Here is a 54,444-nt window from a genome sequence, read left to right as displayed (position 1 = left end):
AGAAGGTGTGGAACACGCTCGCGCACCTCGGCGACCGCGGCATGCTCGTCACCCGCACGGATCCCGACGTGCCGAAGCACCGTGGGCTCACGTATTTCGCGCTCGACATGCACGCTCCGGGAGTCGACGTGCGCCCGCTGCGTCAGATCACCGGCGAAGCGGAGTTCAACGAGGTCTACCTCACCGACGTTCGCATCCCCGACTCGGACCGCATCGGCGACGTCGGCGACGGCTGGCGCGTGTCGATGACGACGCTGATGAACGAGCGCGTCACGATCGGCGGTGGCGGTGGCGGTGCGCCGAGCGGCGGACCCAAGCGCGGCTCGGGCGCGATCGCGGAGGCCGTCGACCTCTGGCACCGGCGCGAGCAGCACGACGCGGCCACGCTCGACGAGTTGATGAAGCTCTGGATCGACGAAGAGGTGCTGCGACTCACGAACATGCGCGCGTCCGCGGCCGCGAAGTCGGGCAACCCCGGACCGGAAGGCTCGATCTCCAAGCTCGCGCTCGCGCTCAACCAGCAGCGCATCTACGCGCTGTGCATGAATCTGCTCGGCGCCGACGCGCTCGCCGGCTTCGACTACACGTTCCGCCGCCCCGAGGAGATCAGCCTCACCGCCGCGCTCGGCGAGGCTCGCCACATGTTCCTGCGGTCGCGCGCGAACTCGATCGAGGGCGGCACGTCGGAGATCATGCGCAACATCCTCGGCGAGCGTGTGCTCGGCCTCCCCGGCGAGCCCCGCGTCGACAAAGAACTGCCCTGGAGCAAGGTCCCGCGCTCGTAGCGGCGCCTCGTCATCGGGCGACCGTTCGGAGGAGACAGACATGGCCATCCGCGACAAGCTGATCAAGAACGCCACGCCGCTGTTGCAGCCCGACGAGGTCGTGCAGGCCGCGTTTCCCGCGCAGACGACGAGTCAGTACTTCGCGCTGATCTCGTACTGGATCATCGTCTTCAAGAACGCGTACCGGGTCGTGGTCGTCACCGATCGGCGCATCCTCGTCTGCAGCTCCGGGCGCGTCACCATGACGCCCGTGAAGGAAGTGCTGCGCGAGCTCCCGCGCGCGACGCGGATCGGTCCGGCGAGCGGGCTCTGGTACAAGACCGAGGTGCTCGGCGAGCGCCTCTACATCAGCAAGCGATTCCACAAGGACATCGCCGCCGCCGACGCCGTTGTCCCGACCGCCTGAGCGTCGAGCCGCGCACGTCAGCCCGACAGACCCGCAAGCGCGTACCAGGCGAACGCGGAGGCGAGGGTCACGCGCTGCGCGGTGCCGCTCCATTCACCGTTCGGATTCCGCTGGAACCGGCCGCCGCCGATCATCGTCGCGAGCGTGGTCGCGCCGAGCACCGCGCTCCAACGCCGGTAGCGCGCCGACGCGTTCCGTGCCCGCGCCGCCGCGATCAACGGGATGAACGCCCAACCGGCGAACGCGACCGCGCTGATCGCGACGTGGAGGTCATCGGTGAGCTGCACGTCGTCACCGAGCCAGCGCGCCGGGCACGACGGGTCGCTGCAACGCGCGATCCCCGCACCGGCGACCGCGAGCCCGACGACCGTGAGCATCTGCGGCACCGGCGTCGGCGCGGCCGCACTCCCCCGCAACGCGCGTGCGAACGCGATCGTGCCGCCGGCCAAGGCAAAGAACCCCGGCACCATCACCGACGCCGCGCGCGAGCCGTGCGCGGCGAGCGCACTGATCGGCTCGTCGTGCGGCCGGTAACCGGGCTCACGACGCGCACCGACGAACGCGGCGGTCGCGAACGCGCCCGGTCCCGCGATCGACCCGAGGAACCGTCGCGCGCGCATCAGAACGGCGCGCTCAGCCGCCGGACACGTCCTGCACGCGCTGCTTGCCCGCACCGATCCACGGCATCATCGCCCGCAGCTCCGCGCCGACCTTCTCGATCGGGTGCTTCGCCGCGTCGTCGCGCATGCGGTTGAAGTTGGGCCGGCCGTTCTCGTTCTCGGCGATCCACTCCTTCGCGAACGCGCCCGAGCGGATCTCGCCGAGGATCTTCTCCATCTCGGCCTTCGTCGTCTTGTTCACGACGCGCGGCCCGCGCGACATCTCTCCGTACTCCGCCGTGTCGGAGATCGAGTAGTTCATCGCCGCGATGCCGCCTTCGTAGATGAGGTCGACGATGAGCTTCACCTCGTGCAGCGTCTCGAAGTACGCCGACTCCGGCTGATATCCGGCCTCGACCAACGTGTCGTAACCGTTGCGGATGAGCTCGACGAGCCCGCCGCACAGCACCACCTGCTCGCCGAAGAGGTCGGTCTCGGTCTCTTCCTCGAACGTCGTGTCGAGCACGCCCGCGCGCGTCCCGCCGATGCCCTTCGCGTACGCGAGCGCGACGTCCTTCGCCTTACCGGTCGCGTCCTGCGCGACCGCGACGAGACACGGAACCCCGCCACCTTCGTCGTAGGTGCGGCGCACGAGGTGACCCGGACCCTTCGGCGCGATCATCCACACGTCGACACCGTCGGGCGGTGCGATCTGCCCGAAGTGGATGTTGAAGCCGTGCGCGAAGGCGAGCGAGTTGCCGGGCGCGAGGTTCGGCGCGATCTCGGCGTCGAACACCTTCTTCTGCTCGGTGTCGGGCAGCAGCACCATCACGATGTCGGCCTCGCGCACCGCGTCACCGGTCGGGAGCACGCGCAGCCCCGCGGCTTCGGCCTTCGCCTTCGACTTCGATCCCTCGCGCAGCCCGACGATCACGTCGACACCCGAGTCCTTCAGGTTCAGCGCGTGCGCGTGACCCTGCGAGCCGTAGCCGAGGATCGCCACCTTGCGGTCGGCGATCAGCGCGGTGTCGGCGTCGTTGTCGTAATAGACCTTCGCGGGCATCGGGTTCTCTTTCGTTCCTGTATTCGAGCGACGGAGGAGATTACGTGGGGCAATGCGGCCGGCGCCCCTCGAGTGACGAGCGACTCAACCCTGCGCGGTGCGTACCGCGCGCAGCTTCACGGGTTGGCGGGCGAGACGCGGCAGCGCGATGCGACCCGTCCGCTGCGACTCGACGATGCCGAGAGGGCGGACGAGATCCGAGAAGGCGTCGAGCCGGTCGGGGCTGCCCGCGATCATGATCGTCATCGCCTCGAAGCCGACGTCGACGATGCGCGCCTCGAAGATCGCGGCGAGCTCGGTCACCGCGGAGCGGTTCTCGGACGACGCGCGCACGGTCACGAGCATGAGCTCGCGCTCCACACCTTGCTCCGATGCGATCTCCGTGATCTTGAGCACGGGAATCAGCTTGTTGAGCTGCTTCACGATCTGCTCGACCGGCGACGACTCCGCGTCGACGACGATCGTCATGCGGCTGAAGCGCTCGTCCTCCGTCGGGCTGACCGCGAGCGACACGATGTTGAACCCGCGCCGCGAGAACAAGCCGGCGACGCGCGACAGCACGCCCGCCTTGTTCTCGACGTGCACCGTCAGGATGTGGTGCTGGTTGATGCTCATGCGGCTTCGACCTCCCGCGCTCGACCCGGACCGTGCGACGACCGTGTCGGGCTGACCGCGCCGTCGGTCTGCGCCTGGCTGCTCATCGCCCACCCGCCGTGTCGGTCGCGGGGCCGAGGATGATCTCGTCGTTCGCGGTGCCGGCGGCGACCATCGGATAGACCTTCTCGCGGTAGTCGGTGCGGAAGTCGATGACGACCGGACGGTCGTCGATCTCGTTCGCCTTCTCGATCGTCGGCACGACGTCCTCGGGTGTCTCCGCGCGCAGACCGACGCAACCCATCGCCTCGGCCCACTTCACGTAGTCGGGCAGGTCGGGCGACAGGTACACCTCGCTGTAGCGCTCGCCGTAGAACAGCTCCTGCCACTGCCGCACCATGCCGAGATACGCGTTGTTCAGGATCGCGATCTTCACCGGGATGCGCTCCGCGGTCGCGGTCACGAGCTCCTGCGCGGTCATCTGGAAGCAACCGTCGCCGTCGATCGCCCACACCATGCGGTCGGGCTGACCGACCTTCGCGCCGATCGACGCGGGCACCGCGTAACCCATCGTGCCGAGGCCACCCGAGTTGATCCACGTGTACGGGTGGTCGAAGTGCCAGAGCTGGCTCGCCCACATCTGGTGCTGACCGACGCCCGACACGACGATCGTGTCGTCGGGCGTGTTGTCGCGCAGCGCCTCGATGCAGAACTGGGGCTTCAGCGGCCCGTCCTCTTCCTGCTCGTACGTGAGCGGGTGCTGCTCGCGCCACGAGTTCAGCTGCGCGTGCCACTCGCTCTGGTCGGCCTTGTCGTGCTTGCCCTGCTCGGCGCGCACGGCCTTCACGAGCTCTTCGATCACGACGCGGCAATCGCCGACGATCGGGACGTCGGGCCGGCGCACCTTGCCCTGCTCCGCAGGGTCGATGTCGACGTGGATGACCTTCGCGTCGGGGGCGAACGCGCTCACCTTGCCGGTGACGCGGTCGTCGAAACGCGATCCCAGCGCGATCAGCAGGTCGGCCTTCTGCATCGAGGTGACCGCGGTGTAGTTGCCGTGCATGCCGGGCATGCCGAGGCAGAGCGGATGACTGTCGGGGAACGCGCCCCGCGCCATCAACGTGGTGACGACGTGGACGTCGGCGAGCTCGGCGAGCGCGCGCAGCGCCTCCGCGGCGCGCGCCTTGAGGATGCCGCCGCCCGCGTAGATCACGGGCCGCTTCGCCTCGTTGATGAGTCGCGCCGCCTCCTTGATCTGCTTCGGATGACCCTTCACCGTCGGCTTGTAGCCGGGGAGGTCGACCTTCTCGGGCCAGTACCAGTCCATCGTCTGGTTGGCGACGTCCTTCGGCACGTCGACGAGCACCGGCCCCGGACGGCCCGTCGTCGCGACGTGGAAGGCCTCGCGCACGATCTGCGGGATGTCCCGCGCGTCGGTGATGAGCCAGTTGTGCTTCGTCACCGGCATCGTGATGCCGACGGTGTCGGCTTCCTGGAACGCGTCGGTGCCGATCACCGAGTACGCGACCTGCCCGGTGATCGCGACCATCGGGATCGAGTCCATGTACGCGTCGCAGAGCGGCGTGACGATGTTCGTGGCCGCGGGACCGCTCGTCACCATCGCGACACCCGGTCGACCAGTGGCGTGCGCGTAGCCCGACGCCATGTGGCCGGCGCCCTGCTCGTGGCGCACGAGGATGTGGCGGATCGACGAGTCGATGAGCGGGTCGTACACCGGGAGGATCGCACCACCGGGAAGGCCGAACATCACCTCGACCTGCTCCATCTCGAGGCTCTTGATCAAGGCCTGGGCGCCGGTCAGCTTCATCGGGGTGGCTCCTGTCTGGCTGGTCTCGCTGGTATCGCTGGGTGCGAGGTCGGTTCGGCGGGCAAGAGAAAACCCCCCGCACTGGCGAGGGGTCGGAAGCAGCGCACGGGCGCGTGGAGCGGCCGCGTGCGCTACGTGATGACTACGAGGAGGGTGTCGGCGGGGAGCGTCACGAACGACATGAGACTCATAGTCTCGCCCATCGGCCGCGCCGATGCAAACAACAGGGATTCGGGAACATCCCCGGTGAGAGCCGGCGAGCCCGGAAGGGCAGAGTGGTGGTCGTGACACGCAACCAGCGCGGCGGACTCCGCGAGCGGCTGCGGAGCCGACCCAGCCTGCGCGCGCCGCGCGCGCTCCCCCGTGCCGACAACGCCCTGCTCGCGATGGAGCAGCGTCGCCATCGCCGCCGGTGGGCCGTGATCGCGATCGCGGTCGTCGCGATCGCCGACATCGTCGGCGCGGTCGTGCCGCGCACGCGCCATCACCTCGCAATCCTCGAACGCAACTTCCCGCTCGGCCTCAGCGAGAGTGGACGCGCGCTGCTGCTCGTCGCCGGACTCGCGCTGCTGCTCCTCGCACGAGGGCTCGCGCGCGGCTACCGGCGCGCGTGGATCGGCGCACTGTTCCTCACGATCGCGTCCGCAGTGCTGCACCTCGCCGGCAACCTCGACCCCATCGCCGCGGGCCTCGCGCTCGTTCCGCCCGTCTATCTCTGGACGATCCGCGACGCCTTCGTCGCCCGCGCGCGCCCGCTCAGATTCCGATCGCTGATCGCGCTGCCGTGGTTCCTCGGCGGTCTGCTGCTCTACGGGCTCGTCGGTTGGTCGGAGCTCGCCGAGCAGCTTCCGCGTCGCAGCATCGCGTCGCGTATCGACGTGGTGCTGCGCAGCGCGTTCTTCCTCACGACCGCGCCGAGCGGCGACACCGCACTCGCGCGCGCGTTCATCCGTTCGTTGCAGGCGCTCGGCGCGGCGTCGCTGCTCGTCGTGCTCACGCTGCTGCTGCAGCCCGTCGTCGCGCGGCTCATCCATCACCCCGACCTGCGCGCCCGAGCGCGGTTCCTCGACCGCTGGGGCCGCACCGGCATGGCGGCGCTCGCGGGGCTGCCGGAGAACGAGACGCTCGAGCTCGTCGACGGACGCGTGCTGCTCGGCTACCGCGAGATCTCGGGCGTCACGATCGGTGTCGGCGACCCGGTCGGCGAACCCGGCACCGAGCTGGAGGCGCTCGGCGAGCTGGTCACGAAGTGCGAGCACTACGGCTGGACGCCCGTGCTCCTCGCGGCGTCGCGCTCCACCGCGGAGCGCGCCGACCGGTACGGCTTCGAGTCGGTGTCGATCGGTGAGGAGGCGATCGTCGACCTCGAGGGCTTCGCGACCGACGGCAAGGAGAAGGCGAAGCTCCGGCAGAACACACGCCGCGCCGAGCGCGACGGCGTCGTCGTCGTGCCCTATCGAGTGGAGAACCGATCGCCCGCGGTCGACGCGCAGCTCCGCGCGATCAGCGATCACTGGCTGGAGATGAAGCACGGCCCGGAACTGGGCTTCACGCTCGGCCGGCTCGACCTCGATCGCTTCGACTTCTTCGAGACGTGGATCGCGCTCGTCGGCGGACGGGTCGTCGCGTTCACGACCTGGCTCCCCTACCTCGACGGCAAGGCAATGATCCTCGACCTGCTCCGGCGTGATCCCGAGAGCCCCGTCGGCACGATGGAGCTGCTGATCCTGCGCTCGCTCGAGGCGTTCCGCGACCGCGGGCTCAAGGAAGCGAGCCTCAACGCGATCCCGCTCGCGCACGTCGATCGCCCCGACGACGACCGCGACGACTCGCGCCTCCGAGACGCGCTGCGCTGGCTGTACGACCACGGCGGTGCGGTGTACGAGGCGAAGAACCTGTTCCGGTTCAAGGCGAAGTTCGGGCCCCGTTGGGAGCCGATCTACCTCGTGTACCCGGAGTCGGCGAACCTCGCGCGCATCGCGACGACCGTCGGCATCGCGTACCTTCCGAACGGGCTGGTCGCCGCGGCGCGTGGGTTGGTGCGCCGCCGCCGCCCGCAAGTGAACACCGACGCGAAGGAGTAGTCGATGGCGCGACGCATGGTCTCCGTCATGACCGGAGTCGCGCTCGCGCTCGGCTCGCTCGCGTTCACCGTCGCCGCGCCTTCGCGCGCGTCGGCCGAGACCCAGCACGTCGTCGTCACGCGCCACGGTGCCGACGCGACGATTCGCTTCCAGACACACGATCTCGGCGAGGAGTTGCTCGACCTCACCGCGGCCGCGCCCGGCGTGTCGTGGCAGAACGCGTCGTCGACATCCGCGGTGCTGCGCGTCTCGGTCGACGGCCGGTACGTCACCGACGACGTCGTGATGGATTCGTCTCTGGTGACGCGTTCGTTCGACCTCGGTCCGCTCTTCGTCGGTCGTCACAAGCTCACGCTGCACTTCGACACCGATGCATCGTCCGCAGGCGCGACGCAGGTCGCGGTCGCGCGCACGCACTTCCACACCGTCGCGTACGGCACACCCGGCTGGACCGTGCTCTCCCACTCACCGATCCTCTATGGGCGCAACGTCAAGAACGTCGCCGGCGAACCGTCGGGTCGGTACCAGAACGCGTCCACGGACACGCCGCTCGTCGCGTGGCACGAGCAGACGCCCGCGGCCACTCCGGGCCACACCGTGCTGCTGTACTCGATCGTCTGGAGCAACGAGGACGGCGGCACGTCGACGCCGGCGTTGATGGCACGTTGGGGGCGTACGACCGACATCGAGTGGATCTATCAGGTCGAGGTCGATGCGAACGGCAACACGGTGCCCGGCACCGCGGTGTTCCAGTCGCCGAACCACGGCACCGAAGTGTTCGCGGGCACGTACGAGCTCGACCGCCCCGAGCTGCAGACGTGCACGCTGAACAACAACGTGTGCGACACGGTCGACGACCCGATGCGCTTCTCGCTCTCGACCGCGGAGTCGCTCGACTCGACGACGCACGCGCGTGAACAGGTGATGGACGCGAACCCGTGGACGTATCGCGTGATGGCCGACGAAGTTCGGCGCGAGGGCAAGGTCGTCGCGCACCCCGATCCCGCGCAGACCACGCTCATCGCGGACCCGACGAACTACCTGTACCTCGTCGTGCGCAAGCAGACGGTGAAGCCCGCGAACTCGGGCGTGTTCTGGGTCGGGGTTGCGATCGGCGTGCGGCTGAAGGGCGACTCGTCGCTCTATCGGTCCGACTTCGGGATGCATCCCGACTGGTCGGTCGAGCGGGACGATCCCGCCGCAACGACGGTTCTGTTGCCGCCGGGAACGCGCCCGTCCGACATCGCGGAGATCGACGCGATCCGCGTCGCGTTCGGACCCGACACCGGCGCTCGGGTTCGGGTGAAGGCCGTGAACCGCGCGTTCTTCCTCGGTCGGAACGACGAACCGCGCGCGTCGTTCTTCTCGCGGCGCACGCCCGCGATGCTCACGGTGGCGGCGCCGACCGCGGTGCTCTACCGCGCGGGCTGACGGCTCAGCGCTGGTGCACCGGGCACGAGTAGGTCGTCCGGCCGCCGACCGTTCGTCGTAGGAGCTCGGCGCCGTCGCGCGGGCAGCGACCTCCGCGCGCGCGTGACGCCTGGAGTTCGCCGGTGTGTGATCCACCCCTGCGGCCGAGTACCCGCACCGTGTGCCGGATCGTGCGCGCGAGCGCGGCGCGATCGTCTTCGGTGAGCGACTTCGCTTCGCGCGCGGGGTCGAAGCCCGCGCGCCACAGCACCTCGTCGACGAGCAGGTTGCCGAGGCCGGCGATGCGCGACTGATCCATCAGCACCGCCTTGAGCGGCGCGGTGCTCTTCGCGAGCGCGCGTTCGAGTGCTGTGCGATCGATGGTCGACGCGTCGGGTCCCCAACGCGACTCGTCGGGATCGAGCTCGACCGCGCCGAGCCGGCGCGGATCACGCATGGCGAGCGACCCACCGTCGTCGAACTCGACACCGAACCGCAGCCACGCCGGGTTCTCGGCGTTGCTCGCGTAGAGCAGCGGGTCACCGGCCGACTCGCCGTCGACGACGACGCGCCCGCTCATGCCCAGGTGCAGCCCGAGAACCGGACCTCCTTCACGGTCGCACTCGCTGCTCGGCGGCGTACCCGACTCGCGGGCGCTCGCCGCTCCTGACGCCTCGTTCGACTGCCGCGTTCTGGCACCCGTGTCGAGGAGCAGTTGCTTGCCGATGCGGCGCGCGGTGACGACCTGCCGGCCGACGAGCGCGTCGCCCGCCGCACCCGCAGTGAGCCCGCGCTTCAGGTACCACGCGTCGGGCGCGACGACGCGCGCGATCGTCCGCCGGAGCGCGTGCTCCTCCAAGAACGCCCGCGCCGCCTCCGCCTCCAACATCTCCGGCATGGCGCCGCGCGTCTCCTTGCTGTCGCACCCGCATCGTACGGTGACCCGCGCGCGGTCGACCCCTCCGCCGCGCTTCCCCCACCGCCGCGCTTCCCCCACCGCCGCCCGGCCGCACCTTGCGACCGTGAGTGCCCTGGAGGGATACCCGATGTCGCAAAGTGAGCCGCTCGGCAAGCTGTCGGCCGCGAGCACGCCGTCGCTCGGCGCGTTTCGCGGGAACGAAGCGGTCGCGGAAGGCGTCAGCCGCAAGCGTCTCGCCACCCTGTCGAAGGTCGGAACGGTCGAGCGCTTCCTCCCCGACACGTATCGGTTCACCGCGGTGCCTGCTTCCAACCCGCAGCGGTTGTACGCCGCGCTGGCCTGGGCCGGTCCACTCGCCGTTGCCGGGGGCAGATCCGCCGGCGAGACGTACGGAGCCGACGGCGTTCGCACGACGAAGCCCGAGATCATCGTGCCGCGCGGAACTCGGCTGCGATCCGACGCGGTGATCGTCCACGAGGCCCACAACCGCGCTGCCCTCATGGTGCGGAGGTTCCACGGATTCCCCGTGACGGGCGTCGAGCCGACGCTCGTCACGCTCGCCCATCTGCTCGACGGCGAGGCGCTGGAGATCGCGTGCGAAGACCTGCGACGGCGCGGTCTCACCTCGCCTCGCGCGCTTCACGCCTACCTCGACCGGTTCGCGAAACGCGGACACCGAGGGACCAAGGCGCTTCGTCGCTTGCTCGGCGAGCTCGACCCCGCCCACGCGTCACGATCGACGCTTGAGGTCAAGGCGCGCCGCCTCCTCGTGACGAACGGCCTGTGCGGCTTCGAGCGCGAGTTCCCGCTCGAGTGGAACGGTCGTGTGCACCGTTTCGACTTCGGGTTCCGGAGCGCGCGCGTCATCGTCGAGATCAACGGGCGGCGCTGGCACGACGACCCGAGCGACTACGAGCACGATCACGAGAAGTGGAGCGTGCCCGGGCGCCTCGGCTACCGGATCGTGTTCGCGACCTGGCGCAAGGTCGTGCACGATCCCGATGCGTTCATCGAGGAGGTGCGAACCGCGCTCGCGTGCGGGTGACGGCGCGGGTCAGAACCAGTTGGTGATGGCACCGCGTTCGGCGCCTTGCGCGAGCTTGGCGTACTTGGCGAGGAAGCCGCTCGTGTACAGAGGTTCCGGCAGCTTCCAGTCCTTGCGGCGCGCTTCGAGCTCGGCGGCGGGCACGTCGACGTCGATCGTGTGCGCGCCCGCGTCGATCACGATGCGGTCGCCGTCGCGTACGAACGCGATCGGTCCGCCGTCGACGGCTTCGGGCGCGACGTGTCCGACGCAAAAACCCTGCGTGCCGCCCGAGAATCGGCCGTCGGTCACGAGCGCGGCGTCGCCACCGCGACCGGCACCGGTCATCGCGCCCGTCACGGCCAGCATCTCGCGCATGCCGGGACCACCCTTCGGCCCTTCGTAACGAATGACCACGACGTCGCCGGGCTCGATCTTTCCGGCGACGATCTCCTCCATCGCCGCGGCCTCGCCGTCGAAGACGCGCGCGGTGCCTTCGAAGCGCATCGTGTCGATGCCTGCGACCTTCACGACCGAGCCCTTCGGCGCGAGCGAACCGGTGAGGATCGCGAGGCCGCCGATCGCGTGAATGGGATCCGAGAGCGGATGCACGACCGTGCCGTCGGCCGCGGGCGGATCCAACGCGGCGAGGTTCTCGGCGACGGTGCGGCCGGTGACGGTGAGGCAGTCACCGTGCAGCAGGTCGGCGTCGAGCAGCATCTTCATCACGACGGGCACACCGCCGATGTTGTCGAGGTCGACCATGTGGAAGCGGCCGTGCGGCTTCATGTCGGCGATGTGCGGCACGCGCGCGCCGATGCGGTTGAAGTCGTCGAGCTCGAGCTCGACGTGCGCCTCGTGCGCGATCGCGAGGAGGTGCAGCACCGCGTTCGTGGAGCCACCGAGTGCCATCGTCACCGCGATCGCGTTCTCGAACGCTTCCTTCGTCATGATCTGACGCGGCCGGAGGTCGAGCTCCAGCAGGCGCATCACCGCGCGCCCGCTCTCGAACGCGGCATCGTCTCGGCGACGGTCGACCGCGGGTGCGGACGCGCTGCCGGGCAGCGACATGCCGAGCGCCTCGCCGATCGACGCCATCGTGTTCGCGGTGAACATGCCCGCACACGAACCCTCGGTCGGGCACGCGCGCCGCTCGATCTCACCGAGCTCGTTCTCGGTGATCGTGCCCGCCGCGCACGCGCCGACCGCCTCGAACACGCTCACGATGTCGAGCGCGCGGTCGCGCCAGCGGCCCGGCAGGATCGACCCGCCATAGAGGAACACCGACGGCACGTTCAATCGCGCCGCGGCCATCAGCATGCCGGGCAGGCTCTTGTCGCAACCCGCGAGGGTGACGACCGCGTCGAACCGCTCGGAGTGCACGACGCACTCGACCGAGTCGGCGATGATCTCGCGACTCACGAGCGACCCGCGCATGCCTTCGTGGCCCATCGAGATGCCGTCGGAGATCGCGATCGTCACGAACTCGAGTGGGAAGCCGCCCGCGTCGAGCACGCCTTGCTTCGCGCGCTTCGCGAGCCGGTCGAGCGGCATGTTGCAGGGCGTCACCTCGTTCCACGACGACGCCACACCCACCTGCGCACGGTCGAAGTCGGAGTCGGTCATGCCGACCGCGCGGAGCATCGCCCGCGCCGGCGCGCGGCCCTGCCCCTCGGTGACCTCGCGGCTGCGGTGCTTGATGTCGGGAGTGTCGGCCATGGGCCGGAGCGTATGCGCGGGCACACCGGGACCCGCCGGGCGAAGGCCTGGGTAGCCTCGGCGACGATGGACGGCATCACCTTCGACCGGCTCTACAAGTACGGCGAGCTCATGGCCGCGCTCGACGCGCTCGCCGCGGCGCGCCCCGACCTCGTGACCCTCGAGAGCATCGGGAAGTCGCACGAGGGGCGCGACATCCGCCTCGTCACGATCACGAACTCGGCGACCGGGCCGCACGACGAGAAGCCCGCGATCTGGATCGACGCGAACATCCACTCGACCGAGGTCACCGGGTCCACCGCCGCGCTGCACTTGCTGCACCGACTCGTGACGCAGCACGGTGAGGACGAGCGCGTCACACGCGCCGTCGACACCCGCACGTTCTACGTCGTGCCGCGCGTGAATCCCGACGGTGTCGAGCTCGCGCTCGCGAAGCCGCCGACCTATCTGCGCTCGAGCGTGCGCCGGTGGCCGCGCGTCGACGATCCCGACGGGCTCGTCGAGGGCGACATCGACGGCGACGGTCGGATCCTGTCGATGCGCGTCGCCGATCCGAACGGCGCGTGGAAGATCGCGGCCGAGGACGCGCGCCTGATGGTGCCGCGCGCGCCGGACGAAGACGGTGCGGGTCCGTACTACCGGCTGCTCGCCGAAGGCACGATCCGCAACTACGACGGCGTGCTCGTGCCGAACGCGCGTGAGCCGCGCGCACTCGACCTCAACCGCAACTTCCCCGTGAACTGGCGGACCAACGGCGAGCAGCAGGGGTCGGGTCCGTTTCCGTCGTCAGAGCCCGAGGTCCACACGATCATGCAGGCCGTCGTCGACCGGCCGAACATCTGTGCCTACTTCGCGCACCACACGTTCAGCGCCGTGATCCTGCGGCCTTACGACGATCGGCCCGACGATCAGTTCCCCACCGAGGACCTGCGCGCGTACAACGACATCGGCAAGCACGCGACGGCGATCACGGGCTACAAGCAGATCTCGGTCTTCCACGAGTTCCGCTACGACCCGAAGGACGTCATCAGCGGCGCGGCCGACATGTGGGCGTACGAGCACGTCGGCGTGTTCGGGTGGACGACCGAGTTCTGGAGCCCGCTCCCGAAGGCCGGCATCACCGACTACCACTTCGTCGACTGGTTCGCCGACCATCCGATCGCCGACGACCTCGCGCTCCTGAAGTGGAACGACGAGGCGCTCGGCGGACGCGGCTTCGTGCCGTGGACCCCGTTCGAGCACCCGCAGCTCGGTCCGGTCGAGATCGGCGGCTGGGACTGGTTCAACGTGTGGGGCAACGCACCGGCCGAGCTGATGGAAACGGAGGTCGCGCCGCACAGCGACTTCCACATCTGGACCGCGCTGGTCACGCCGCGGCTTCGCATCCGCAGCGCCGACGTCGACCGGCTCGCCGACTCGACTTGGCGGATCCGGCTCGCGGTCGAGAACGACGGCTGGCTGCCGACGAACGTCACCGCCAAGGCGACGGAGAAGAAGCTGGTCGACGGCGTGACCGCGCGGATCACACCGGCCGCGGGGGTGCGGCTCGTGAGCGGCACCGAGCGGATCGACCTCGGCCAGCTCGCCGGACGCAACCGGGCGCGCTCGATGCTCGAGGACTTCGGATCCGCCAACGATCCGACGACCGATCGCGCCAAGGCCGAGTGGGTCGTCGACGCGCCCGACGGCACGCAGGTCGAGATCACCGCACGCCATCCGCGCGCCGGCGTCGTGCGGACGACGGTCACGCTCTCAGCTTCATAACGACGCGCTTCACTTCGCTCGCGCGCGTGCCCGATACAAAGGCATGCGCGCGTCCGGGGACTCGACGTTTGCGGACGCGCTCGCGATCGCGGCGGAGCCGGGTCCCGATCGGTCGGCGGCCTACGAGCACCTGCTCCGGCCGCTGCTCTTCCCCGTGCGCCGCTACCTCCAGGCGCAGGCGCGCGAGGCGGCCGACGACCTCGTCGACGAGGTGCTCCTCGCGGTGTTCGAGCACCTGCCCCGGTTCGAGGGCACCGAGTCGCAGTTCCGATCGTGGGTGTTCACGATCGCGCATCACCGGGTCGTCGACCATCACCGGCGCCGGCGCCTGACCGTCCCGCTCGACCAGGTCACCCACTGGCGCGCGCCCGATGATCCCGAGGCCGACGCGCTCGCGCGGGTCGGCGCGCACGCGCTGCGGGGCGCGCTCGCCGCGCTCGCGCCCGGTCAGCGAGAGGTGTTGCTCCTGCGGATCGTCGACGACCTCAGCATCGAGCAGACCGCGGCGAGACTCGGTCGCTCGCCGGGTGCGGTGAAGGCGCTGCAGCACCGTGCGATCGAGGCCGTCCGCCTCCGCATCCAGGCGTCCGGGCACCCTCCCGGCTCTTAGTGGTACTGCGTTGCCGGCATATCGCCGGGCAACGCAGTACCACGGGACCGACGGGAGCTACTGCTCCACCAGGTCGGTGCCGGCGCGCCAGGCGTCCTCGACCGCGTCGAGCCGGCCGGTCGCGCTGCGCCGCAACCGCGCCGCGACCGCCGCGACCAGTGCGTGCACCAACGACATCGCGCCGACCGCGCTGTCGAACGGACCGACGCCGCGCGCCGCGATGACGAACGTGATCTCGGCGCGGTCGGCGAGCGGCGACAGCCGACCGTCGGTGATCGCGATGAGCCGCGCGCCGGTGTCGGCCGCGCGTGACGTCGTCTCCAGCAACCAGCGCTCGTAGCGCCGGAGGTCGACGACCACGACGACGTCGTCCTGCTCGATGCGCACGAGATCGCGCGACACCCTCACCGGTGTGCCCGTGATCTCGTGCACGCCGTCGCGCAGGAGGTCGAGCTGACCCGCGAGCAGTCGTCCCGCACCGCCCGACACTTCGCTCGCGATCACGAAGATCCGGCGGCGGCGATCGGAGAGCAGCTCGACGGCGGTCCGGAAGTCGTCGGGCTCGACCTCACCGAGCGTCGTGCGCACGTTCTCGAGATCCGCAGTGAGCGTGCGGCCGATGACATCGCTGAGCGGACGCTCGCGGATGCGCTGCGTCGCGGGCCGGAGCTGATCGGCGATCTCCTCCTGCACGCTCGCCTGAAGCTCGACGAAGCCGTCGAAGCCGAGCTTCGCGGCGAACCGCAGCACGGTCGGGCCGCTCGAACCGGACGTCTCGGCGAGCTGCGCGACGGTGCCGAACGCGACGACCTTCGGGTCGGCCATGACGGCTTCGGCGACCCGGCGCTCCGACGGCGTGAACCGGTTCGCGGCCTCGGCGATCAGGTCGAGGACCGACCGGCGGCCCGTCGTCGGAGTCATCCGTCCCTCCCGAGCCGTCCGCCCGGTCGACCTCCCCCCGGCGAGGAGCACCGACGACACGCTCGGAACGTACGTTACAATACTTCGACCGCTCCGGAACAGGAGGTACGCCGTGGCCGGCGACCGTTTCGCCAGTGTCAACCCGGCGCGCCCCGCCGAGGTGATCGCCGAGCTCCCCGTTTCGAGCCGCGCCGAAGTCGACGCCGCGGTCGCGCGCGCGGCCGACGCGCAGCGCGCGTGGGCGGCGGTGCCGGTGCCCCGGCGCGCGGAGACGATCACCGCGATCGGCGACGTGCTCGCGGCGCGCAAGGCGCAGCTCGCGACGCTCGTCAGCCGCGAGGCGGGCAAGATCCTCGTCGAGGCCGGCGGCGACGTGCAGGAGGCCATCGACATGGCCGGCTACATCGCCGGTCAGGGCCGTAACGCGTGGGGCGAGACCGTTCCGTGCGAGATGCCGAACAAGATGGGCTTCACGACGCGCCATCCGGTCGGCGTCGTCGGCATGATCACGCCCTGGAACTTCCCGGTCGCGATCCCTTCGTGGAAGATCTTCCCCGCGTTGCTCGCGGGCAACGGTGTCGTCATCAAGCCGTCAGAGCACGCGCCGCAATGCTGCGTCGAATTCGTGCGCGCGTGCACCGACGCGGGCGTGCCCGAGGAGCTCGTTCAGGTCGTGCACGGCTTCGGCGAGGTCGGCGCCGCGATCGCATCGCATCCCGGCATCCGCGCCGTGAGCTTCACCGGCTCGGTGCCGACCGGCCGCAAGGTCGCGGCGGCGGCGATGGAGACCGGGCCTCGCCTCGTGTCGCTCGAGCTCGGCGGCAAGAACGCCATGGTCGTGCTGCCGGACGCCGACCTGGAGCTCGTGGTCGAAGGCGCGCTGTTCGGTGCGTTCGGGACGGCGGGCCAGCGCTGCACGTCGACGTCGAGGCTCGTGGTGCACCGCGACGTCGCCGACGAGCTCGTGGATGCGATCGCGGCGCGCGCCGCGAAGCTCGTCATCGGCGACCCGGTCGCCTCGGGAACCGACGTCGGTCCGGTCATCGACCACCGGTCCGCGGAGCGCATCGCAGGCATGGTCGAGACCGGGCTCGGCGAGGGCAACACGCTCGTGGCCGGCGGCAACATCGTGTCGGTCGAAGGCTGCGACGGCGGGTCGTTCTTCGAGCCGACGATCGTGCGCGGTGCGACGCGCGACTCGTACCTCACGCGCAACGAGGTGTTCGGTCCCGTGCTCACCGTCGTCGAGATCGACTCGTTCGAGGACGCGATCGCGACCGTGAACGACTGCGAGTACGGCTTGTCGGCCGCGGTCTACACGCGCGACGTGAACCTCGCGATGACCGCGGTGCACGCGATCGACACCGGCATCGTGTACGTGAACGCGCCGACGATCGGCGCCGAGATCCACCTTCCGTTCGGCGGCACGAAGCACACGGGCAACGGCTATCGCGAGGCGGGCCGGCGCGGGCTCGAGCAGTTCAGCGAGACGAAGTCGGTGTACATCGACTTCTCCGGTCGCCTGCAGAAGGCCCAGATCGACAACCGCGACTCGATCGAGGCGACCGACGTATGAGGCCGTTGCACCGGGCCGGTCATGCGGCCGAAGGCGCCGAGTGGAGCGAGCGTCGATGCTCGCCGCGAGCGGGCGAGTCCGCGACCCGAAGTGGAGCGGGCGAATGAGCGAGCGAATGAGCACCGTATGACGACGGGAGCGGGCGCGATCGCGGACGCGCTGCGCGACGCGGGGGTCGACGCGGTCTTCGGTCTCCCCGGTGTGCACAACCTCGCGCTCTGGCCCGCGTGTGCGCAGGCCGGCATCCACGTCGTGGGTTCGCGTCACGAGCAAGGATGCGCGTACGCGGCCGACGGCTACTCGCGCGCGACCGGACGGCCGGGTGTCGCGCTCACGACCACCGGTCCCGGCGCGGCCAACACGCTCGGCGCCGTCGGTGAGGCGTGGGCGTCGCACTCGTCCGTCGTGGTGATCGCGTCCGACATCGCCACGACGCTGCGGCGCCCCGGCGCCTACCGCGGCGTACTGCACGAGTGCACCGACCAGGCCGGGTTGTTCGCGCCCGTCACCAAGGCGCGGGTCGAGGTCGGGCGGGCCGACGAGCTCGGTCCTGCAGTCCGCGACGCACTCGCACGTGCGCTGCGGGCGCCGCGCGGTCCCGTGTATCTGGGCGTGCCGACCGACTTGCTGAGCGCACCGGTCGCCGACGCGTCGTTCGGTGAGCTCGCGCCGCACGCGGCGGTGCCCGAGCGCGCGGTCGCCGCCGACGCGGTCGAGACGGTGCGGCAGCTCATCGAGCGGTCGCAGCGACCGCTGATCTGGATCGGCGGCGGGACGCGCGAAGCGGGCTCCGAGATCGACGCGCTCGCGCGCACGCTCGGCGCGCCCGTGATCGCGTCGTTCCAGGCGCGGGGCGTGCTTCCGGCGACCCATCCGCGGCTCGTCGGCGCGCCGCCGCACGAGCCCGCGGTCACCGAGCTCATCGAAGCGGCCGACTTCGTGCTCGTCGTCGGCAGCGACCTCGACCACATGAACACGATGGGTTGGAAGCTGCCGCTCCCCCGCGCGCGTGCCGCGATCAATGTCGACGAGATCGACGCAACGAAGAACTACGACATGGACGTCGTGATCGAAGCCGACGCGGCCGCCGCGCTGCGCGTGCTCGCGCACGGAGTCACGGCACGCGAGCCGTGGATCGACGTTGCCACGGTCACCCGCGCCGCGCGCGACGCGTTGCGCGCCGACACGGAGATGGCGCCCGCGCTCGAGTTCGTCGACCACACGCGCGCCGCGCTCGCCGACGACTCCGTCGTGTTCGCCGACATGTGCATCCCCGGCTACTGGCTCTCGGGGCAGTACCCGGTCGAGCAGGCGCGCGGCCTCCACTATCCGATGGGGTGGGGAACGCTCGGTTTCGCCTTTCCTGCCGCGATCGGCGCCGCGGTCGCGGTCGGCCGGGAACGTTCGGTCGTCGCAGTCGTCGGTGACGGCGGCGTGCTCTTCGCGCTGGGCGAGCTCGCGACCGTCGCGCAGGAGCGGCTGCCGCTCACAACCGTGATCGTCGACGACGGTGGCTACGGCATGCTGCGTTGGGGTCACGAGGACGACCCGCACAACGGCTGCGACCTCACCGCGGTCGACTTCGTCGACGTCGCGCGCGGCTTCGGCATCGCGGCCGAGCGCGTCGACGGGCTCGGCGACGACTACGAGCGCGCGCTCGAGAAGGCCGCGGCGAGCGGCGAGCCGCGCGTCATCCACGTGTCCGCCCGCCTGGTTCCCCCGCACACCACCTCCCCGCGCTGGCCGCTCAACGCGCCGCGCCCGACGGCCTGAGGGAGCCACGATGGCATTCCGCGTGACCTACGCGACCCTGAGCGCCGACGACGACGCGCTCCACCGCGCGTACGACGACGGCATCGCGACCGCGCGCACGTGGCTCGGCGAGAGCCACGACTCGCTCGTGAACGGCGAGCACCGCGAGGGCCGCCCGGGTGAGGCGTACGAAGAGCGCTCGCCGATCGACGACGAGCTCGTGATCGGAACGTTCGCGCACGCCTCCGACGACGACGTGCGCGACGCGGTCACCGCCGCTCGCGAGGCGTTCCCGGCGTGGGCCGCGCGACCGTGGCAGGAGCGCGTCGCAATCCTCGAGCGCGCGGCCGACCAGATCTCGGAACACCGCAACGCGCTCGCCGCGCTGATGGCGATGGAGGTCGGCAAGAACCGCCTCGAGGCGCTCGGCGACGTCGAGGAGTCGGCCGACCTCATCCGCTACTACTGCCATCAGATGCAGGAGCACGACGGCTTCGCGATGCCGATGGGCCGGCTCTCCGAGCAGGAGGTGACGAGCGATGTGATGCGCCCGTACGGCGTGTGGGCCGTCATCTCGCCGTTCAACTTCCCGATGGCGCTCGCGGCCGGACCGCTCGGCGCCGCGCTCGTCGCCGGCAACACGGCGGTGTTGAAGCCGTCGGAACAGGGTGTGTTCACGGGGTTGATGACGGTCGCCGCGATGCACGAAGCGGGTGTGCCGACCGACGCGCTGCACGCGGTGAGCGGACCCGGCGAGACCGTCGGGGCCGCGCTCGTGAACGACCCCCGGGTCGCGGGCCTCACGTTCACCGGTTCGTACGAGACCGGCATGGGCGTCTACAAGTCGTTCGCGACGGCGTATCCGAAGCCGGTCATCTGCGAGATGGGCGGCAAGAACCCGGTGATCGTCGCCGCGCAGGCCGACATCGCGACGGCTGCCGAGGGAACGATGCGTTCCGCGTTCGGGCTCTCCGGGCAGAAGTGTTCGGCGGCGTCGCGCGCGTACGTCGACCGCAGCGTCTTCTCCGAGTTCGTCCAAGCGCTCGTCGAGCGCACGCGCGCGATCGCGGTCGGCAATCCGCTCGACCGCGGCGTGTACCTCGGTCCCGTGATCGACGACGACGCCGTCGCGCGCTTCGAACGCGCGGTCGACGAAGCGCGAAGTACCGGCCAGGTCTTCGTCGGCGGCCACCGACTCGTCGACGGCGACTTCGCGCGCGGCAAGTACGTCGAGCCCACCGTCGTCGAGGTGCCGCGCGACAGCGACCTGTGGCGCACCGAGCTCTTCGTGCCGCTGATCGCGGTCGCGCCCGTCGATTCGCTCGACGAGGCGTTCGCGCTCGCGAACGACACTTCGTTCGCCTTGACCGCGGGTTTCTTCAGCGAAGATCGGACCGATGTCGACCGTTTCCTGAACGAGGTCGACGCGGGTGTCGTCTACGTCAACCGCCGCGCCGGTGCGACCACCGGCGCGTGGCCCGGCGTCCAGCCGTTCGGCGGCTGGAAGGGGTCGGGCACCAACGGCAAGGCCGGCGGAGGGCCGTACTACCTGCAGCAATACCTCCGCGAGCAGTCCCGTACCGTCGTCGCAGAAACGAGCACGCCATGAGCGCGATCCAATTGAGCGAGGTGCCGTTCGACCTCGCGACCGCGAGCGTCCCGCACCTCGTCACCGATCTGCCGGGCCCGGAAGCGCGGCGCGTCATCGAGCGCGACCGCCAGATCGTCAGCCCGTCGATGGGGCGCGTCTACGCGCTCGTGCCGCGGCGGGCCGGAGGCATGGTCGTCGAGGACGTCGACAGCAACCGCTTCCTCGACTTCAACGCGGGCATCGCGGTCACCTCGACCGGACACTGCCATCCGCAGGTCGTCGACGCGATCGAACGGCAGTCACGCACGCTGCTGCACTACTGCTCGAGCGACTGGTACCACCCGGTCTACGTCGAGCTGTGCGAGCGGCTCGGCGCGAGCGCGCCGGTGCACGACCCGCGCGTGTTCCTCGCGAACTCGGGCACCGAGGCCGTCGAAGCCGCGATCAAGCTGTCGCGCTACGCGACCGGACGGCCGAACGTGATCGCGTTCCTCGGATCGTTCCACGGCCGGTCGCTCGGCAGCCTCTCGCTCACCGCGAGCAAGGCGAAGTACCGCTCAGGATTCGGTGCGGCGATGCCGGGCGTGTACCACGCGCCGTACGGCGAAGCCGGCTACATCGAGCGTGTGATCTTCTCGCACCTGAGCGAGCCGAGCGACGTCGCCGCGATCGTCGTCGAGCCGATCCAGGGTGAGGGCGGGTACATCGTGCCGCCCGCGGGCTGGCTCGCGGAGCTGCGCGCGATCTGCAGCGAGCACGGCATCGTGCTCGTCGCCGACGAAGTGCAGAGCGGCATCGGTCGCACCGGTCGCACGTGGGCGGTCGAGCACGAGGACATCGAGCCCGACGTCATCCTCGCGGGGAAGGGTCTCGCGAGCGGGCTCCCGCTCGCGGCCGTCATCGCGCGCGGCGAGCTCATGCGCACATGGAGCGCGGGCAAGCACGGCTCGACGTTCGGCGGCAACCCGGTTGCGTGCGCGGCCGCGCTCGCGACGCTCGACCTCGTCGAGGGATCGCTCGCCGAGAACGCGGCGCGCGTCGGTGAGCATCTACTCGGCGCGCTGACGCAGATGCAGGCGCGGTGCCCGCAGATTCGCGCCGTGCGCGGTCGCGGCTTGATGATCGGCATCGACTTCGAGTCGCACGATGTCGCCGAGGCCGTCGAGCAGGCCGCGTTCCGCAAGGGACTGCTCGTGCTGACGGCGGGCGAGGCCGCGCTGCGACTCGCGCCGCCGCTCGTCGTGAGCGAACCCCAGGCCGACCTCGCGCTCGAGCTCCTCGAGGCCGCGATCACGGAGGCGACACCCGCGCGCGCATGACGGATTCCCTCCCACGCGGCCAAGGGCGCGCGCGGAGCGAGCGAGACAGCGCGGTCTTCGTGCGCGGCGACGACCTGCCGGTCGCGGTCGACGCCGCGGGTTGCGAGATCGTCGACTCCAACGGCCGGCGTTATCTCGACGCGTGCGGCGGCGCGATCGTGGTCAACGTCGGACATCGCGACCCTGCGGTCCTCGACGCGCTGCGGACCGCGGCGACCGACGACGTCGCGCTCGACTACGTGCACGCGACGCAGTTCACGAGTGCGGCGCTCGAGGAGTACGCGCGCGAGCTCGCACCGCTCGTTCCCGTCGACGACGCGCGCGTCTATCCGGTCAGCGGCGGCAGCGAGGCGATCGAGAGCGCGCTGAAGCTCGCGCGCGCGTATCACCTCGCCAACGGGCGACCGGGCCGACACATCGTCATCGGGCGTCGGCGCTCGTACCACGGCAACAGCCGCGGCGCGCTCGACGTGTCGGGACGCGACCCGGCGCGCGCGCCGTACCTCCCGTGGCTCGGCAAGACCACGCACGTCGCGCCCGCCTATCCGTACCGCGACACCGCGACGGGCGCGCAGCTCGCCGAGCAGCTCGACGCGACCATCGACTCGATCGGCGCCGGGCACGTCGCCGCGTTCGTCGCCGAGCCGATCGCGGGCGCCGCACTCGGCGCGTGCGTCCCGCCCGCCGACTACTGGCCCGCGATCGTCGAGGTCTGCCGGTCGCACGGCGTGCTGCTGATCGCCGACGAGGTGATGACCGGATTCGGGCGGACCGGGCGCTGGTTCGCGTGCGACCACTGGGGCGTACGGCCCGACATCCTCGTCGCAGGCAAGGGCGCGTCGAGCGGCGCGTGGCCGCTCGGGCTCACGATCGCCAGCGGCGAGGTGCACGACGCGGTGCAATCGGGTGGCGGGTTCGTCCACGGCTTCACGTGGTCGCACCACCCGATCGGCGCGCGGGTCGCGCACGCGGTTCTGCGTCGCCTGCGCGACGGCGATCTGATCGAGCAGGGAGACGCGGCCGGGCGACGGCTGCACGAGATGCTCGCGTCGAAGATCGCGTCCCTCGACATCGTCGGCGACGTGCGTGGTCTCGGCCCGTTCGCGGGCATCGAGCTCGTCGCCGACCGCGACACGAAGACACCGTTCCGGCGCTCGGCACGCGTCGCCGAGCGCGTCGCGCGTGCCGCGAAGGATCGCGGGCTGCTCGTCTATCCGAGCACCGGCTGCGCCGACGGCACGGTGGGCGACGTCGTGCTCCTCGGGCCACCGTTCGTCGTCACAACCGATCAGATCGACCGGATCGTCACGACCCTCGCCGACGCGATCACCGAGGTCTCCCCCGCGTAGTGGTACTGCGCAATCGGGCGATGAGGCGGCAGCGCAGTACCACCGGACGCGCTCGCCGTCAGTGCGTCTGGCGGCGGAGGCTCGGCGTCGCCGACGCCGCGATGCGGCGGGCGATGTACGACGAGAAGTACCCGCCGTAGCGCTCCTGGATCTCCGGGCGCGTCCAGTCGGCGCCGGTGATCACGCCGCGGCAGCTCGCGGTGCCGCACGCGCACACGAACTCGTCGTAGTCGTCGGCGTCGCACATCGCGTAGTCGAAGCAGATCTCCTCGTCCGGCGCGATGTCGCGCATCGCCACCACCAGCACGTTGCCGACGATGCCGGCGTTGGGCTCGCACGAGTGGTTGGCGTAGTCCGCGGGCTCCAACTCTCCGGCGGTGACGAGGAACAGGTCATCGTCGATCTGGATCGAGTGGGTGCGCTCGTGCTCGTCGAGCAGCTCGAAGTCACGGCGATACGCGATGCGGCCGCCGAAGCCGGCGACGGTCGTGCCCGCCTCGATCGGCGCCGTCGCGAAGACGCCCTTGCCCTTGTGGCCCGCGTCGCGAAGCTCCGCACGGGATGTCAGGTAGGACGTGGAGACCATCGTCACCTCCTCGGAACGGACCGGGGAGGTTATCGGCCGCCGCGCGACGCCCGTGGTACTGCGTTATCGCGTCATGGCCCGCGAACGCAGTACCACTAACGACGGTCGAGGTCGGCGAGCACGGCCATCGCGGCGTTGCGGCCGTTGAGCGCGATGACGCTGCCGGCCGGGTGCGTCGCCGCGCCGCAGAGGTACACGCCGTCGGCGCCGGTACGCGGCGCGAAGCGCGCGGTCCACATCTGGTCGGGCGTGCACTCGCCCTGGAAGATGTGACCGCCGGTGAGGCCGACGCGCCGCTCGATGTCGGGCGGGCCGAGCACGTCGATCTCCTCGACGCAGTCGCCGATGTCGGGCGAGAAGCGACCGATGAGGTCGACGACCCGTTGGCCGATCTCGTCGCGACGCGAGTCCCAGTCGCCGGCGTCGAGCGTGTACGGCGCGTACTGCACGAACGCGCTCATCGTGTGCTTGCCGGTCGGCGCGACCGTCGGGTCGTACGCGCTCTGGAAGTACAGCTCCGCGAAGCCCGGGCTCGGCACGCCGCGCGTGCACGCCTCGAACGCGGCCTGGGCCTCGTCGAGCGGCAGCGCGATCGACACCGGCGCGCGGCACGGATAGTCCTCGCCCGGCGCCGCGGTCCAGGTCGGCAGACGCGACAGCCCGCAGTTCAGCTTGAGCACCGGGCTCTGCACGCGCCACGTGTCGACCTTCGCGCGCAGGTCCGCCGGCGTGGCCGAGCCGAGCAGCATCGTCGTGACCTTCGGATCCGCGTTCGACACGACGACGCGGGAGCGCACGAGCTCACCACCTGCGAGCCGCACGCCTTCGCCCGGCAGGATCTCGCCGACGGGCACGCCCGCGACGAGCACCGCGCCCGCCGCGCGCGCGGACTCCGCGATCGCGAACGAGATGCGACCCATCCCGCCCTCGACGTAGCCCCACGCCATCGGCACACCCTCGAGCACGCCCGAGAAGTGCATGAGCTTGATCGACGCGGTGCCGGGATCGCGCGGCCCCGCCCACGCACCGATCACGCCCTGGCCGTAGAGCGCGGTGCGCATGCGCTCGTCGTGACAGAAGCGATCGATCACGTCGGCGATCGACGCGTCGAACAGCGCGTCGACCATGTCGGCATCGTGACCGAGCAGCTCCTCGAGCTCGGCGCGCGTCGGCGCGTCGCCCTCCCACGCGTCGCGCCGGCCTTCGCGCAGCGCGCGCCGCATCGAGTCGAAGAACGCCTCGTACTCGAACTGACCTTTGATCTCTGCGTCGCTGAACCCGTTGTCGCGCAGGTTGGCGACCGTGCGTTCGTGGTCGAGGAACTGCACGTACGAGGTGCCGTCGTCGAACGGGCACCAGATGCCGGGGTCGGCGACGAACACGTTGTAGCCGTACTTGCGCAGGCTCAGCTCGTCGACGACGCGCTGGTCGAGCAGGCCCACGACGTACGCGCAGGGGCTCACGACGTAGCCGCGGTCGTCGAACGGGCGCTCGAGCGTGCACGCGCCGCCGAGACGCGACCGCGCCTCGAGCACGAGCACCGACTTCCCCGCGCGCGCGAGATACGCGGCCGCGGTGAGCCCGTTGTGCCCGCCGCCGACGACGATCGCATCCCACTCGCGCGCCGCGAGCTCCGAGATGGGTGCTGGCAGGCCGACCTCGCCGAACACGTCGGCGACGGTATTCACGGTCGTGTCCGCATGCGCTTCACGGCTTTGCCGCGCGCCGCACGGTCGCTGCGCCCGCTGCATGGCGACGCCATCGGATGGCCTCTCAGAGTCTCTCGCCGGCGCCGCGCACCGACGTCGCGAACGTCTCGAGGTTCGCGACGAACCGCTCGACGTCGTCGAGGGTGTGCTGCACCGACAGCGTCCACTGCTCGCCCTTGCCCCACGGCGGCAGGAACACACCGCCGTTGTGCTGCACGAGCCAGTGAGCATGACCCCACCGGTCGTCGTACGCGGCGAAGTCGCGGTAGTTCCGCAACGGCGTGGCCGAGAAGATGATGCAGCCCTTCGCGCCGAGCGCCTTCACGTAACCGGGGATCCGGTAGCGGTCGAAGACGTCGTTGACGCCGCGCACCATCGCGGCACGCAACGTGTCGAGCCACGCGTAGTTGTCGGGCGTGAGCACCTCGAGCAACGTGGCGCGCGCCGCGGCCATCGTGAGCGGATTGCCGTTGAACGTGCCGACCTGTTCGTAGCGGCCGTCCTCGATCAGGCGCATGATCTCGTGCGAACCACCGATCGCGCCGCACGGCAGACCGCCACCGAGCACCTTGGCGAGGCACACGATGTCGGGGACGACGCCGGAGCGCTCGACCATCCCGCCGGGCGCGACCGCGAGGCCGGTCTTCACCTCGTCGAACGCGAGGTACGCACCGTGGCGGTGCAACAGCGCGCGCAGCTCCGCGAGGTAGCCGTCGGGCGGCTCGATGATGCCGATGTTCATCATCGTCGGCTCGATGATCATGCCGGCGATCTCGTCGGGATACTCGAGCAGCGCGCGCTCGACGGCTTCGAGATCGCCGAACGGCACGACGACCGTGAGCCGCGCGACCTCCGCGGGGACACCGTCGTGCTCGCGCACCGACGCGGGATGACCGGGAGGACCCGCATCCTCGAGGTCCGGGTACACCGACACCTGCACCGCGTCGTGGTGACCGTGGTACGTGCCCTCGACCTTCAGGATGCGATCCCGACCGGTCGCGGTCCGCATGAGGTGGATCGCGCTCATCGTCGCTTCGGTGCCGGAGTTGCAGAAGCGCCACAGCGGCAGGAGGAAGCGACGGGCCAGCTCGCGAGCGACGACGATCGCGTCGCCGGTCGGCTGCGCGAAGTGCGTGCCGAGCGTCACGCGGTCCTGCACCGCGTGCACGACCGCGGGATGCGCGTGACCGACGAGCATCACGCCGAAGCCGTTGTGCAGGTCGACGTACTCGTGACCGTCGACGTCGTACACCTTCGAGCCCCGGCCGTGGGTCAGCCACACCGCCCGGGGTGGGGCCGCCTGCCAGCTCGATGCCACTCCGCCGGCGAGCGCTCCCCTCGCCTCTCGGAGCATCCACTCCGACCGGGGCATCCGGTCGCAGAAGCGGCGTTCCTGTTCCTCGATCAGCCCGCTCAGCACCGCCTCGTCCGTGACGGGCAGTGCATTCATGAGGGCCATCAGTCCACCTTCTTCCGGAAACCCGGGGGCCCCTACTGACTGATGGGTCAGACGGTTCCTACTGACTCATCAGTCAGTAACGTAGTCGAGATCGGGCCTCGGAGGCAAGGACCCCGGCCGGCCGCGGCCGGGGTCGCTCGGGCTCGAGGAGCCGTTCGACCTGCGGTGGGCGGTGCCGCACCTGATCGAGGAGACTGCGCACCACGCCGCACACGCGGACGCCACCCGCGAGCTCCTCGACGGAAAGATCATGCGACCGTGAGCAGAAGAGGATGACCGTGCCCTCCGATTCGCCGTATCCCGCATCGCACCGTGACCTGCTCGAAGCGGCACACGTCGCGGTCCTGAGCGCGGTCACGCCGAAGGGGCAGCTCCAGTCGACCGCGATCTGGTACCTCCTCGACGACGACGGCAAGGTGAAGATGACGTCGACGGGTGATCGGCGCAAGGTCCGGAACTTGCAGGCCGATCCGCGGCTCACGCTGCTCGTGATGGATCCCGAGAACCCGTATCGCACGATCGAGATCCGCGGCACCGCGACGATCGCGCTCGACAAGGATCTGGTCCTGCAGAAGAAGGTCGGCGCGAAGTACGACGACGACGTCACGAGCCACGACCCGCCGGGCACCGTGCGTTACGTCATCACCATCGAACCGGAGACGGTCAACACCTTCGGCTAGATGGGCTGCAATGCGCCGGCGACGTAGGAGCGGGCGACCAGCGTGACCCACTGCTGCACGGCGTCCTCCTGGGCCGCGAACGGGCCGGGGCGGTAGCCGCGCGACGTGAGGCCGCGCTGCACGCCTTCGCACGCCGACCAGTCCTGCCGGTTCGTGACGTCCCAGAAGTCGACCGCGTACGCGGGGTCGAACGCGTCGTCCTGCACCGACTCGGCCGCGAACAGCCATTCGCACTCGACGAACGACGTCGACGGGCTGATCGGGTCGATGCGATGCGTCATCACGTAGTCAGGGTGCGCACTGATCAACAGGTTCGGGAACAGGCCGATGTACACGATCTCACGGCGCTGCCGCGCGTCGAGACCGGGCAGGATCGCCGCCGCGCTGTGACCGTCCATCGACATCGTGGTCGCGAACGGCTCGAGATCCATCGTGCCGCCGACGAACATTCCCGGCAGGGTGTAGTTGTCGCCACTCGTCGGCGGGCTCACGACGCATAGCTCGGGATGGATCGCCGGGCAGTGGTAGCACTCGTGGTAGTTCTCGATCGGCAGCTTCCAGTTCGCGGCCATCTCGTACTCGTGCATCGCACCCGATACGAGATCCGCACACTGATAGTTCGCGAGGAGATCGTCGAGCGCGCCGACGTGCTCCGACAGCGGCGGCGCGTCGCCCGACAGGTTCACCATCGCCCAGCCGTTCCACTCCTCGACGCGCAGCGGCACGAGCCCGTTCTCCGACGGGTCGAAGCCCGGCGGCGGGTCGAAACGCGGCGTCGCTTGAAGCGTGCCCTCGAGGGAGTACGTCCACGCGTGGTACGGGCAGTGGATCGCGTTGCGCTTCGCGGTCGCGCCGCACGGGAGCAACTCGTGGCCGCGATGACGGCACGTGTTCGCGAACGCGCGCAGCTGACGGCGGGCATCGCGTACGAGCAGCACGCCCTCGCCCGCCACCCGCGCGCCGCGACGCTCACCGGGCTCGCGCAGGTCGCTCACGCGTCCCGCGCAGAGCCACGTGCGCGCGAAGAACTGCTCGCGCTCCCACGCGAGCACCGCGTCGTCGGTGTACGCCTCGCGCGGCAGCATGCGGCCGCTGCCCGTCGGGTCGAGGACCCGCCGCAGCAACTCCGGATCGACCGGCGCGGGTGCGACCGCACCGTTGCTGCTCATCCCGCCATGCTCCCACGGAGGCGCAGCCGGTTCTTCCACTGCGCGCGCTTCATGTCGCCGAGGATCCGGCGCGTGCAGAGCAGCGCGGGAATGCCGGTCACACCGCCGCCGCCGTGGGTCGCCGACGAGCACTGGTACAGCCCGTCGACCGGGGTCGTGAAGTCGGCGTACCCCGGCGCCGGCCGCAGATGGAACAGCTGGTCGGCCGACAGCTCGCCGTGGAAGATGTTCCCGCCGATGAGCCCGTACTCGTGCTCCATCTCGTACGGTCCGATCACCTGGCGGTGCACGATCGACTGCTTGAAGTTCGGCGCGAGCTCCGTGTAGCCGTCGACGACGCGGTCGGCGTACGACTCGAGCTCCGCGGCGTGCGACTCGCCGGCCCACTCGTGCGGCACCCACTGCGTGAACAACGACATCACGTGCATGCCGTCGGGCGCGATCGACGGGTCGAGCGTCGACGGGATCACGCCGTCGGAGAACGGGCGCGTCGCCGCGCGCCCTTCGCGCGCGTCCTGGAACGCGCGCTCGAGGTACTCGAGCGAGTGACACAGCTCGACGGCGCCGGTGTAGCGCTCGTGCATCTGGGTGCCGGGATCGGCGATGAAGTCGGGCAGCTCCGAGAGCGCGACGTTCACCTTCACGACGCCGCTGCGGCTGCGCCACGCCTCGAGGTCGCGCACGAAGTCGGCCGGCAGCTCCGACCGCGCGATCTGCCGCAGGAACGTGATCTGCGGATGTGTCGCGGCGACGACGGTGTCGGCCGTGAGCACCTCGCCGTTCTTCAGCACGACGCCGCGCGTCTTGCCGTTCGCGACCGTGATCTCCTCGACCGGCGCGCCGGTGCGGACCTCACAGCCGAGCTCGACCGCGGCGCGCCGGATGGCCTCGGACACCGCGCCCATCCCGCCGATCGGGTAGCCCCAGGAACCGAGGTGGCCGTCGCCGACGTCACCGATCGAGTGGTGCGCCATCACGTAGGCGGTGCCGGGCTCGTCGGGTCCGGCCCAGGTGCCGATGATGCCGTTCACGGCGAGCACGCCCTTGAGCTCGGGCGACTCGAACCAGCGCGCGAGCAGATCGCTGATACTCGTCGTCATGAGGCGCGTCGCTTCCGCGGTCGTGCGGACGTCGAGCCCGCGCACTCCCCACGCGAGGCGCAACAGGTCGACGAGATCGCGCGGGTGGCGCGAGCCGAGCTTCGGCGGTGTCGTGAGCAGCAACGGCCCGAGCACGTCGGCGAGGCCGGCCAGCCACGCCTCGTAGTCGGCGAGGTTCGCGGCGTCGTGCCGTGAGAACTTCGACACCTCGTCGATGTTGCGGCTCGGCTCGTCGTGCAGGAGCATCGAACGGCCGTCGGGGAACGCGATGTACGACGGACCCATCGGCAGCACGTGGTAGCCGTGGCGCTCGAGCGACAGATCCTTGATGATCGTCGGCGGCATGAGGCTCATCACGTACGAGAGCGCCGTCACTTTGAACTCAGGTCCCCACGGTTGCTCCGTGCGCGCCGCGCCACCGATGTCGTCGCGCGCCTCGAGCACGACGGTGCGCAGGCCTGCACGCGCGAGGTACGCGCCCGCAACGAGACCGTTGTGCCCCCCACCGACCACGATCGCGTCGTAACGGCTGTTCGTCATGCGGCTGCGACCTCCGGCGCTCGAAGCGCACGATGACCATTGCGTCGCGACGCCGACCGCGCCTGCGGTCTCCGCCTGTCTCTCTGACTGCTCATGGGCGTACCCCTTGCATAAGATCGCCCGATTGCGACAGGCTGTCGCTTACTGACTCGTCAGTCAGTATAGCTGGGGGGAGGGTGTCATGGCGTCTCACCCACGCGAACGCAGGCAAAGTTCGCTCAGTCGTCGTGAGTTCCTACGCAACTCGGCCTTCGCGGGCGCAGCACTGTCTGTCGGCGGCAGCGCGTTCCTCGCCGCGTGCGGGAGCAGTGGCTCGAAGTCGGGCGCGTCGGGCGGCACCGGCAAGGTCGGCGGCTGCGGCCAACCGCCGAAGTTGAGTCGTCAGAACGATCCCGCGACGTTGCCGTTGTGCAGCACCGCGATCAAGGACGGACTCGACCCGGAGACCGGCGCGACGCTGAAGATCTTCAACTACGCCGACTATGTCGGACCCGACATGGTCAAGGCGTTCGAGGACAAGTACCACTGCAAGGTCTCGATCACGACGTTCGACTCGATGGACGACGCGGTCAGCAAGATCCAGGCGAACACCGCGAGCTTCGACATCACGAACATCTCGCCCGACCGCATCGGTTCGCTCGTCGCGACCGAGAACCTCCAGCCGATCAACCACAGCTACATCCCGAACCTGACGAACGTGTGGCCGTCGCTGCAGAGCCCGTTCTACGACACGGGCGCGCGCTACTCCGTGCCGTACACGCTCTACACGACCGGCATCGGGTACCGCGTCGACAAGATCGACGCGGCCGACGACCCGTTCAAGCTGAAGGACGGCACCGACCTCCTCTACAACCCGAAGTACAAGGGCAAGGTCTCCGTGCTCGACGACGACCGCGAGGCGTTGTCGATGGCGTTGCTGCGGCTCGGCAACACCAACGTGAACACCGAGGACGCGAAGGAGATCAAGGCCGCCGGCGCCGAGCTGAACAAGCTCATCGACCTCGTGAACGTGAAGGTCGACATCCAGGACTACACGATGCTGCCCGAGGGATCGTCGTGGGTGCACCAGGCGTGGGGCGGCGACATGATCAACGCGGTTGCCGACCTTCCGAAGGGCGTGCCCGCGTCGGTGCTCGGCTACTGGTTCCAGCCCGACGGCAAGGGCCTCATCCAGAACGACATGATGGCGATCCCGAAGAACTCGAAGAACCCGGTGCTCGCGCACCTGTTCCTGAACTTCTTCCTCGATTCCACGAACGCGCTGCTGAACTTCAACGGCATCGGTTACCAGCAACCGCTCAACGATCTGCCGCCGGAGTCGTTCATCAGCAAGGGTCTCGTGCCCGAGAACCTGAAGACCGCGCTCGTGAAACCGTCCGACTTCGACCACGCCTTCGAGGAGCTGCAGCTGTCGCCCGCGGGCGACCGCCTCTGGCAGGCCCAGTGGCGGCAGTTCACGAGCGGTGGCTAGAGGAGTCGTCGTCGCCGCCGACCGGGCCCCGCGCGGGTCCGGAGGCGAGGTCATGCCGGAGGCCGTAGCCGCATGAACAACGAATCCCGGCGGCCGCGGTGGCTGTGGCCGGTGCTCGCGCTGCCGGGCACGGCCTGGATGGTCTTCTTCTTCGCGGTGCCGTTCTACGGCGTCATGGCGATCGCCGGCGGCCGCGACAACATCCTCTTCAACACGCGCGATCCGCAGTGGAACCCGCTCCGGTGGAACTGGGACGCGTATCACACGGTCTGGCAGGGACTCGGCAACGGCGACTTCGGCCGGCCGTTCCTCAACACGTTCGAGTACGTCATCGCCGCGATCGTGCTCTGCTTCATCGTCGGCTATCCGGTCGCCTACTACGTCGCGCGCTATGGCGGGAAGCGGCGCGGTCTCCTGCTCGGTCTGCTGCTCGCGCCGTTCTGGATCTCGTACCTCATGCGCATGCTCGCGTGGGTGAACCTGCTGCAGGACGACGGGTACGTGAACGATTTGCTGCGACACCTACACCTGATCTCGCACCCCGTCGGCTGGCTCGACGGTCGGCCGTACACGGTCATCCTCGGACTCGTGTACGGCTACGTGCCGTTCCTGATCCTGCCGTTGTACGCGGCACTCGACCGGATCGACATCCGGTTGCTCGAGGCGTCGCGCGACCTCGGTGTCAGTCCGCTGCGCACGTTCACGAAGGTGACGCTGCCGCTCTCGCGCCAAGGCATGCTCGCGGGCGCCGCGATCACCGCGCTGCCGATGTTCGGTGACTACTACACGAACACACTGCTCTCCGGTTCGCCGAAGACGAACATGATCGGCAACCAGATCCAGAACGCGGTGCAGACGAACTCGACGCGCGGCATCGGTTCCGCGCTCGTGATCGTGCTGACCGTTCTGCTGACCGTGCTGATGTTCTATTACCTCTATTCGAGCAACCAGGCCGCGAAGGAGCTCCGATGACGGCGACGGAGCGCGCGACGGTCGAGGTGGAAGCACTGCTCGGGCCGACGCCGCCCGCGCAACGCCGATTGCGGTCGCCGATGGCGTGGTGGCGCGATCCGTGGCGCAAGCCGCGCATCCTCGCGACGGTCACGTGGGCGTACCTGCTCTGGGCGCTGCTGCCCGTCGTCATCGCGATCCAGTTCTCGTTCAACAAGGGCCGGTCGCGCAGCGCGTGGCAAGGCTTCTCGTGGCGTTGGTACTGGGGCGACCCGAACCTGTCGGTCGTGCACGACCCGACGCTGCACCGCGCGGTCTACAACAGCCTGTGGCTCGCGGGCATGACGATGCTCATCTGCGCGCCGCTCGGCGTCGCGCTCGCGGTCGGTCTCACCCGCTGGCGCGGCTACGGCCAGCGGCCCGCGAACTTCTTGCAGCTGATCCCACTCGTCACGCCCGAGATCGTGATCGGCAGCTCGCTCTTCCTGTTCTTCACGACGCTCGTGCACGTCGTGCACCTCGGCCGCGGCGCGCAGCTCATCGGCCAGATCACGTACAACCTGTCGACGGTGATCGTGATCGTCCGCGGGCGATTACTCACGATCGGGAGCGACTACGAGGACGCGGCGCAAGATCTGGGCGCGTCGCCGATGCAATCGCTGCGGACGGTGATCCTGCCGCTGCTGAGTCCCGCGATCTTCGCGAGCCTCATGATCGTGTTCGCGACCGTCATCGACGACTTCGTGATCTCGCAGTTCCTGTCGGCCGACGCGTCGAGCGAGACGGTGCCGATGAAGATCTACTCGTCGCTGCGCGCGACGGCGACGCCCGCGGTCAACGCGCTCGCGACCGTGATGCTGGTCTTCACGGTCACCGCGATCCTGCTCGCGGTGTTCGTGCCGCGGCTGCTGCGGCGGGGCGAGCGGGGATCGGCCGTCGAGGACTTCGCGCTCGAGATGTAGCCGAAACGTCGGCTCCGCTCCGGTCCGTGGTACTGCGCAATCGGGCCATGCCCCGCCAACGCAGTACCACGGGCTCGGTCAGGCGAGCAGGGGAGCCACGGGTTCGGGGAGGCCGCTCGCGCAGGAGCGGTAGCCGGCCTCGACGAGCGCGTGTGCACGCAACGCATCGTCGAAGCCCGGCGCCGGCGCGCGTCCCTCTCGCAGCGCGGCGGCGAAGGCGCGGTGCGCGAAGTACTGGTACACCCACACGACGCGATCGGGATCGACGCCCTGCGCGCTGAACCACTCGCGCCGCAGCGCGGTGAGGTCGAAGCGCTCGGCCGCTTGGTTGGGTCGCTGCACCATCAGCGAGTCCTCGGGCGCACCGACGATGAAGTCGGTCGTCAGCTCGAGCGCGCCGCGCTCGAAGAACACCTCGAGCCGGCGTTCCTCGCGACCCTGCACGCCGTTGAAGACGGTGACGAGGTTCCCGATCACACCGTTCTCGTGCTCGATCGTGAGCGCGGCGGTGTCCTCCACCGTGTAGCCGAACACGTGCCGCTTGGTCGCGAACACCCGCGCCGCCGGACCGAACAGCCACGACAGCACGTCGCAGCTGTGGATCGAATGCTCGAGCAGCGCGCCGCCGCCCGCTTCCGCGACGTCGGACCGCCAGCTCGAATGGCCGGGCACGACGTCGCCCGTCGGCCAGTACTGGTCGTCGCGCAACGTGTAGGCCATCGGCGCGCCGAGCTCGCCGCTCTCGACATAGCCGCGCAGCTTGTTGATGATCGGGTGAAAGCGCGACTGGAAGCCGACCTGCGCGGAGATACCCGAGCCCGTCACCGCCTGGTGCAGCTCGCGCACGATGTCGAACGTCGGCGCGAGCGGCTTCTCGGAGAACAGCGGCTTGCCCGCGGCCGCGGTCGCGAGCACGTACTCGCGATGGAACCGCGTCGGCGTGATGAGGACGATCGCGTCGATGTCGGGATCGGCGATCAGCTCGTGGCCGTCGGCGGTCGTGCGCTCGACGTCGCCCGCGATGCTCGTGACGCGCGCGATGCCCTCGGGATCGGGGTCGGCCGCGGCGACGAGCTGCACGATGCCGTCCTCCGCGAGCATCCGCACCGCGGCCGCATGCGCCTGGCTGATCGACCCGCAGCCGATGAAGCCCAATCTGAGCGGTTCGTTCATCGCTCCCCCGTCCTCTCCCGACGCGCGGCCGCAACCTACAAGCACACACGGCGCAGCCGGTGAGCGCATGCGACCATGTGACCGTGCCGTTCACGTAGGTGTGAGCCGACCCGCAGATCCGCGGTCCTCCGGGCCTCTCCGACCTCGTCGGATCCGAGCCCGGAGGTTTCGTCGTGCCCAGGCACCCCCACGCGCGCTTCGTCGCGCTCGTCCAGCTCCTCGCGCGCCACCGCCCCGATGTCGAGCCGGTGGCGATCCTCGAGCAGCGCGTCCTCGTCGACGGTCGCATCGTCGACAACCCGCGTGCGCTCGTGCGCGCGGATGCGTCAATGCGCGTCGTGCCCGCGCGCCGGCTGCGGGGCGACGTCAAGCTGTCGCACGCGCTCGACTCCTTCGCGATCGTCGTGCGGGGTCGCGTCGCGCTCGACGTCGGCGCGAGCGCGGGTGGCTTCACGCGCGCGCTCCTCGCCCGCGGCGCGCGCCGTGTCTACGCGGTCGACGTCGGAACCGGGCAGCTCGTCGGCGCGCTGCGGGTCGATCCGCGCGTCGTGAACCTGGAAGGCGTGAACCTGGCCGAGATCGATCGGCGGCTCGTGCCCGCAACGGTCGACCTCGTCGTGATGGATCTCAGCTACCTCGCGGTCGCGAGCGCCGTCCCGCAGCTCGGCGCGATCGACGTCGGCGACGCGGCCGATCTGGTCGCGCTCGTGAAGCCGACGTTCGAGCTCCGGAGCGCGCACCTCGTCGAGCACACGATCGACATCGAGCGCGCGGTCGGGCTCGCGAACAGAGCGCTCACCGCGTGCGGCTGGACTCCGACCGCTTCGTGTGCCGCGCCGAGAACCGGTGCGGCGCGGGCGCGCGAGGTCTTCGTGCACGCGCGCCGAACATCGCGATGAGCGGTGCGCGCCCTACTCGTCGACGCGGGGTGCGGCTTCGGAATCGGCCGCGGCGGCCGGGTCGGCCGCGAGGAGGTCGAGGCGCTCGTCGATCGGCAGCACGCGCAGTGCGTCGGCCGGCAGCACGAGCGTGACCGGCGTGCCCGGTTCGTGCGCGAGCTTCTCGTCGGTGTTCGCGACGAGCACCTGCACGCTGTCGCCGTTCGGCAGCCGCACGACGACCTGCGTCGTCGGTCCGAGGTACACGAGCCGATCGATCATGCCCGGCACGTGGTTCTCGCCGATGGCGCCGTACTCGAGGATGCGCGCGCGTTCGGGCCGGATGACGATCTTGGCCCGGCCGAGGCCGCTGATCGCGCCGGTCGCACACCGCAGCTCGAAGCTCTCGAGCCGCACGCGGTGACCGCCGTCGGACGCAGATCCGAGCACATCGACGTCGATGAGGTTCGCGACGCCGAGGAAGTCGGCGACGTACGCGTTCGCGGGCTCCGTGTAGACCTCGCGCGGCGGACCGACCTGCGCCACGATGCCGTTGTCCATGACCGCGAGGCGGTCACTCATCGTGAGCGCCTCTTCCTGGTCGTGCGTGACGTAGACGAACGTGATCCCGACATCGCGCTGCAGCGCGGTGAGCTCGTGCTGGAGCGCCTTGCGCAGCTTCGCGTCGAGCGCCCCGAGCGGCTCGTCGAGCAACAGCACCGACGGCTGGAGCACGAGCGCACGCGCGAGCGCGACGCGCTGCTGCTGACCACCCGAGAGCTGCGCGGGCTTGCGCTTCTCGAGCCCTTCGAGCCGTACGAGCGCGATCGCCTCACCGACGCGCCGCTTGCGATCGCCCTTGCTCCCGCCGCCGTGCTGCCACCGCAGGCCGTACGCGATGTTGTCCTCGACCGTGAGGTGCGGGAACAACGCGTAGCTCTGGAACACGGTGTTCACCGGCCGCCGGTGCGGCGGCGTGCTCGCGAGGTCGACGCCGTCGAGGAGGATCGCGCCCGAGGTGGGCCGCTCGAAGCCGGCGATGAGGCGCAGCGTGGTGGTCTTGCCGCAACCGGACGGGCCGAGGAGCGAGAAGAACTCCCCCGACCCGATCGAGAGGTCGATGTGGTCGACCGCGGTGAACTCACCGAACTGCTTCTCGAGCTTCACGAGCTCGATGGCACCGCCCCGCGTGGCGAGCGGACCGCGCGGAGCCTGCGCGCCCACCGCTTCCGTCATCGCACCCGAGGACACGCCCGATTGTACGGTCGGCCGACCACCGCGCGGCAAGCACCGGCAGGGTTTTCTACTGACTCGTCAGTCAGTAGAGTGGCGGGATGGTCGCGACCCGGCACGACGACGCGGAAATCACCGCCCGGCTCGGCGTACCCGTCGAGCGCGCGCACACGCTCCCCGGTCACTGGTACGCCGACGCGGAACACCACGCACGCGAGATGGAGCGCGTGTATCGACGCTCATGGGTCGGTGTCGGCCTCGAGGACGACGTGCGCGCGCCGGGCACCTACCGAACCGCGACGGTCGGCAACGTGCCGGTCGTGGTCGTGCGCGACGAGCACGGGACGCTGCGCGCGTTCCTCAACGCCTGCCGGCACCGCGGCGCGCCGATCGCCTACGGCGAAGGATCGGCGCGCGCGCTGCAGTGCTCGTACCACGGATGGGTGTACCGGCTCGACGGTTCGCTCGCACGTGCCGCGGGCGTCGGCGAGCCCGAGGGCTTCGACCTCGCGTGCTCGGGCCTCTTCGAGGTGCGGGTCACCACGTTCGCCCGCCTGCTGCTCGTGAACGTCGACCCCGACGCGCCCGACTTCGATCCCGGCCCTCTCGGCGCGGGCGTCGACCCGTACCAGCTCGGCCGATTGGAGCTCGGTCACCGCGATCGCTTCGAGGTCGCGGCGAACTGGAAGGTCGTCGTCGAGAACTACTCGGAGAACTACCACACACCCTTCCTGCATTCGCAGCTGCCCACCGCGGGCTACGAGTACCCGATGCGCGAGGTCGGGCCGATCGTCTTCGCGTGGGACCGGCCGCTGCAACCGCGTGATGCGTCCGAGGAAGCGCTCGCGACGAGCGCACCGGGCGAGCCGGGCTGGGCGCGCGTCGGCGAGTGCGTTGCGGCGGAATCGTTCAACAACGGCGGGTACGTCACGCTCTTCCCGAACACGATGATCTCGATGTTCGGCGGGTTCGCGGCGCCGATGCGGCTCACGCCGACCGGTCCGGCGTCGACGATCGTCGAGCGCGACTACCTCTGGGCACCCGACATCGACGCCGAGCGACGCGCGCGCGACCTCGTCGCGACCCAGGAAGTCGTCGCGCAGGATCTCGAGATCTGCGAGGCGATCCAGCGCACGTACGCGGGCGGCATCTCCGCGCGCGGCGTGCTCTCCACCGAGCACGAGCGCGGCGTCGCGCACGTGCACCGACTCCTCGTCGAGGCGCTCGCAACCGACGGGTGATCCGCGACATCGGCGGGCATTACGCTGCGGAGAGTGCTCAAGTCCGCGGCGACGTCCCGCCCTTCTCGCAACCGGGTCAGCGTCGAGCAACGCCGGGTCGAGATCCTCGAGGCGACGCGCGCCGTCGTGCTCGAGAAGGGATTCGGCGGCACGCGCATCAAGGACGTCGCCGACGAGCTCGGCGTCTCGACCGGATTGGTCCACTACCACTTCGAGTCGAAGGACGAGTTGCTCGCGGAGACGATGCGCTACGCGGCCGACGCCGACATTCGTCGGCTCGAGAAGACCGTCGCCGCGGGCTCCGATCCCGTCGAACGGCTCGACCGGGTGCTGCGCGAGTACCTCCCGGGGCCGCGTGACCAGAGCTGGACGCTGTGGATCGACGCGTGGGGTGAGGCGCTGCGGAGCCCGACGCTCAAGGAGATCTCCGAGGAGCTCGACGCGGCGTGGGTCGCGCTGCTCGAACGGGTGATCCGCGACGGCGTGACCGCGCGCCGCTTCCGCACGAGCGACCCGGCCGGCGCGGCGTGGCGGCTCGCGGCGCTCATGGACGGGCTCGGCCTCCAGGTCGTGCTGCACAAGGGCACGATGAGCCGCACGAAGATGCTCGAGCACACCCGCGCCGCGGCGGCGGCGGAGCTCGGCCTCCGGCGCGACGACTTTCCGTCGCGCAAGTAAGGGCGGCGCGCGGTGACCTGGCCGAGCGCGGTCCCGGGCCTCGGGCGCGGGCTCACCCTGCGCCAGTCGCTCGCGTGCGCGTTGCGCGTGCTCGCGCACGAGGGCTGGCAGGAGAACTTGTCGGGACACATCACGTGGGCCGACGACGACGGCGAGACGATCTGGGCCAACCCGTGGGGGATGTGGTGGTCGGAGGTGCGCGCCGCCGACATCGTGCGCGTCGGGCTCGACGGTCGCGTCGTCGAGGGACAGTGGGACGTGACGCCCGCGGTGTTCCTCCACACCGAGCTGCATCGGGCGCGGCCGGACGCGCGCGTCGTCGTGCACAACCATCCGTACGCGGCGACGGTGCTGGCGTGTCTCGGCGTCGAGCCGGTCATCGCACACCAGAACGCGGGCATCTTCGACGGTGAGCTCGCGTGCGTCGACGAGTACGACGGCACTGTCGAGTCCGAGGCCGCGGGCCGCTGGCTCGCGGAACGCGTCGGCAACGCGAGTGGTGTGCTCCTCGCGAACCACGGCGCGATCGTGACCGGCGAGTCGGTCGGCGCGGCCTGCTACCGCGCGGTGACGTTCGAGCGGATGTGCCGGTTCACGCTCGACGCGCTGCAGGCGCGGCGCGAGCTGCGACCGTTGCCGGTGGGTTCGCGCCCCGCGCTCAAAGGCGAGCTGATCCGCAACACCCCCGATGCCTACTGGCACGGCGCGGTCCGGCAGCTGCTCGCCCGTGAGCCCGAGGTGCTCGAGGAGTAAGACTTCGGCGATGGGCATGTCGATCGAGGACCTCTCGAGCTCGCCGGACTTCGGCGGATCGAAGGCGCGCCGGGAACGGGTGACGTTCCTGCCCGAGCCGCAGCGCCAGGAGCCGTTCGCGTCGGTGATCTCCGTCGACGACCACGTGGTCGAGCCACCGGACGCCTTCGTCGACCGGTTCCCGTCGAAATTTGCAGACGCCGCACCGCGCATCGTCGCGACCGACGACGGCGGTGAGGCCTGGTTGTGGAACGGCGAGCTGCTCCCGAACGTCGGATTCAACGCGGTCGCGGGCCGGCCGTCGAGCGAGTACGGATTCGAGCCCACGCGCTTCGACGAGATGCGCCGCGGCGCGTGGGACGTCGACGCGCGCGTCGCCGACATGGACGTCAACGGCGTGTGGGCGTCGCTGTGCTTCCCGTCGTTCCTGCCCGGCTTCGTCGGCCAGCGACTGTCGATGTGGCCGAGCGATCCCGACCTCGCGCGCACCGCGTTCCGCGCGTACAACGACTGGCACCTCGACGCGTGGTGCGGCGCGCATCCCGGGCGCTTCGTCCCGAACCAGATTCCGTGGCTGCGCGATCCGGTCGTCGCCGGCGACGAGATCCGAGCGAACGCGGCGCGCGGCTTCCGCGCGGTCACGTTCTCGGAAGCGCCCGAGAAGCTCGGCCTGCCGTCGCTGCACACCGGCTACTGGGATCCGTTCCTCGCCGCGTGCGAGGAGACCGGCACGGTCGTGTGCCTCCACGTCGGCTCGTCGGGCGCCACGCCGATGACCGCTCCCGACGCGCCGCCCGAGACCGTCGCGGTGCTCTTCTTCGCGTACGGCATGTACGCCGCGGTCGACTGGCTCTACTCGCGAATCCCCGTGCGCTTCCCGAAGCTGAAGATCTGCCTTTCCGAAGGCGGGACGGGCTGGGTCGCCGGCCTCATCGACCGGCTCGACCACTGCTTCAAGTACCAGCTCGGCTACCTGCCGACGTGGCGCGACGTCGACCTCACCCCGTCGGAGGTGCTCAGGCGCAACTTCTGGTTCTGCGCGCTCGACGACGCGTCGGGTGTGCTGACGCGCCACGTGATCGGCGTCGAGAACATCCTCGTCGAGACCGACTACCCGCACGCCGACTCGACGTGGCCGAACACGCAGGCGCTGCTGCGCAGCCACTTCGCGGGCGTGCCCACCGCGGAGGTCCGCCGCATGTGCTGGCAGAACGCGGTCGACGTGTTCGGCGCGACGCCGCCCCCGAACCCGTTCCCGTGAGCGACACCGTGGGCGCGCTCGTCGCCGAGCACGCGCACGCGCAGCCCGACGGGATTGCGTTCGTCGAAGGCGTCTCGGGACGCGCGACGACGTGGCGCGAGTACGACGCGCACGCCGACGCGATCGCGGCCGCGCTGGTGGGCTCGGGCTGCGCGCCGGGCGACCGGTACGCGGTGCGGATGCCCGACGGGCCCGAGGTTCACGCCACGTACGTCGGCTGCGAGCGCGCGGGTGTCGTCATCGTGGGCATCGGCCCGCGGGCGGGCGAGCGCGAGGTCGCGCACCTGCTCGAGACGACGAACGCTCGTGAAGGATCGTTCGACGATGTCGTCGCCGGCGCCCGACCACCGACCGACCGCGCGCTCGGACCCGCCGACTTGTGGATGCTCAACTCGACTTCGGGGACGACGGGCCTGCCGAAGTGCGTGATGCACGCGCAGCAGCGGTGGTTCGCGTTCCATCGTCTCGCGGTCGAGGCCGCCGACCTCGGACCCGACGACGTGTTCGCGAGCGCGCTCCCCGCGCCCTTCGGCTTCGGGCTCTGGACCGCGCACTTCACGCCGGCGATCCTCGGCGCGCCCTGTGTCGTGTTCGAGCGCTTCACCGCCGACGCCGTGATCGCCGCGGTCGCGCGTTACCGCGTGACCGTGCTCGCGGCGGTGTCGACGCAGTTCATGATGATGCTCGGCTCCCCCGCGCTCGACGGCGCGTGCACGTCACTACGCGTGCTGTTCACCGGCGGCGAGATGGTGCCACCCGACCGCGCCGCGGAGTTCGAAGCGCGCACCGGCGCCCGCGTGCTCCAGTTCTACGGCTCGAACGAGACCGGCGCGCTCTCACGCACGACGCGGCGCGACGACGACACGGTTCGGCTGCACACGGCCGGCCGCGCGATCGCGTCGATGGCCGTGCGCATCTTCGATCCCGACACCGGCGCCGACGTGACCGCGACCGGCGGGCCCGGCGTCGGCGCGTGCCGCGGGCCGCTCACCTGCCTCGGCTACTGGGACGATCCCGAGGCCAACGCGCAGCTCGTGCCGCCCGACGGCTGGATGCGCACCGGCGACATCGTGACGATCGACCGACCCGGTGATCCCGAAGGCGTGCTCACCGTGCGCGGGCGCGCGTCCGACTTCATCATCCGCGGTGGCAAGAACATCTCGGCCGCGTACGTAGAGGAGGAGGTCGGGAGCCATCCCGCGGTCGCGCTGTGCGCGGCGGTCGCGGCGCCCGACCCCGTGTTCGGCGAGCGCGTGTGCTGCTTCGTCGTGCTGCGCGACGGCGGCAGCGAGCTGTCGCTCGGCGAGCTCACGGCTCACCTCGCGACGCGCGGCACGGGCAAGGAGCACTGGCCGGAGCTCCTCGTCGTCGTCGACCGCGACCTCCCGCGATCGTCGGGCGGGAAGGTCGCGAAGGGCGAGCTGCGAGCGCGGGCCGCTCACCACATCTCGTCGAGCAACGCGACCAGCGCGTCGGAACCGCCGGTCGGCACGTAGCCGGTCGCGCGGCCGGCCGCGATCGTCGCCTCCGCGACCGCGGGGAAGTCGTCGCGGCGCGCGCCGACCGCGCGCAACGTCGACGGCAACCCGAGCGCGGCGACGAGATCGGCGATCGCGAGCGCCGCGCCGTCGACGGTGTCGACCTCGAAGGCTTCGCCAACCCGGCGCACGCCGTCGGGATTCTCGCTTGCCATGTACCGCAGCACGGGCGGGAGTGTGATGCCCGACGTGACGCCGTGGCCGACGTCCCAGCGCGCCGCGATCTGGTGGCCGAGCGTGTGGCTCAGGTGCACGCGCACGTTCACGATGCCCGCCATCGACATCCACCCCGCGAGCTGGCAGTCGAGCCGGGGCTCGAGCGCGTCGCGGTCTGCGTGCGTGCGCGGCAACGAGCGGCGAACCCGTCGCAGTGCTTCCTGCGCGAGCGTGTCGGTGAACGGGTGCGCGCGCGGACCCCACAGCATCTCGCAGGCGTGGTCGACGATCTTCATGCCCGTCGACAACCAGAGCTCGTCGGGCGTGGCGAGCGTGACCTCGGGGTCGAGCACGATCGCGAACGGCGCCATGCGCGGGTCGGACACGTAGGTCTTCACGCCCGCGACGTCGCCGGTCATCCCCGCGGCCGGCGTCCACTCCCCCGACGACAGCGTGGTCGGCACGTGGATCTGCGGGACGCGCGTGTCGCCGCGTAACTCGGCGAGCCGCAGCGCGACGATCTTGGTCGCGTCGGTGACGCTCGACCCTCCGTAACCGACGAAGAGGTCGACGCCGTGCCCGCTCGCGATCTCGAGCGCTTCCTCGATGTCGGCTCGGGGCGCGTGGGCGCGCATCGCCGCGTAGGTCGCGACGTGGCGCTCACCCAACGCCGACGTGAGCGCGTCGATCAACGGCGTCTGCGTCGCGAGCGTGCGACCGGTCACGATCATCACGCGTTTCGCGGTGAGCTCGTCGACGAGCTTGGGGACGCGCGCGACGGCGCCCGGTCCGTGCACGACGCGGTCGATGTTGGGGAACGCGTACGTGCGGATCACGGGGTGACGCCGGCGGCCGCGAGCGCAGTGAGCCGGGCCGCGACCGGGTCGGCCTCGATTCCGCAGACGCGTCCGAGGCGCATCAGCGGGCGGTTTGCGCGCTCGTAGCGCGTCCACGGGCCGATGCCTTCCTGCGCGGGATCGCCCGCGCGCGCGAACGCGCACCACGCGCCCCGCAGCGCGGCCGAGAGCGCGTGCGCGCCCCTCGGATCGGTGTCGGCGCCGACGAACGCGTCCCACCCGCCGACATCGAAGGTTCCGAACGTGAACGGGATGTCGACGCCGTGGCAGGCGCGCCGCTCGAGACCGTCGGCACGCGGCCGCGCGGGCCAGTCGAAGCGGTACCCAAACGTGCGACCGCCGGTCGCCGCGTGCGCGTCGAGGGCCGCGATCGTCGGAACGAGCATCTCCTTGTCGGTGTAGAGCGCGGCCCACACGTCGATCGGTTCCGACGGCTCGCCCGTGTCGCGTAAGAGCGCGGCGTAGGCATCGAACAGGTCGGCCGTCGCGCCGTCGTCGAGGCCGAAGTAGCGAGAGGCACGCTTGTGCAGGCGCCCCGGCTCGATGGTCGGGCCGTCGAGGAAGAGCCGCATCTCGTCGGTGGTGACGCCGAGCACGAGGTCGATGTCGCGCGCGGCGCCGGCACGCAGCGCGTCGAGCGGTGTCGAGGGCAGCGTCGTGTCGTCGAGCGCGGGATGGAACGGCAGCAGGCCCGCGATGGCGAACAGCTTCGGCGTGGCGCGCTCCTGCGCGGCCACGATCTCCGCGCTCGTGAGCCGCGCCAGCGAGTCGACGTCGCCAGGTGTGCACCCGAGCTCGGCGAGCACGATCTCGCCGATCGCGGCGGCCTGGTCGGCCGACAGGGTGCGCCCGGTCGAGCCGCTCTGCACGATCGCCCGGTCGAAGAGCCCGCGCGCGGGCGGCGATGCGAGCAGGTGCAGGATCGAGCCGCCGCCGGCCGACTCGCCGAACACGGTGACGTTGCGCGGGTCGCCGCCGAACGCGCCGATGTGGTCGCGCACCCACTGGAGCGCGCAGACCTGGTCGAGCAGGCCGAGGTTCGCCGTCTCGCCGACGCTCATGAAGCCGAGCGCGCCGAGCCGGTAGTTCATCGCGACCACCACCACGTCGCCGTCGGCCGCGAGGCGCGTCGCGTCGTAGGTCGGCAGCGACGACGCGCCGACCATGAACGAGCCGCCGTGGATCCACACGAGCACCGGCCGCAGCTCGGTGCCGCCGCCGGGGGCCCAGATCGTGAGCGTGAGCGAGTCGTCGTCGATGCGGTCGGGTGCCATGCCCGGCACCAGCTCCGGTCCCGAGGTCGACTGCGGTAGCGCGGCCGCGGGCTCGGTCGCGTCGCGCACACCGGTCCATCCGCCCGCGGGCACCGGCGCGCGGAAGCGTCGCTCCCCGACCGGCGCGAGCGCGTACGGGATGCCCGCATAGCGCGCGACGCGGCCGGTCTTCCGGCCGACGAGCCGCCCGAGGTCGGTGTCGTGCTCCACTCGTTCCGCCGCGCTCACGACGCCGGCAAGGTGACGTCGATCGGGCGGCCGCCGACCGAGCCCTGCACGGTCGCGACCGCGTGCACCGCGGCACCGCGCCAATGGACACGCACCGCACCCGAATCCGAGCCCGGGCCGCGCACGGTGACCCGCGCGTCGACATCGCCGGTCGCGCGGTTCCACTGCATGCGCCCGCTCACTGCGACATCGGTCGTCCACCGCAGCCCGCTCAGCCGGAACCGCACGATCGACTGATTCGAGTAGATCCCACTCGAGAACTTGAAGGTGCCGCCGTACAACCCGTAACCACCGCTCCACGCGTTGTACCAGCGCGGGAGCACGTCGGCGACCGTGTTCGACACCACCGTCGCGAGCCTGCGATCGGCAACCGACGAGTGCACCGACGACCCTTGCGGTGCGGGCGTCGCAGCCGCGACCGTCTTCGGGAACTGCTCGACCATGCGGACCTCGTTGTAGTGGCTCGCGCACGACGTGTCGCCCGCGCGCCCGGTCGCGACGAAGCGCACCACGATGTCGCTCGTGCAGCGGCCGAAGTCGGAGACCGCGGTCACGTGGGTGAGGTTCGCGACGGGCACGAACGTGGAGTTCGGGAAGTTCGCCGCGACCGTGCGCGCGCCGGCGCGCCACGTGTTCGTGTCGAGATCGCCGGAGAGCACGAGCGTCGGCACGTCCGGGTAGTGCACGGGCTGCTGCACCGCCGGAACGTGGTTCGATGGCACCGGCCACTGCAGGCACCAGCGGTATTCGGTCCAGTCGTTGTGGGTCCAGTCGGGAATCGTGAACGGGAAGAACGCGTCCGGATCGGTGGCGCGGAGGTGCTGGACCGCAGCGTCGTACTGCGCTTCGCGCGACGCGATCGGCGACGTGATGTCCCAGGCCTGCGGGTAGTCGTTGCAGACGGCCGCGTCGTACTCGCCCTCCGACGACTGGCGCAGATAGCCCGCGCCGCCGGGAGCCTCGTTCTCCGACACGAGCCGCAACAGCGGCGCGGGATCGGGCGACTGCGGATCGAGGTAGGCGCGGATCGCGCCGTCGAGCTCGCGGTACACGGGCGGGTCGTCGGCCGCATCGGCGGCGAGCGTGGCGATCGTCGTCGCGTCGACCGTGATCTTCCGCGGCTCACCGTACGGACCGGTCGTCGTTCCGTGGAGCGGATGCTCGCGAAGTCGATCGTCGATCGCTACGACGCGGCCGATCGGGTCCCCGCCGAGCGACGCGCACGCGGGCGAACGCGTGCACGCGAGCCGCAGCGCGCGCACGATCGCAGGATTCGCGGCGCGGTAGAACGCGTCGGTCTGTACGACCGGATACGTGGAGTCGAGCACGAGCGTGCGCACGCGGTCGGGATGCCGGATCGCGAACGTCTGACCGAAGTACGAACCCCACGAGTCGCCGTAGAGGTCGATCTGCGCGATGCCGAGCGCGTCGAGCACATGCGCGAGATCGTCGGCGACGAAGGCAGTGCCGTAGAGATCGGCGGTCGGACCGAGCTGGCGACCGCACAGGCCGATGCGCGCGACGCGATTGCCGCCGTACGTCTGCAGCGGCGCGCAGTCGACGGGTTGCGAGAGCCCCGTACCGCGCGCGTCCATCAGCAGGAGCTCACGGTGATCGCGCAGCGGCCGGAACAGGTCGAGGTAACCGGCGCGGCTCGACGTCGTCGCGTAGCCGGGACCGCCTTCCATCGCGACGATCGTGCCGAGCGAGGGGTGCGCGGTGTCGGTGCGCGCGTACAGCTCGAAGCCGATCGGGATCGTGCCGAGCGACGCGTCCGTCGGGTCGAGCGCGACGTCGATGTGCCCGCAGCGCACGCCCACGCGGTCGACTTGCTGGCACTGATCCCAGTGGATCGCGATTCGTCCCGCCGACGCGACGGTCGTGGTCGTGGTCGTGAGCGCGCCCGCGGTCAGCGCCGTCGCGAGCGCGATCGCGACGCGGCGGACGGCGCGCGTCACGACGCGGGCATCGTGAGCGCGAGCGGACGACCCGAGATCGTGCCCGTCACCGTGGCCTGCGCGTGTGGGTCCCAGTCGCGCCAGCGGAGGTGCATCGTGCCCGACTCGGTGTGCGGTCCGGCCACGGTCACGTCGGCGGTGATCCAACCGGTCGTGCGATTCCACGTGAGCGTGCCGCTCACCTTCACGTCGAAGGTCCAGCGGAGATCCTTCAGGTCGAACCGCACGACGTCACTGCCCGAGTAGCTGAAGCGGCCGCCGCGGAGCCCGACGCCGGTGCCGTCGTAGTTCGTGTACCAGCGCGGCAGGACGTCGGCGACGGTGTTCGACACGACGTCGGCGAGGCGGCGGTCGAGCACCGACGACTGCACGGTCGCACCCTGGGGCGCGGGCGCCGCGTCGTACACGAGCTGCGGGAACGCCTCGACCTCGCGCACTTCGTTGTACTGCGACGCGCACGTGGTGTCGCCCGCCGACTTCGTCGCGACGAACCGGTCGACGATCACGCTCGTACAACGGCCGAAGTCGGAGACCGCGGTCACGTGCGTCATGTTCGCGACCGACACGAACGTCGAGTTCGGGAAGTGCGACGCGACGACGTGCGCGCCCTCGGGCGACGTCAGCGAGTCGAGATCACCGGAGAGCACGAGTGTCGGTGTCTTCGGATACTTGGCGTCGGCGGGCACCGGCGGCACCCAGCTCGACGGCGCCGGCCACTCGAGGCAGGAGCGGAACTCGGTCCAGTACGAGTGCGTCCAGTCCGGGATCGTGAACGGATAGAACGCGTTCGGGTCGGTGGCGCGTAGGTTCTGCACCGACGCGTCGTACTGCGCTTCACGATCGGCGATCGGCGCGTTGATGTCCCAGAGCTGCGGGTAGTCGTTGCAGATCGTCGCGACGTACAGACCCTGCGAGTACGCCCGCTCCGGACCCGCCTTTCCGGGCGGCTCGGCCTCCGCGACCATCCGGATGAGCGGCTCAGGATCGCGGTCGTCGAGGAAGGCGCGAATCGCGCCGTCGAGCTCGCGGTAGATCGGCGCGCCGTACGCGGCCGACGCGACGAGCAGACCGATCGCGCCGGGATCGACCGTGACCTTGATCCTCACGCCGTCACCGTCGAAGCCGATCGCGTCCTTGAGCGGGTGGGCGCGCAGCACGTCGTCGACCTGCACGATGCGGTCGATCGGGTCACCGGGTAGCGACGCGCACGCGGGCGAGCGGTGGCACGCGAGCCGGTCCGCTTCGACGATCGCACGGTTCTCGTCCCGGTACCACGGGTCCTGACCCTCGACCGGATAGCTCGAGTCGAGGATCAGTGTGCGCAGCCGGTCGGGGTGGCGCACCGCGAACGTCTGGCCGAAGAACGTGCCGTACGAGTCGCCGTAGAGATCGATCTTGGCGATGTGGAGCGCGTCGAGCACGAGCGCGAGGTCGTCGGCCGCGAACGCGGTGCCGTACAGATCGGACCCGTCGCCGAGCTGCTGGCCGCAGAGCCCGATGCGATGCACGTAGTTGCCGCCGAACGACTGCAGCGGCGGGCACGTGACCGGTTGCGACGTGCCGGTGCCGCGATCGTCGACGAAGAGGATGTCGCGGCGGTCGAGCAGCGGGTGGAACAGGGCGAGATATCCGGGCGCGCTCGACGTCGTCGCGTAGCCGGGCCCCCCTTCGGTCGCGACGATCGTGCCGAGCGACGGCTCGCTCGCGTCGCGGCGGACGTGGAGCTCGAAGCCGATCGCGATCGTGCCCATCGACGGGTCCGACGGGTCGTAGGGCACGGCGACATGGCCGCACTTCGCGTCCTTGCGGACGGTGCACGGATACCACTGCACGGTCGACTTCGAGGGCGATGCACTCGTTGCCGTCGTGGTCGCGGTCGTGGTCGCAGTCGCCGTCGCGGTCGCGGCCGGGGCGACCGACGCGACGCCGCCGACGAGCACCGCGGCGGCGATGAGCGCCCGCACGATCCGTCCCTGCATGGCGATCCCCCGCCTCCACCCGCGCTGCGACCGGCGAATGGTACGGGGCGCCGGCGCCCGCCGACCAGACGCCCGGCTCCGCTCGGTCGCCTCGGTGGCCTCGGTGGTCTCGGTGGTCTCGGTGGTCTCGGTGGTCTCGGTGGTACTGCGTTACCCGGCGATACGCCGGTAACGCAGTACCACGGGTCCGACCGGAGGATCAGGCCCGCCGTCCGCGGGCGCGCATCAGGTCGAGGACCCGCTCGACGGGAAGGCCGAACGCGCGGTGACCGCGCACGCCCACGACCGTGTCGGCTACGAACAGGCTGTTGAGCACGGCCTCCTCGGTCGCGTCGACGGTCGCGCCGAAGACGCCGTTCAACCGGCTCGTCGCGAGCTCCCGACGGTCGACGACCGCGGCCGTCTCGCCCCGCGGCACGCGGAACGTCGTGCTGAACGCGCAGAAGATCTCACCGCTGCTGTGACCCGCGATCGAACCCGTGCGCGCGAGCCCGAGCCCGGCCCGGCGCGCGACCCGCTCACACTGCGCGTGCGACAACGGCGCGTCGGTCGCGACGACGACGATGCAGCTGCCCTCGCCCGCGGGCGGGTCCACGACGTCGTCGTCCTCGGGCGGCGGTGGCAGCAGCCGGCCGACGGGCACGCCGTCGACGGTGAAGCGCGAGCCGTCTCCGAAGTTCGTGAGCGCGAGCACGCCGACCGTGTAGCCGTCGACGACGCGTGACGAAGTGCCGATCCCGCCCTTGTAGCCGTGACACGTCATGCCCGCGCCCGCGCCGACGACACCCTCGGCGACCGCCGCCGCCGAAGCCGCGCCGATCGCGTCGACCGTGTGTTGCGCGGTCACCGAGAGAGTGCGCGCGTCGTTGAGGTAGCTGTCGTCGCACTCACCGACGCACGGGATCACGACATCGAGCACCCCGACACCCGGATGCACGTCGAGCATCGCCTGCACGACACCGTCGTACGCGCGCCCGACCCCCATCGTGCTCGTGAGCGCGATCGGCGTCTCGAGCACGCCCCACTCCGCGATCGCGACGGAGCTCGTCAGCTCGCCCGCGCCGTTCAGCACCGCGGTGCCCGCGGCGCACGGCGCGTCGAACAGCGCTTCGACGGCGTCGGGCACGATCGCGGTGACGCCGGTGCGCGCCACGCCGGGTTCGTCGTGCCAGACCGTCACCTGCCCGACGCGCACACCGGGGACGTCGACGATGCCGTTCGTCGGCCCCACCGGCAGCGTGCCGATCGCGATCCCGAGGTCGCGCGCACGCGGACGCGGCGTCGGCGGCACCGGTGACATCGCACGGGAGCGTATCCAGCGTGGATCAGGAACGGCGCGTCACTGCGGGAAGCCGTTGTTGCCGATCGCGACGAGCAAGAGGATGAACAGGCCGATCACGACGACGAGCGTGATCCCGCCGAGCACGAGCAGGCCCCTCCCCGACCGCCGTTGCCACGTGGGGTTCTCGTCGCTCGCGAGGGCGAACCCGCATGCGATCGCCACGACGAATCCGAGAACGCCTTCGTGCCACAGCCGATCGCGCGCGAACACCGCGATGAAGATCGGGGTCGCGGCGCCGCACAACGCGACGGCGAGCAACAACGTTCGGCCCTCGGCCCCGACCCGGCGGCGCTCCCCCACGGCCGCATTATGACGTGCGGATCCGCGGTGGTCAGGCCTGCACGGCGACGCCCGGCACGGCGACGCTCGGAACGGAGCTCGGCACGGAGCTCGGCACGGAGCTCGCGACCACCAGCGGCTCGATCGGCGCGCGCTCGTCGGCGAAGCTCTCGGTGAGGTACTCGGCGCAGTCGACGCGGTTCATCGGCCGCGCGTACAGGTAGCCCTGCACGTTCGGGCAGCCGAGCTCCCCGAGCAGCTCGGCCTGGCTGCGCCGCTCGACCCCTTCCGCGACCACGTCGAGCCCGAGGGAGCGCGCGAGGTCGATGATGCTCTTCACGAGCACGCTCGAACCGCTCTGCGGGTGCAGATCGGAGACGAACGAGCGATCGATCTTCACCACGTCGGCGGGCAGCTCGGCGAGGTACGAGAGCGACGAGTAGCCGGTGCCGAAGTCGTCGATCGCGATGCGGATGCCCTCGGCGCGCAGCGCGTTCAGCCGTGCACTGCTCTCGGCGAGGTCGCGCACGAGCATGCTCTCGGTGATCTCGAGCGTCAGCTTTCCGGCGGGTACGCCGGTGGCGTTCAGGATCGCCATGACGGCCTCGACGAAGTCGTCGACCTCGAGCTGCACCGGCGACACGTTGACCGCGAGATGCAGGTGCTCGCAGCCGGGAATCGTCTGCCGCCACGCGGCGAGCTGCGCGGTCGCGGTCTGCAACACCCAGAGACCGATGGCGCGGATGTCGCCGCTGTCCTCTGCGAGCGGGATGAACTCGGTAGGTTGCACGAGCCCGCGCGTCGGATGGTTCCAGCGCAGCAGCGCTTCGACACCGCCGACGTGACCGGCGGGCGTCAGCGTCGGCTGGTAGTAGACGAGCAGCTCGGCGCGTGAGATCGCGCCGCGCAGATCGTTCCGCAGTTGGTCGCGCTCACGCATCTGGGCTTCGAGCCCGGCGTCGTAGCGCGCGACCTGGTTCTTGCCGGCGGACTTCGCGACGTACATCGCGAGGTCCGCGCTGCGGATCAGGTCGCGCGCGTCGCGGGATCCGACACAGTCCGATCCCGCGACACCAATGCTCGCGGGCAGGAAGACCTCGCGACCGTCGACGACGATCGGCGGCTGCAGCACGTTCGAGATGCGCGCCGCGGTCCGCGCCGCGACCGCTTCCGATCCGTTCACGACGACCGCGAACTCGTCGCCGCCGAGCCGCGCGAGCAGATCGGTGTCGCGCAGCGTGCCGTGCATGCGCTCCGCGACCGCGCGTAGCGCATGGTCCCCGACGAGGTGCCCGAGGCGATCGTTCACACGCTTGAAGTTGTCGAGGTCGATGAAGAGCACGCTCACCGATTCACCCGACTCGCTCACCGCGCGGGCGAGGCACTCGTTGAAGGCGCTGCGGTTCGGAATCTGTGTGAGCGGGTCCGAGAGGTCCTGGTCCTCGCTGCGCCGCCATGCGAGCAGGTGCGTGACGCTCACCGCGAGGACGAACGCACCGTGCACCAACGCCCACAGCACCGGCCGGTGCCACTCGGACGCCGATCCGTAGACGTCCTGCGGCAGGAACCAACCCATCACCGCGTGGTGCAGGACGGTCATGAGGATGCAGAGGCCGAAGGCGCTCCAGTCCTGGTAGAGCGCGACGACGCCGACCATCACGAAGAAGAGGAAGTGGGCCTCGGTCATGCCGCCCGCGAAGTCGACGAAGGCGGCCGACGCGAGCATCAGCGACATCGTCGACGAGAGCATGCGCGTGCGACGGCTCGCGTGCGGCGCGAGCGCGGCGACCGCCGGCACCGCGATCAGCGCGGCCTCCCCCGCGACGAGGGCGAAGGCGAACCCGCGCAGCAAACCGAAGACCGCGAGCGCCAAGGCCTGGACCAGTGCATAGCGCACGATCAAGGTGTGTCGACGTTGCCAGACACGCTCGGGCAGCGCGCGGCCCTCGGGCAACCAGTCGATCGTGCGGTGCCAGAGCCGCAGCACGACGCTGCGCTGCCGCGTCTCGTCGCTCATCGCGCCACCACCGATCGCGATCCCTCGATGCCGCGCCGCGCGGCGAGCGGGTGCAGCGCGATCCAGCACCCCCACACCGTGAGCGCTTCGAGCGCGCTCGAGATCTCGTCGGCCGCGCCGAAGCCTTCGGGTCGCCACGGCGTCGGCCCGACGGGAAGGCCGGTCGTCCGGCTCACGAGCCACAGCACCACGACACACGCGCTGCTGATCGCGATCGCGCGCACGAGCGCGCGACCGGGCGTGCCCGCGATCCGCCACGCGCACGCGACTTGGACCACCGCGAGCACCGTGAAGAACGCGCCGTACAACGCCGACGCGCGGAAGTGCGCGGGGACGACGAACGCGTGGATGAACGCGGCGATCACGAGACCCCACGCGGCCGTTCGCAGACCGACCGATCCCGGCTCCGGCGCCGGCGCGGTCGCGGTGTGAGGCGTCCAGCGGGCGCGCAGCTCCTGCCATCCGATCGCGCCGACGAGTGCGAGCATCGGCAGTCCGAACACGACGAAGTGCGCGGCATGCGCCCGGAAGACCGAGACGGCCATGCCGTTCCATCGTCGTCGCGGGACCTCCAGTTGAGGCTTTCGGGGAGTTCGTGACGTTACGGTGACGACGTGGACGGCGTGGACGGCCCTGTGGTCTCGATGCCCGTGGTCTGGGACGAGCGCCACCGCGGGCACGCGCCCGGCGCGGGCATCTGGCTGGGCGTGCCGGTGCCCGGCGACGAGGAGCCCGAGCGAGGCGACGCGCTCGGCGCCGCACTGCGCGCCGCCGGCTGCGAGTTGACCCCCGCCACCGACCACGGCGACGACCCGTTGCTGCGCGTGCACTCGGCCGACTTCGTCGCGTACCTCGAATGCGCACACCGCCGGTGGGTCGAGGAGGGTCACGTCGAGGACCCGGGCCAGCCGGTCGTCGTGCCGTACGTGTTCGCGCTGCGCCAGCTCACGTCGGGCCGGCCGCCGCACCCGCCTGCCGCGATCCGTGCGATGGCCGGCCTCTACGCGATGGACACGATGACCTTGATCAGCGCGGGTACCTACACCGCGGCGCGTGCCGCGGTCGACGGCGCGTTGACCGCCTGCGACCTCGTGCTCGCGGGCGCGCCCGCCGCGTACGCGGCGGTGCGGCCGCCCGGTCACCACGTCGGGCCCGACTTCTACGGCGGCTCGTGCTACCTCAACAACGCGGCGGTCGCCGCGCAGTACCTGCGGGACCAGGGCTGCGCGCGTGTCGCGATCGTCGACGTCGACGCGCACCACGGCAACGGGACGCAGGAGATCTTCTACGCGCGCGGCGACGTGTCCTACGGGTCCGCGCACATCGATCCCGCGCACGGTTGGTTCCCGCACTACGCGGGCTTCGCCGACGAGCGCGGCACAGACGCGGGCAGCGAAGCCAACCGCAACCTTCCGCTCGCTCCAGGCGCGGGCGACGACGAATGGCTCGCCGCGGTCGACGCGCTCGTCGCCGAGGCGGGCGAGCATCGGCCCGACGCGCTCGTCGTCTCGCTCGGCGTCGACGGCGCCGCCGACGATCCCAACAGCCCGTTCGCGGTCACGGCCGACGGCTACCGCGCGATCGGCGCACGCCTCGCGTCGCTCGACCGGCCGACCGTGCTCGTGCAGGAGGGCGGCTACGTGCTCGACACGCTCGGCG

General features: G+C 70.5%; 45 protein-coding genes and 1 pseudogene. 24 read left to right on the top strand and 22 right to left on the bottom strand.

The window, feature by feature from the left end; translation table 11 throughout:
* Both VH914_07345 and VH914_07340 read left to right on the top strand, forming a co-directional pair.
* A partial coding sequence (locus tag VH914_07345) for an acyl-CoA dehydrogenase family protein (protein HEX4491004.1) occupies positions 1 to 785 on the top strand: 785 nt, incomplete at its 5' end.
* A gap of 40 nt (positions 786 to 825) precedes the next feature.
* A complete protein-coding gene (locus tag VH914_07340; GenBank protein ID HEX4491003.1) occupies positions 826 to 1,191 on the top strand; it encodes a hypothetical protein in 366 nt (121 codons plus the stop codon).
* 17 nt (positions 1,192 to 1,208) lie between these two features.
* Here VH914_07340 and VH914_07335 read toward each other — a convergent pair whose 3' ends face one another.
* The 4 genes from VH914_07335 to VH914_07320 form a co-directional block, all read right to left on the bottom strand.
* On the bottom strand, positions 1,209 to 1,811 hold the full coding sequence (locus VH914_07335) for a DUF998 domain-containing protein (protein ID HEX4491002.1): 603 nt from the start codon (positions 1,809 to 1,811) through the stop codon (positions 1,209 to 1,211).
* Between the two features lie 13 nt (positions 1,812 to 1,824).
* The gene (ilvC, locus tag VH914_07330) at positions 1,825 to 2,853 is read right to left on the bottom strand and encodes a ketol-acid reductoisomerase (GenBank protein ID HEX4491001.1); all 1,029 of its coding nucleotides are present in this window, start codon (positions 2,851 to 2,853) and stop codon (positions 1,825 to 1,827) included.
* An 84-nt stretch (positions 2,854 to 2,937) separates the two neighbouring features.
* On the bottom strand, positions 2,938 to 3,468 hold the full coding sequence (gene ilvN / locus VH914_07325) for an acetolactate synthase small subunit (GenBank protein HEX4491000.1): 531 nt from the start codon (positions 3,466 to 3,468) through the stop codon (positions 2,938 to 2,940).
* An 82-nt stretch (positions 3,469 to 3,550) separates the two neighbouring features.
* A complete protein-coding gene (locus VH914_07320; protein HEX4490999.1) occupies positions 3,551 to 5,377 on the bottom strand; it encodes an acetolactate synthase large subunit in 1,827 nt (608 codons plus the stop codon).
* Positions 5,378 to 5,559: 182 nt separating this feature from the next.
* Here VH914_07320 and VH914_07315 point away from each other — a divergent pair, with 182 nt between their 5' ends.
* Together VH914_07315 and VH914_07310 are read left to right on the top strand one after the other, a co-directional pair.
* Positions 5,560 to 7,359, top strand: coding sequence for a DUF2156 domain-containing protein (locus VH914_07315; GenBank protein HEX4490998.1), 1,800 nt, complete (start codon positions 5,560 to 5,562; stop codon positions 7,357 to 7,359).
* 3 nt (positions 7,360 to 7,362) lie between these two features.
* Entirely contained in the window at positions 7,363 to 8,790 is a 1,428-nt protein-coding gene (locus VH914_07310; protein HEX4490997.1) for a hypothetical protein, read from the top strand.
* Positions 8,791 to 8,794: 4 nt separating this feature from the next.
* Here the strand turns inward: VH914_07310 and VH914_07305 are convergent, their stop codons facing one another.
* Positions 8,795 to 9,667 (bottom strand): DNA-formamidopyrimidine glycosylase family protein, encoded by an 873-nt coding sequence (locus tag VH914_07305; GenBank protein HEX4490996.1) that lies wholly within the window; start codon positions 9,665 to 9,667, stop codon positions 8,795 to 8,797.
* A gap of 148 nt (positions 9,668 to 9,815) precedes the next feature.
* On the opposite strand from VH914_07305, the gene VH914_07300 reads away from it, so the two are divergent.
* Positions 9,816 to 10,733 (top strand): hypothetical protein, encoded by a 918-nt coding sequence (locus tag VH914_07300; GenBank protein HEX4490995.1) that lies wholly within the window; start codon positions 9,816 to 9,818, stop codon positions 10,731 to 10,733.
* Between the two features lie 9 nt (positions 10,734 to 10,742).
* On the opposite strand, the gene ilvD is transcribed toward VH914_07300, so the two are convergent.
* A complete protein-coding gene (ilvD, locus tag VH914_07295; GenBank protein ID HEX4490994.1) occupies positions 10,743 to 12,431 on the bottom strand; it encodes a dihydroxy-acid dehydratase in 1,689 nt (562 codons plus the stop codon).
* A 66-nt stretch (positions 12,432 to 12,497) separates the two neighbouring features.
* On the opposite strand from ilvD, the gene VH914_07290 reads away from it, so the two are divergent.
* On the top strand, positions 12,498 to 14,195 hold the full coding sequence (locus VH914_07290; GenBank protein ID HEX4490993.1) for a M14 family metallopeptidase: 1,698 nt from the start codon (positions 12,498 to 12,500) through the stop codon (positions 14,193 to 14,195).
* A 43-nt stretch (positions 14,196 to 14,238) separates the two neighbouring features.
* Positions 14,239 to 14,805, top strand: a complete 567-nt coding sequence (locus VH914_07285; protein HEX4490992.1) for an RNA polymerase sigma factor — start codon at positions 14,239 to 14,241, stop codon at positions 14,803 to 14,805.
* Positions 14,806 to 14,862: 57 nt separating this feature from the next.
* Here VH914_07285 and VH914_07280 read toward each other — a convergent pair whose 3' ends face one another.
* Positions 14,863 to 15,726 carry a MurR/RpiR family transcriptional regulator gene (locus VH914_07280; GenBank protein ID HEX4490991.1) on the bottom strand — a complete coding sequence of 288 codons (864 nt, stop codon included), beginning with the start codon at positions 15,724 to 15,726 and terminating at the stop codon, positions 14,863 to 14,865.
* A gap of 112 nt (positions 15,727 to 15,838) precedes the next feature.
* Between VH914_07280 and VH914_07275 the strand changes: the two genes are divergently transcribed.
* The 5 genes from VH914_07275 (at position 15,839) to VH914_07255 (ending at position 23,313) form a co-directional block, all read left to right on the top strand.
* Complete coding sequence (locus VH914_07275; GenBank protein HEX4490990.1) at positions 15,839 to 17,302, top strand: aldehyde dehydrogenase family protein; 1,464 nt, start codon at positions 15,839 to 15,841, stop codon at positions 17,300 to 17,302.
* Positions 17,303 to 17,428: 126 nt separating this feature from the next.
* Entirely contained in the window at positions 17,429 to 19,075 is a 1,647-nt protein-coding gene (locus VH914_07270; protein ID HEX4490989.1) for a thiamine pyrophosphate-binding protein, read from the top strand.
* Between the two features lie 10 nt (positions 19,076 to 19,085).
* Positions 19,086 to 20,663: an aldehyde dehydrogenase family protein gene (locus tag VH914_07265; protein HEX4490988.1), complete on the top strand. Its 1,578-nt coding sequence runs from the start codon at positions 19,086 to 19,088 to the stop codon at positions 20,661 to 20,663.
* The gene (locus VH914_07260; GenBank protein ID HEX4490987.1) at positions 20,660 to 21,964 is read left to right on the top strand and encodes an aminotransferase class III-fold pyridoxal phosphate-dependent enzyme; all 1,305 of its coding nucleotides are present in this window, start codon (positions 20,660 to 20,662) and stop codon (positions 21,962 to 21,964) included. Before VH914_07265 ends, VH914_07260 begins: the two co-directional genes overlap by 4 nt.
* Positions 21,961 to 23,313, top strand: coding sequence for an aspartate aminotransferase family protein (locus VH914_07255; GenBank protein HEX4490986.1), 1,353 nt, complete (start codon positions 21,961 to 21,963; stop codon positions 23,311 to 23,313). The genes VH914_07260 and VH914_07255 overlap by 4 nt, the downstream gene beginning before the upstream one ends.
* Before the next feature lie 58 nt (positions 23,314 to 23,371).
* On the opposite strand, the gene VH914_07250 is transcribed toward VH914_07255, so the two are convergent.
* The 3 genes from VH914_07250 to VH914_07240 form a co-directional block, all read right to left on the bottom strand.
* Entirely contained in the window at positions 23,372 to 23,899 is a 528-nt protein-coding gene (locus tag VH914_07250; GenBank protein HEX4490985.1) for an SET domain-containing protein, read from the bottom strand.
* A gap of 95 nt (positions 23,900 to 23,994) precedes the next feature.
* The gene (locus VH914_07245) at positions 23,995 to 25,587 is read right to left on the bottom strand and encodes an NAD(P)/FAD-dependent oxidoreductase (protein HEX4490984.1); all 1,593 of its coding nucleotides are present in this window, start codon (positions 25,585 to 25,587) and stop codon (positions 23,995 to 23,997) included.
* Between the two features lie 85 nt (positions 25,588 to 25,672).
* Complete coding sequence (locus VH914_07240; GenBank protein HEX4490983.1) at positions 25,673 to 27,067, bottom strand: aspartate aminotransferase family protein; 1,395 nt, start codon at positions 27,065 to 27,067, stop codon at positions 25,673 to 25,675.
* Positions 27,068 to 27,224: 157 nt separating this feature from the next.
* Between VH914_07240 and VH914_07235 the strand changes: the two are divergent.
* Both VH914_07235 and VH914_07230 read left to right on the top strand, forming a co-directional pair.
* Positions 27,225 to 27,329: pseudogene (locus tag VH914_07235) on the top strand (DUF664 domain-containing protein).
* A 10-nt stretch (positions 27,330 to 27,339) separates the two neighbouring features.
* Positions 27,340 to 27,747, top strand: a complete 408-nt coding sequence (locus VH914_07230; protein HEX4490982.1) for a PPOX class F420-dependent oxidoreductase — start codon at positions 27,340 to 27,342, stop codon at positions 27,745 to 27,747.
* Here the strand turns inward: VH914_07230 and VH914_07225 are convergent.
* Positions 27,744 to 28,916, bottom strand: coding sequence for an aromatic ring-hydroxylating dioxygenase subunit alpha (locus VH914_07225; GenBank protein ID HEX4490981.1), 1,173 nt, complete (start codon positions 28,914 to 28,916; stop codon positions 27,744 to 27,746). The two genes, VH914_07230 and VH914_07225, sit on opposite strands and share 4 nt — an antisense overlap.
* A complete protein-coding gene (locus VH914_07220) occupies positions 28,913 to 30,556 on the bottom strand; it encodes an NAD(P)/FAD-dependent oxidoreductase (protein ID HEX4490980.1) in 1,644 nt (547 codons plus the stop codon). Before VH914_07220 ends, VH914_07225 begins: the two co-directional genes overlap by 4 nt.
* 181 nt (positions 30,557 to 30,737) lie before the next feature.
* Between VH914_07220 and VH914_07215 the strand changes: the two genes are divergently transcribed.
* The 3 genes from VH914_07215 (at position 30,738) to VH914_07205 (ending at position 33,940) form a co-directional block, all read left to right on the top strand.
* Positions 30,738 to 32,027, top strand: a complete 1,290-nt coding sequence (locus VH914_07215; protein ID HEX4490979.1) for a spermidine/putrescine ABC transporter substrate-binding protein — start codon at positions 30,738 to 30,740, stop codon at positions 32,025 to 32,027.
* A gap of 72 nt (positions 32,028 to 32,099) precedes the next feature.
* A complete protein-coding gene (locus VH914_07210) occupies positions 32,100 to 32,999 on the top strand; it encodes an ABC transporter permease (GenBank protein HEX4490978.1) in 900 nt (299 codons plus the stop codon).
* The gene (locus VH914_07205; protein ID HEX4490977.1) at positions 32,996 to 33,940 is read left to right on the top strand and encodes an ABC transporter permease; all 945 of its coding nucleotides are present in this window, start codon (positions 32,996 to 32,998) and stop codon (positions 33,938 to 33,940) included. The genes VH914_07210 and VH914_07205 overlap by 4 nt, the downstream gene beginning before the upstream one ends.
* A gap of 78 nt (positions 33,941 to 34,018) precedes the next feature.
* On the opposite strand, the gene VH914_07200 is transcribed toward VH914_07205, so the two are convergent.
* On the bottom strand, positions 34,019 to 35,113 hold the full coding sequence (locus VH914_07200; protein ID HEX4490976.1) for a Gfo/Idh/MocA family oxidoreductase: 1,095 nt from the start codon (positions 35,111 to 35,113) through the stop codon (positions 34,019 to 34,021).
* Positions 35,114 to 35,286: 173 nt separating this feature from the next.
* Here VH914_07200 and VH914_07195 point away from each other — a divergent pair, with 173 nt between their 5' ends.
* Complete coding sequence (locus VH914_07195) at positions 35,287 to 36,012, top strand: SAM-dependent methyltransferase (GenBank protein HEX4490975.1); 726 nt, start codon at positions 35,287 to 35,289, stop codon at positions 36,010 to 36,012.
* A 12-nt stretch (positions 36,013 to 36,024) separates the two neighbouring features.
* Here VH914_07195 and VH914_07190 read toward each other — a convergent pair whose 3' ends face one another.
* Positions 36,025 to 37,227: an ABC transporter ATP-binding protein gene (locus VH914_07190; GenBank protein HEX4490974.1), complete on the bottom strand. Its 1,203-nt coding sequence runs from the start codon at positions 37,225 to 37,227 to the stop codon at positions 36,025 to 36,027.
* A 98-nt stretch (positions 37,228 to 37,325) separates the two neighbouring features.
* Here VH914_07190 and VH914_07185 point away from each other — a divergent pair, with 98 nt between their 5' ends.
* The 5 genes from VH914_07185 to VH914_07165 are packed head-to-tail and all read left to right on the top strand — an operon-like array spanning position 37,326 to position 42,653.
* Positions 37,326 to 38,465, top strand: coding sequence for an aromatic ring-hydroxylating dioxygenase subunit alpha (locus VH914_07185; GenBank protein ID HEX4490973.1), 1,140 nt, complete (start codon positions 37,326 to 37,328; stop codon positions 38,463 to 38,465).
* A gap of 33 nt (positions 38,466 to 38,498) precedes the next feature.
* The gene (locus VH914_07180) at positions 38,499 to 39,143 is read left to right on the top strand and encodes a TetR/AcrR family transcriptional regulator (GenBank protein ID HEX4490972.1); all 645 of its coding nucleotides are present in this window, start codon (positions 38,499 to 38,501) and stop codon (positions 39,141 to 39,143) included.
* Positions 39,144 to 39,155: 12 nt separating this feature from the next.
* Positions 39,156 to 39,896: a class II aldolase/adducin family protein gene (locus VH914_07175; GenBank protein ID HEX4490971.1), complete on the top strand. Its 741-nt coding sequence runs from the start codon at positions 39,156 to 39,158 to the stop codon at positions 39,894 to 39,896.
* A gap of 10 nt (positions 39,897 to 39,906) precedes the next feature.
* Positions 39,907 to 41,157, top strand: a complete 1,251-nt coding sequence (locus VH914_07170; protein ID HEX4490970.1) for an amidohydrolase family protein — start codon at positions 39,907 to 39,909, stop codon at positions 41,155 to 41,157.
* Positions 41,154 to 42,653, top strand: a complete 1,500-nt coding sequence (locus tag VH914_07165) for a class I adenylate-forming enzyme family protein (GenBank protein HEX4490969.1) — start codon at positions 41,154 to 41,156, stop codon at positions 42,651 to 42,653. Before VH914_07170 ends, VH914_07165 begins: the two co-directional genes overlap by 4 nt.
* Here VH914_07165 and VH914_07160 read toward each other — a convergent pair.
* From VH914_07160 to VH914_07125, 8 genes are all read right to left on the bottom strand, one after another.
* Entirely contained in the window at positions 42,596 to 43,687 is a 1,092-nt protein-coding gene (locus VH914_07160; GenBank protein ID HEX4490968.1) for an iron-containing alcohol dehydrogenase, read from the bottom strand. The genes VH914_07165 and VH914_07160 overlap by 58 nt on opposite strands.
* Positions 43,684 to 45,210 (bottom strand): carboxylesterase family protein, encoded by a 1,527-nt coding sequence (locus tag VH914_07155; GenBank protein ID HEX4490967.1) that lies wholly within the window; start codon positions 45,208 to 45,210, stop codon positions 43,684 to 43,686. Before VH914_07155 ends, VH914_07160 begins: the two co-directional genes overlap by 4 nt.
* Positions 45,207 to 47,168 (bottom strand): alpha/beta fold hydrolase, encoded by a 1,962-nt coding sequence (locus tag VH914_07150; protein HEX4490966.1) that lies wholly within the window; start codon positions 47,166 to 47,168, stop codon positions 45,207 to 45,209. Before VH914_07150 ends, VH914_07155 begins: the two co-directional genes overlap by 4 nt.
* The gene (locus tag VH914_07145) at positions 47,165 to 49,147 is read right to left on the bottom strand and encodes an alpha/beta fold hydrolase (protein ID HEX4490965.1); all 1,983 of its coding nucleotides are present in this window, start codon (positions 49,145 to 49,147) and stop codon (positions 47,165 to 47,167) included. Before VH914_07145 ends, VH914_07150 begins: the two co-directional genes overlap by 4 nt.
* Positions 49,148 to 49,346: 199 nt before the next feature.
* A complete protein-coding gene (locus tag VH914_07140; protein HEX4490964.1) occupies positions 49,347 to 50,447 on the bottom strand; it encodes a P1 family peptidase in 1,101 nt (366 codons plus the stop codon).
* 39 nt (positions 50,448 to 50,486) lie between these two features.
* Complete coding sequence (locus VH914_07135; GenBank protein HEX4490963.1) at positions 50,487 to 50,789, bottom strand: hypothetical protein; 303 nt, start codon at positions 50,787 to 50,789, stop codon at positions 50,487 to 50,489.
* A 31-nt stretch (positions 50,790 to 50,820) separates the two neighbouring features.
* The gene (locus VH914_07130) at positions 50,821 to 52,785 is read right to left on the bottom strand and encodes an EAL domain-containing protein (GenBank protein HEX4490962.1); all 1,965 of its coding nucleotides are present in this window, start codon (positions 52,783 to 52,785) and stop codon (positions 50,821 to 50,823) included.
* A complete protein-coding gene (locus tag VH914_07125; GenBank protein ID HEX4490961.1) occupies positions 52,782 to 53,330 on the bottom strand; it encodes a hypothetical protein in 549 nt (182 codons plus the stop codon). The genes VH914_07130 and VH914_07125 overlap by 4 nt, the downstream gene beginning before the upstream one ends.
* Positions 53,331 to 53,399: 69 nt before the next feature.
* Between VH914_07125 and VH914_07120 the strand changes: the two genes are divergently transcribed.
* Positions 53,400 to 54,444: histone deacetylase family protein (locus VH914_07120; GenBank protein ID HEX4490960.1), on the top strand; the 1,045-nt coding region annotated here is incomplete at its 3' end.

The organism is Acidimicrobiia bacterium, from assembly GCA_036271555.1.
Lineage (GTDB): Bacteria > Actinomycetota > Acidimicrobiia > IMCC26256 > PALSA-610 > DATBAK01.
This window is presented reverse-complemented; position numbering and strand designations above follow the sequence as displayed.

Excerpts from the sequence above, each read along its gene's own strand:
- VH914_07230 (HEX4490982.1), top strand. The coding sequence starts at position 27,340 with ATGACCGTGCCCTCCGATTCGCCGTATCCCGCATCGCACCGTGACCTG.
- VH914_07130 (HEX4490962.1), bottom strand. The coding sequence starts at position 52,785 with ATGAGCGACGAGACGCGGCAGCGCAGCGTCGTGCTGCGGCTCTGGCAC.
- VH914_07215 (HEX4490979.1), top strand. The coding sequence starts at position 30,738 with ATGGCGTCTCACCCACGCGAACGCAGGCAAAGTTCGCTCAGTCGTCGT.
- VH914_07145 (HEX4490965.1), bottom strand. The coding sequence starts at position 49,147 with ATGCAGGGACGGATCGTGCGGGCGCTCATCGCCGCCGCGGTGCTCGTC.
- ilvN (HEX4491000.1), bottom strand. The coding sequence starts at position 3,468 with ATGAGCATCAACCAGCACCACATCCTGACGGTGCACGTCGAGAACAAG.
- VH914_07340 (HEX4491003.1), top strand. The coding sequence starts at position 826 with ATGGCCATCCGCGACAAGCTGATCAAGAACGCCACGCCGCTGTTGCAG.
- VH914_07290 (HEX4490993.1), top strand. The coding sequence starts at position 12,498 with ATGGACGGCATCACCTTCGACCGGCTCTACAAGTACGGCGAGCTCATG.
- VH914_07185 (HEX4490973.1), top strand. The coding sequence starts at position 37,326 with ATGGTCGCGACCCGGCACGACGACGCGGAAATCACCGCCCGGCTCGGC.
- ilvD (HEX4490994.1), bottom strand. The coding sequence starts at position 12,431 with ATGGCCGACACTCCCGACATCAAGCACCGCAGCCGCGAGGTCACCGAG.
- VH914_07210 (HEX4490978.1), top strand. The coding sequence starts at position 32,100 with ATGAACAACGAATCCCGGCGGCCGCGGTGGCTGTGGCCGGTGCTCGCG.
- VH914_07140 (HEX4490964.1), bottom strand. The coding sequence starts at position 50,447 with ATGTCACCGGTGCCGCCGACGCCGCGTCCGCGTGCGCGCGACCTCGGG.
- ilvC (HEX4491001.1), bottom strand. The coding sequence starts at position 2,853 with ATGCCCGCGAAGGTCTATTACGACAACGACGCCGACACCGCGCTGATC.
- VH914_07190 (HEX4490974.1), bottom strand. The coding sequence starts at position 37,227 with ATGACGGAAGCGGTGGGCGCGCAGGCTCCGCGCGGTCCGCTCGCCACG.
- VH914_07250 (HEX4490985.1), bottom strand. The coding sequence starts at position 23,899 with ATGGTCTCCACGTCCTACCTGACATCCCGTGCGGAGCTTCGCGACGCG.
- VH914_07260 (HEX4490987.1), top strand. The coding sequence starts at position 20,660 with ATGAGCGCGATCCAATTGAGCGAGGTGCCGTTCGACCTCGCGACCGCG.
- VH914_07125 (HEX4490961.1), bottom strand. The coding sequence starts at position 53,330 with ATGGCCGTCTCGGTCTTCCGGGCGCATGCCGCGCACTTCGTCGTGTTC.
- VH914_07220 (HEX4490980.1), bottom strand. The coding sequence starts at position 30,556 with ATGACGAACAGCCGTTACGACGCGATCGTGGTCGGTGGGGGGCACAAC.
- VH914_07265 (HEX4490988.1), top strand. The coding sequence starts at position 19,086 with ATGGCATTCCGCGTGACCTACGCGACCCTGAGCGCCGACGACGACGCG.
- VH914_07280 (HEX4490991.1), bottom strand. The coding sequence starts at position 15,726 with ATGACTCCGACGACGGGCCGCCGGTCGGTCCTCGACCTGATCGCCGAG.
- VH914_07310 (HEX4490997.1), top strand. The coding sequence starts at position 7,363 with ATGGCGCGACGCATGGTCTCCGTCATGACCGGAGTCGCGCTCGCGCTC.
- VH914_07200 (HEX4490976.1), bottom strand. The coding sequence starts at position 35,113 with ATGAACGAACCGCTCAGATTGGGCTTCATCGGCTGCGGGTCGATCAGC.
- VH914_07285 (HEX4490992.1), top strand. The coding sequence starts at position 14,239 with ATGCGCGCGTCCGGGGACTCGACGTTTGCGGACGCGCTCGCGATCGCG.
- VH914_07225 (HEX4490981.1), bottom strand. The coding sequence starts at position 28,916 with ATGAGCAGCAACGGTGCGGTCGCACCCGCGCCGGTCGATCCGGAGTTG.
- VH914_07305 (HEX4490996.1), bottom strand. The coding sequence starts at position 9,667 with ATGCCGGAGATGTTGGAGGCGGAGGCGGCGCGGGCGTTCTTGGAGGAG.
- VH914_07255 (HEX4490986.1), top strand. The coding sequence starts at position 21,961 with ATGACGGATTCCCTCCCACGCGGCCAAGGGCGCGCGCGGAGCGAGCGA.
- VH914_07270 (HEX4490989.1), top strand. The coding sequence starts at position 17,429 with ATGACGACGGGAGCGGGCGCGATCGCGGACGCGCTGCGCGACGCGGGG.
- VH914_07170 (HEX4490970.1), top strand. The coding sequence starts at position 39,907 with ATGGGCATGTCGATCGAGGACCTCTCGAGCTCGCCGGACTTCGGCGGA.
- VH914_07205 (HEX4490977.1), top strand. The coding sequence starts at position 32,996 with ATGACGGCGACGGAGCGCGCGACGGTCGAGGTGGAAGCACTGCTCGGG.
- VH914_07335 (HEX4491002.1), bottom strand. The coding sequence starts at position 1,811 with ATGCGCGCGCGACGGTTCCTCGGGTCGATCGCGGGACCGGGCGCGTTC.
- VH914_07300 (HEX4490995.1), top strand. The coding sequence starts at position 9,816 with ATGTCGCAAAGTGAGCCGCTCGGCAAGCTGTCGGCCGCGAGCACGCCG.
- VH914_07240 (HEX4490983.1), bottom strand. The coding sequence starts at position 27,067 with ATGGCCCTCATGAATGCACTGCCCGTCACGGACGAGGCGGTGCTGAGC.